Origin of the sequence: Nocardioides halotolerans DSM 19273 (assembly GCF_000422805.1) — a bacterium.
GTDB classification, from domain to species: domain Bacteria; phylum Actinomycetota; class Actinomycetes; order Propionibacteriales; family Nocardioidaceae; genus Nocardioides; species Nocardioides halotolerans.
The window spans coordinates 111242-163739 of the sequence record NZ_AUGT01000021.1 but is presented as its reverse complement, the minus strand read 5'-3'; the positions used below and the strand labels follow the sequence as shown (position 1 = coordinate 163739).

Genomic DNA, 52498 nt, shown 5'->3' with positions numbered 1-52498 from the left:
CCGGTCACCCGGGCGGTCACTGGCGTGCGTGAAGAACTCTCCGCCGTCGCGGACACACCGGTGTGGTCGATGAACGCCGACGACACCGTCGCTACCATCGCCGAAGTCCAGTCCGCCAAGGCACAGCTCGCCGAGCTCGAAGCACGACTCCTGACCCACGCCGGCCGTGTCGACCTCCCCGGCCAGACCGGGGCGACCTCGACCGCCACCTGGCACGCCGCCACCACCCGCACCACGAAGACCCACGCCCACCGGACCATGCGGCTCGCCGACGGGCTCGAGCTGCATGAGGCGACCAGGACCGCGCTCGCCGACGGTCGGGTGCACGTCGAGCAATCCGAGGCCATCCTCCGGGCGCTCGCCGACCTGCCCGACGACCTCGACGCGGCGATCGCGGCTGAGGCCGAGCGGCGGCTCCTGGAGTACGCACGCGAGTTCGACGCCAAGCAGCTGAAGGTCCTCGGCAGGCGGATCCTCGAGGTCACCTCCCCCGAGACCGCCGACGCCCACGAAGCCACACTCCTCGAAGGAGAAGAGCGCCGGGCCGCGGCAGCCACCCGCCTGACCATCTGGGACGACGGGCACGGCACGACCCACGGCCGCTTCACCCTCGACACCCTCACCGGCGCCATGCTCAAGAAGCACCTGTTCGCCCTGGCCGCGCCGAAGCACCAGGCATCCAAAGGACCACTCAGCGAGCGGAGACCCACCCCGCAGCGCCTCGGAGAAGCGTTCGTCGAGCTCATCCAGCGCTACCCCAACAAGAAGCTCCCCAAGGCCGGCGGCCTCAACGCCACCGTCGTCGTGATGATGACGCTCGACGCGCTCGAGGGCCGGCTGAAGGCCGCCCACCTCGACACCGGCGAACGACTCTCCCCCGGTGCCGCACGGCGGCTCGCCTGCGAAGCAGGCGTCCTCCCCGCAGTCCTGGACGGCAAGTCCCACGTCCTCGACCTCGGCCGCAAGCAGCGCTTCGCCTCCGAGGCCCAACGCATCGCCAAGACCATCGAAGCCTGCGGCTGCGAGATCGACGGCTGCGACTGGCCACCCGGCATGACCCACACCCACCACCAGAAACGCTGGACATACGGCGGCAACACCAACCTCCGCGACCTCATCTCACTCTGCCCCCACCACCACGCACGAGCCCACGACCCCCGCTACCACCTCGACCAACTCCCCACCGGGAAGTACACCTTCCACCGACGCACGTGAGCCGATCAGGAGCGCCGCGCGACGGTGCACCCCAGCAGCGCCGTGGCGACCGCGACCGCCGCGGCGACCGTGAACGCTGCAGTGAAGCCTGAGGAGCCCGCCAGGGCGATGCCGATGAAGGTGGCCGTGCCGAGAGCGGCGCCGACCTGGGTCGCCGAGCTGGCGAGCCCCGAGGCCAGCCCGGCGTGGGTGTCGGGGGCCGCTGACGCGATGACCATCGTGGTCGGCGTGAAGCTCAGCGCGACGCCGGTGGCCACCAGCAGCAGCCCGGGCAGCACGCCGACCGCGTAGCCGGCACCGAGGGGTGCGTGGGCGATCCACAGCTGTCCGGCGGCCAGCACGAGCAGCCCACCGATCATGGCGCGGCGGGGGCCGAACCGCTTCAGGACGCGGGGCAGGAGGGTCAGGGAGACGGCGAGGCCGGTCAGGGAGGTGGGGACCATCGCGAGACCGCCCCGCTCGGGCGCCATCGCGAGCTCCTTCTGGAGGTACAGCGCGACCAGCACGAAGCTGGACGCCCGGGTCGCGCCGCCCGTCACGGCGAGGGCGACGCCGACCGAGAGCACGCGGGAGCGGAAGAGCTCGAGCGGGACCAGCGGGTCGGCCGCGCGGCGCTCGGCGGCGACGAAGGCGCCCAGGAGCACGACCGCGCCGCCGAGGCCGAGGACGACCCGCGGTGAGAGCCAGCCGCCCTCCCCGACGCCCAGCGCGCCGTGCACCAGGGCGACGACCGCGCCCGTCACGAAGACGGCACCGCTGACGTCGAAGCGGCGCCTGACGCCTCGCGCGCTGTCGTCGAGCACCCGGCGGCTCAGCACGACGGCCGCCACCGAGACCGGCACGGTCACGAGGAAGACCGAGGACCAGCCGAAGGCGCCGGCCAGCAGTCCTCCGGCGAAGACGCCGGTCGCGCCGCCCATCGCCGATGCGGCGCCCCACAGGCTCATGGCGCGAGCACGCTGCTCGCCGGGGAAGGTCACGAGCAGCAGCGACATCGCCGCGGGGCTGAGCGCCGCGGCCCCGGCCCCCTGCACGACGCGACCCGCGACGAGGAGCCACCCCGTGCCGGCGGCTGCGGCCAGCAGGGTGCCCACGGTGAACAGCGCGGCACCGACGCCGAACATCCGGCGGCGTCCCACGAGGTCCGCCACCCGCCCGAGGAGCAGCAGCAGGCCCCCGAAGGTCAGGACGTAGGCGTTGACGACCCAGGTCAGCGCGCTCGCGCTGAGCCCGAGGTCGGCCTCGATGGACGGCAGCGCCACGTTGACGATCGAGGTGTCGAGCATGACCACGAACTGCGCCGAGACCAGCAGTCCGAGCGCGAGGGCTCGGCGTCGGCTCGTGGCGCGCTCGGCCGGCAGGGGCGAGGCGGCAACGGCGGGTGCGGGGCTGAGAGTCATGGCTACACCGTCGTGGCGGGGACCGCCGGGTCGCACCGGCGAGATCGCCGGGTTCCGGAGCGCTCGCACCCCTCCGGGCGCCGGGTCACCAGGTCTCGCGAACCCGGCGATTTCGCCAGCGCGACCGGTGAGCCACCTCGACGACTCTTCTCGACGCCGGCACCGCACGAGCCGGCTCGACCCAGAGGAGAACCAGATGTCCACCGAGCTCCACCACCGGCCGGCCGGTCACGGCCACCACCAGACCGGCCACCACACCGGCCACCACACCGGCCAGCATCACTCCGGCCCGCATCACACCGGCCCGGACGCCGAGCCGCCGCGTCGCCCCTGGACCGTCCTCGCGCTCATGCTCGCGGCCCAGGTGATGGTCGTCCTCGACGTCAGCGTCGTGAACGTCGCGCTTCCCAGCATCGCCACGGACCTGCGCCTGTCGTCGGGCGACTACCAGTGGGCGGTCAGCGCCTACGTCCTGCTCAGCGGCGGGTTCCTCCTCCTCGGCGGGCGGATGGCGGACCTGTTCGACCGGCGCCGGATGTTCCTCACGGGCCTCGTGGTGTTCACGACCGGGTCGCTCGCCGCAGGGTTCGCCGACTCGGCCCTCAACCTCGTCCTCGCCCGCGGCGCCCAGGGCGCCGGCGCGGCGATGCTGACGCCGGCCGCGATGTCGATCGTGATGGCGAGCTACGCCGGCCGGCAGCGCGCCACCGCGCTGGCCCTCTGGGGCACCGTCGCGAGCATGGGCATCGCCGCCGGCGTGCTCTTCGGCGGCATCCTGACCACGGCGTTCGACTGGCGCGCGGTCTTCTTCATCAACGTGCCGATCGGCGTCGCCGTGCTGGTGGGCGTGCTGGCCAAGGTTCCGTCGATGCCGGCCTCCACCTCGGGTCGCCGCCGCCTGGACGTCTCGGGCGCCCTGCTGCTCGTCTCGGGCCTGCTCGCGCTGGTGTACGCCGTCGAGTCGACCACCAGCCACGGCTGGACGGCCGTCGAGACCCTGGCAGCGGCGGGCGCCGCGGCCGCGCTGCTGACCGGGTTCGTCGTCAACGAGCGCAAGGTCGCCGCCCCGATCGTCCCGCCCGCGACCTGGCGGGTCCGGTCGCTGGTGTCCGCGTCGGTCGTGATGGCCGGCGTCACCGGCGCCGTCGTCGGCGCGATCTTCCTGAGCTCGCTCTACCTCCAGCAGGTGCTGGGGTCGTCCGCGCTCGTCGCGGGGCTGCAGTTCCTGCCCCTCGCGGCGTTCATCACGGCCTCGGCCGCCGTCGCGTCGCACCTCCTCGCCCACGTCGGCGCCAAGCGGCTGATCGTGACCGGCCTCGTGATCGCCGCAGCCGGCGCGCTCGTGCTCGCCGGCGTGGACGCCGACCCGAGCTACGTCACCGACGTGCTGCCCGGGTTCGCGCTGCTCGGCCTCGGTGTCGGGCCGATGTTCGTGGCGATCTCCGTCGCGGCGATGAGCGACGTCGCTCCGGAGCAGTCCGGCCTCGGGTCGGGCCTGCTGATGACCGGCCACGAGATCGGTGCCGCTCTCGGGGTGGCGGCCCTGACCGCCGTCGCCGGCGACCTCACCACCCCCGCCGGGATCGTCGGTGGCAGCCAGGACGCGTTCGTCGCGGTGGCGATCGGACTGGCCGCGCTGCTCGTGCCGACGCTCCTGCTCCCCCGGCACGACCCGGACGCCGCGGTGCCCGCGGGCCACGGCCACGCCCACGGCCACGGCCACTGACGTCCAGGACCCGCCCCCGCACAGCCGGTCCCCGGTGCAGCCCGCACCGGGGACCGGCCGCGTGCCGAGCCAGCAGGAGAGCGCGATGATGCGCGGCACGCCCCGCACCTTCGTCGGCTCGGTCGTCCTCGACCTCGCCGGCCCGGTCGATCCAGCCACCGCCGCTCAGGTGCGCGCCGAGCTGGAGCGGCACCCCCGCATTCGGGCCTGCGAGCTGGACGCCGCGTCGGGCACGCTCGTCGTGACCGCGCGAGCGGCAGCCGACCGCAACGACGTGGTGGCCGTGCTCGAACGGCTCGGGTGCCCGGTCCGCGGGTGACGGACCGGTCGTGACGGCCGCGCACCCCGCAGGCGGCGCTAGGGTGCGGGCCGTGCTGAGGGGACGGGAGCGCGAGCAGGCGGAGCTGCGCGCCCTGACCGACCGGGCCCTCGACGGACAGGGTGCGGCCCTCCTCCTGCGTGGGCAGCCCGGCGTGGGCAAGACCGCCCTCGTGGACAGCGTCGTCGACTCGGCCGGGGAGACGCTCACGGTGCTGCGCACCCGAGGCGTGGAGTCCGAGGCGCCCCTCCCCTTCGCCGCGCTGCACCGGTTGCTCCGACCGGTCCTGAGCCACCTCGACGGTGTGCCGGCACCGCAGGCGGAGGCCCTCAGGACCGCGTTCGGCGAGACCGGCGACGGCGTGCCGGACCGGCACCTCGTCTATCTCGCCACCCTCAACCTGCTCAGCGAGGTCTCCGCCGACCGCCCCGTGCTGGCCGTCGCCGACGACGCGCACTGGCTCGACGACGCCTCCGCCGCCGCCCTCCTCTTCACGGCCCGCCGCCTGGAGGGCGAGCCGGTCGCACTCCTCTTCGCCGTGCGTGACGACGAGACCGGCGCCTTCGACGTCCGCGACCTGCCCGTGCTGGAGCTGACCGGGGTCGACGGCCAGGCCGCGGACGCGCTCATCGCCGACCGGTCGGGCACCCCGGTCGCCGCCCAGGTGCGCGCCGAGCTGCGCGCGGCCACCGGCGGCAACCCCCTCGGGCTGCTCGAGCTCACCGGCGCGCTGAACGCCGAGCAGCTGGCCGGTCGCGAGCGCCTGCCCGAGCGGCTGCCCCTGACGGCCGGGGTCGAGCAGGCGTTCCTCGAGCGCTACCGGCGCCTCCCCGACGAGACCCGGACCCTGCTCCTCGTCGCGGCGGCCGACGACACCGGACGCACCGCGACCGTCCTGCGCGCGGCCGAGGCCCTCGGCGCGGGCATCGGCGACCTCGACCGGGCGGAGCGGTCGGAGCTGGTGCGGGTCGACGACGACGCCGTGACGCTGCGTCACCCGCTGGTCCGCTCGGCGATCTACGGCGCCGCCACCACCTCCGCGCGGCACCGCGTGCACCGTGCCCTGGCGGACGCGCTGGCGGGCACCCCGCAGGAGGACCGGCGCGCCTGGCACCTGGCGGCGGCCGCCGAGGGTCCCGACGAGGAGGTCGTCACCGCGCTCGTGCAGGCCGCCGAGCGCGCCCAGGCCCGCGGCGGGCACGAGGCCGCGGCCGCGGCCTGGCACCGCGCCGCCGAGCTCACCCTCGACCCGGCCGCCCGCGCGGAGCGGCTCCACCACGCGGCGGTCTCGAGCTGGTCGGCCGGCCGCGCGCTCGAGACGGACCGGATCGTCCGGGCCGCGCTCGTCGACGCCGACGACCCGGTGCTGCGCGTCGAGCTCCTCGTCCTCCAGGGGCAGGTCGAGTGGAACACCGGGTCGCTCGACGACGGCTACCGCATCGTGTGCCGGGCGGCTGCCGCCGCGGCGGCGTACGACGTCGAGCGGGCCCGGGTCCTCGCGGTGCTGGCGTCCGCGCTCGCGTCGTTCGGGGCACGCGCCGGCGACGCACCCGACCCGGCCACGATCACCCCGGCGCCGACCGCCGCCGACGGACCCGAGCAGGTCGTGGCGGCCGCCCTGATCGAGGGGTTCACCGCCGTGAGCCGCGACGACTGGTCCACCGCGGCACGCGCCCTGCGCCGGGCGTGGGACACGCCCCTCGGCCCCGGCGCCCCGCCCCTGCTCCGGTCGAACCTCGCCATCGCCACCCTGCACCTCGGGGACGACGAGCGCGCCATCGACCTGCACGACCTGCAGCTCCAGCAGGCCCGCGACGCAGGAGCGATCACGATGATCGAGCACGCGCTCACCCGCGGCGCCGTGTTCCGGATCGCCACGGGCGCGTGGTCCGAGGCGACCACCGCCGCCCAGGAGGCGCTGCTGCTCGACCGCAACCTCGGCCTCGACGAGCTCGTCACGTTCCCTCTCGCCGAGCTCGCGCTGGTCGCCGCGCTGCGCGGCGAGGGCCGCGCCCCCCAGGTCTTCGAGGAGCTCGAGGCCGCCCTCGCCGAGCGCCCGCCACGCGGTGCGATCACCGGGATCGTCTCGGGCCTCACGCACTGGGCGGCCGCCCGGCAGCCGGACGTCCCCCCGGCGACGGCCCTGCACCACCTCGAGCAGATCGACCTGCCGGTCGCGAGGTGGCTCTCTGCCCTCGACCGGGTGGAGACCGCCGTGCGCGCCGACCGGCGAGACCTGGCCGAGGCGTGGCTCGCCGAGCTCCACGCCTTCGCGGAGGGCACCGACATGGCCTGGGCGTGGGCGGTGGTCCACCACGGCCGCGCGGTCCTCGGCGACGACGTCGAGCACAACCTGCTGCGGGCGCTCGAGTGGCACGAGCGCTCTCCCCGGCGTCCCGCGCGCGCCCGGACCCAGCTGGCGCTCGGCGAGCACCTGCGCCGCACCCGCCGCCGCACCGACGCCCGCCCGCCGCTGCGCGCCGCCCTCGACGCCTTCGAGGAGCTCGGGGCGACCTCCTGGGCCGAGCGCGCCCGGCAGGAGCTGCGCGCCTCGGGCGAGACCGCCCGCCGCGGCGACCGGCTCGTGCCCACGGGCCTGACCGCCCAGGAGTCGCAGATCGCCGGGCTGGTGCGCCAGGGCCTCTCCAACAAGGACGTCGCCGCCCGCCTCTACATCAGCCCGCGGACCGTCGACTTCCACCTGCGCAACGTCTTCAGCAAGCTCGAGATCACCTCACGCACCGAGCTCGCGGCACTGCCCGACGAGTCGCTGTCGACCTGACCGGCCCCCGGTTGTCGTATCCGGGCAGCCGCGTTCGTGGTAGCGGTGACGGCTCCCTCCGGGAGCACCCCACGACGCACAGGAGCGATCACCGATGCCCCACCCCCGTTCGACCGTCCGCCGCATGTTCGAGCTGCTCGAGCCGATCGCGATGGCGACGTTCTCTGGCATCTGCAACGACCGGTTCCTCGCGCTCGGCTGTCGCAGCTACTGGGACGGCTACTTCGCGGGCCGGGCCGCGCCCCTCGGCGACGCGCCGGCCGAGGTGGTCGACGCAGTCTTCTACAACTTCGCGCCCGGCGAGGTGGCTCGCCACATCCCCCGCGTCTGGTCGCTGATGACGCCGGCGCAGGCTCTCGAGACCCGCGAGCGGGGCAGCGCCGACGCCCTGCGGCACGGGCTCGGGGACTTCGTCGGCTGCCCCGGCGTCGTCCGGGCCGGCGAGCTGGCGGTCCGGGCCGGCAGCAGGGCACCCACCGAGGGCCGGGCGCTGTACGCCGGCCTCCGCGCGGTCGCCGTGCCGGAGGAGCCGGTGGCCCGGCTGTGGCACGGCGCCACCCTGCTCCGGGAGCACCGGGGCGACGGTCACAACATCGCGCTGGCCGCGCACGGGATCGGGCGCACCGAGGCCCACGTGCTCCTCGCGCTCTCGCTCGACATGCGGGCCGAGGACTTCGGCCGGGTCTCGCACCTGCCCGGGGAGCAGCTGGCCGCTGTCGTCGACGGGCTGCGCGAGCGGGGGCTGGTGACCGCCGAGGGCCGGTTCACCGACGCGGGCCGCGAGCGCAAGGCGAGCATCGAGGCGCTCACCGACGAGCTCGCCGCGCCGGCGTACGACGCCCTGAGCCCGGCCGAGCTCGACGAGCTCGTCGCCGCGCTCGAGCCGCTGTCGGCAGCCGTCGCCGCGGCCGACCTCTGAGCCGCGCCTGAAGTCCCCGAGGTGACCGAGGTCTTCGGGGGTCAGGCGATCGCGACGACCCCGAGCTCGGCGACCGAGGTGAGCAGCTCGTTGCGCGGGATCACGCGCACCGTGTAGCCGAAGGGACCGCCTCGGTCGAGCTCGATGTCGCCGTCGAAGCGGTAGCGACCACCGTCGTAGCTCTCGGCGGGGCCGAGGTCCATCACGGTCACGTCGGTGAGGACGTCGTTGCTGTCGATCTTGCCGTGCAGGACCTGGACGTGGACGTCGTCGGTCGACAGGTCACCGAGGCAGACGAACGCCCGGACGCTCAGGATCGCGCCGACCTCGGCCGCGTCGCCGACGCCCGAGGACTCGACGTGCTCGACCTTCACCGAGGGCCACGCGGCCCGCACCCGCTTCTTCCACGCGGCGAGCCTTGCCGCGCCGGCGTAGTCGGCGTTGAGGAGCCGCGCGTTGCCGGCCGCCGGCGCGTAGAGCTCGCGCACGTAGTCGCGGACCATCCGGGTGGCGAGCACCTTGGGGCCGAGCGACTTGAGCGTGTGGCGCACCATCTCGAGCCACCGGACCGGCACGCCGTCCTGGTCGTGGTCGTAGAAGCGCGGTGCGACCTCGTGCTCGATCAGGTCGTAGAGGGAGGCCGCCTCGAGGTCGTCGCGCTTGTCGACGTCCTCGACGCCGTCGGCCGTCGGGATCGCCCAGCCGTTGTCGCCGTCGTACCACTCGTCCCACCAGCCGTCGAGGACCGACAGGTTGAGGCCGCCGTTGAGCGCGGCCTTCATGCCCGACGTGCCGCAGGCCTCGTAGGGGCGCAGCGGGTTGTTGAGCCAGACGTCGCAGCCGGGGTAGAGCGGCTGCGCCATCGCGATGTCGTAGTTGGGCAGGAACACGATCCGGTGCCGGATCTCCGGGTCGTCGGAGAGCTTGACGATGTCCTGGATCAGCTTCTTGCCGCCGTCGTCGGCCGGATGCGCCTTGCCGGCGATCACGAGCTGAACCGGCCGCTCGGGGTGCAGCAGGAGCCGCTTGAGCCGCTCGGGGTCGCGCATCATCAGCGTCAGCCGCTTGTACGACGCCGCCCGGCGCGCGAAGCCGATGGTCAGCACGTCGGCGTCGAGGGCGGAGTCGATCCACGACAGCTCGGCCTTCGCCACCCCGCGCTGCTGCCACGACTTGGCCAGCCGGCGTCGGGCGTCGAGGACGAGTCGCTCGCGGAGCTGACGCTTGACCGCCCACACGTCGGCGCCGGGGACCTTGTCGACCGCGGCCCAGACCGAGTCGGTGTCGTCGGACACGGTGTCGGCACCCTGCGCGGCCGCGAGGTCGAACATCTCGCGGGCCACCCATGTCGGCGCGTGCACGCCGTTGGTGATCGAGCCGATCGGGACCTCGGCCTCGTCGAAGGCCGGCCACAGCCCGTTGAACATGCCGCGGCTCACCTGGCCGTGGAGCTGCGAGACGCCGTTGGCGCGCTGCGCGAGGCGGAAGCCCATCACGGCCATGTTGAAGACCGTCGGGTCGCCGCCCTCGTAGTCCTCGGTGCCGAGCGCCAGCAGCTTGTCGATCGGCACGCCCGGGGTGGCGCCGCTCTCGCCGAAGTACTGCTCGACGAGGGTGCGCGGGAAGCGGTCGATGCCGGCCGGCACCGGCGTGTGGGTGGTGAAGACGGTCGCCGCGCGGCCCATCTCGAGCGCGGTGTCCCAGTCGACCTTGGGGCCGCTCTCCTCGACCGTGAGCTCGCGGATCCGCTCGATGCCGAGGAACCCCGCGTGCCCCTCGTTGGTGTGGAACACCTCGGGCGAGGGGTGCCCGGTCAGCCGGCTGAAGACGCGCAGCGCCCGGACGCCGCCCACGCCGAGCAGGAGCTCCTGGCGCAGCCGGTGCTCGCTGTTGCCGCCGTAGAGGCGGTCGGTGACGTCGACGTAGTGCTGTGGGTTGCCCTCGACGTCGGTGTCGAGCATGAGCAGCGGGACCCGGCCCACCGAGACCACCCAGATGCGCGCGACCAGCGGCGGGCCGTCGGGCAGGTCGATCGAGATCGTCGCGCGGGTGCCGTCGGGCTCGCGGAGCAGCGAGATCGGCAGCCCGTCGGGGTCGAGCACGGGGTAGCTCTCCTGCTGCCAGCCCTCGCTCGAGAGCGACTGCTTGAAGTAGCCGTGCCGGTAGAGCAGGCCTACGCCGACGATCGGGACGCCGAGGTCGCTCGCGGCCTTGAGGTGGTCGCCGGCGAGGATCCCGAGACCGCCGGAGTACTGGGGCAGCACCGCGGTGATGCCGAACTCGGGCGAGAAGTAGCCGATCGCCCTGGGGCCGTCCTGGACGCGGCGCTGGTACCAGCGGTCCTCGGAGAGGTACGCCGCGAGGTCACGCTCGGCCGCGCCGAGCCGCTCGCAGAACTCGCCGTCGGCCGCGAGCTCGGCGAACCGGGCCTTGTCAACCCCGCCGAGCATCCGCACCGGGTCGCGCCCGGTGGACTCCCACAGGGCCGGGTCGACCGAGGCGAAGACGTCCTGGGTCGGCGGGTGCCACGACCACCTCAGGTTGTTGGCCAGCTCTCCGAGTGCCGAGAGGGCCTCGGGGAGCACGGGGCGGACGGTGAATCGTCGGATGGCACGCACCCGCAGACGTTAGCGCGATGTCTTGGATCGTTCCAACCCCGTTCGCCGCCCGCGGCCGCTCTGGACCAGTCGTCGCACGTCAGAGGCCGCATAACGCATCAGCACACGTCTCGTTGACCGATGAAGCGGGTGGGTGCGACATGGGGACGCGCCCACCCGCCTTCACGTCTCCGCGCGGTCGCCAGCGCCCTCCCGAGCCTACGTCGCCGGCCGGCCGATGCGTCCGGCCCGGGTGGGTACTGGCCGCGTGCCCGGCCGCGACAGACGGCCTTGCACCCCCACGCCGCGACCTCGCTAGGTTGGAGAAATGGTCGGACGCATCCCCGTCATGGACGTCATGCCCGTGGTCGATCTCGGTCGGCAGGCGGCCAAGGCGACCGTCGGCGAGCCCTTCCCCGTGCGCGCGACCGTCTTCCGCGAGGGCCACGACCGCCTCGCCGCCGAGGTGGTGCTCACCGCCCCCGACGGCACCAAGCGGCCGCCCGTGCGGATGACCAAGCACGAGTCCGTCCCCGACCGCTACGACGCGTGGGTGACGCCGGACGTGGTCGGCGCGTGGACCTTCGAGATCCACGCGTGGTCAGACCCGATCGCGACCTGGGAGCACAACGCCGGCCTGAAGATCCCGGCGGGTGTCGACGTCGACCTCATGTTCGAGGAGGGCCGGGTCCTGTGCGAGAAGGTCCTCGCGGAGGTCGACCCGGCCGGCCGCGAGGGCAAGCTCCTCCAGGGCGCCATCGACGCCGCCAAGGACGCCGGACGGCCTCCGGCTGCCCGGCTCGCCGTGCTCCAGGACCCGGCGCTCGTGGCGGCCATGGAGGCACACCCGATCCGCGAGCTCGTCACGGTCGAGGGCCCCTACCCGGCGTACGCCGACCGCCCGCGCGCGCTGTTCGGCAGCTGGTACGAGTTCTTCCCGCGCTCGGAGGGCGCGACCACCGACGCCGACGGCACGGTCGTCAGCGGGACGTTCCAGACCGCGGCCAGGCGCCTCGACGCGGTGGCCGCGATGGGCTTCGACGTGATCTACCTGCCCCCGATCCACCCGATCGGCGAGGTCAACCGCAAGGGCCCCAACAACACCCTCACCCCCGGACCCGACGACCCCGGCTCGCCGTGGGCGATCGGCTCCAAGGACGGCGGTCACGACGCCGTCCACCCCGACCTCGGCACCATCGACGACTTCGACGCGTTCGTGGCCCGCGCCCGCGAGCTCGGCCTCGAGGTGGCGCTCGACCTCGCGCTGCAGGCAGCGCCCGACCACCCCTGGGTGACCAGCCACCCGGAGTTCTTCACCACGCGGCTCGACGGCACGATCGCCTACGCCGAGAACCCGCCGAAGAAGTACCAGGACATCTACCCGATGAACTTCGACAACGACCCGGTCGGCATCTGCCGCGAGGTGCTCCGCGTCGTGAAGCACTGGATGAGCCACGGCGTGCGCATCTTCCGGGTCGACAACCCGCACACCAAGCCGGTGGCGTTCTGGGAGTGGCTGCTCAAGGAGATCCGCCGCACCGACCCCGACGTGCTGTTCCTGTCCGAGGCCTTCACCCGCCCGGCGATGATGCACGGCCTCGGGGCCGTCGGCTTCCACCAGAGCTACACCTACTTCACCTGGCGCAACGCCAAGTGGGAGCTCGAGGAGTACCTCCGCGAGGTGTCCAGCGAGTCCGACCACGTGATGCGGCCGAACTTCTTCGTCAACACCCCCGACATCCTCCACGCCTACCTTCAGTACGGCGGGCCGGCCGCCTTCAAGGTCCGGGCCGCGATCGCGGCCACCGGCTCGCCGAGCTGGGGCGTCTACGCCGGCTACGAGCTGTTCGAGCACGTCGCGGTGCGGCCGGGCAGCGAGGAGTACCTCGACAGCGAGAAGTACCAGATCCGGGTCCGCGACTGGGAGGGCGCGACCGCCGAGGGGCGCACGCTGGCGCCGTACCTCACCCGGCTCAACGAGGTCCGCCGCCAGCACCCCGCGCTGCAGCGGCTACGCAACGTGGTGGTCCACAGCAGCGACGACGAGAACGTCCTCGTGTTCTCGAAGTCCGCCGAGCTCCCCGACGGAGAGAGAGACACGGTGATCACGGTCGTCAACCTCGACCCGCACGCCACCCGGGAGACCACCGTCCACCTCGACCTGCCCGCCCTCGGCTTCAGCTGGGGCGACAGCTTCGCGGTGCACGACGAGATCACCGGCGCCGACTGGAGCTGGGGCCAGCACAACTACGTGCGGCTCGACCCCGGCCACGAGCCGGCGCACGTGCTGACGGTGCGGGCGTCCTGATGGCCGCCAAGAAGACCGCGACCGACCTCGACCCCGAGGTCGAGGAGCACACCGTCGTGGAGACCTCGCCGCCGCCGGACACCGACCCGTTCCCCGACCAGGAGGGCAGCACCCCCGACTGGTTCAAGACCGCGGTCTTCTACGAGGTGCTGGTCCGGTCCTTCCGCGACTCCAACGGCGACGGCACCGGTGACTTCAAGGGCCTCATCGAGAAGCTCGACTACCTGCAGTGGCTGGGCGTCGACTGCCTCTGGATCCCGCCGTTCTTCGCGAGCCCGCTGCGCGACGGCGGTTACGACGTCGCCGACTTCACCGACATCCTCCCCGAGTGCGGCACGGTGGACGACTTCCACCTGTTCCTCGACGAGGCCCACAAGCGCGACATGCGCGTGATCATCGACTTCGTCATGAACCACACGAGCGACCAGCACGCGTGGTTCCAGGCCAGCCGCGAGGACCCCGACGGCCCGTACGGCGACTTCTACGTCTGGTCCGACACCGACGAGAAGTATCAGGACGCGCGCATCATCTTCGTCGACACCGAGCCGTCGAACTGGACGTGGGACCCGGTCCGCCAGCAGTACTACTGGCACCGCTTCTTCTCCCACCAGCCGGACCTCAACTTCGACAACCCCGCGGTGCACGACGCGATCCTCGACGCGGTGTCGTTCTGGTTCGACATGGGCCTCGACGGCTTCCGGCTCGACGCCGTGCCCTACCTCTACGAGCGCGAGGGCACCAACGGCGAGAACCTCCCCGAGACCCACGCGTTCCTGCGCAAGCTGCGGCGCTACGTCGACGAGAAGTACCCCGGCAAGATCCTGCTCGCCGAGGCCAACCAGTGGCCGGCCGACGTCGTCGACTACTTCGGCGACTTCGAGGCGGGTGGCGACGAGTGCCACATGTGCTTCCACTTCCCGGTGATGCCGCGCATCTTCATGGCCGTGCGACGCGAGTCGCGCTTCCCGATCTCGGAGATCCTCGAGCAGACGCCGCCGATCCCGACCGGCTGTCAGTGGGGCATCTTCCTGCGCAACCACGACGAGCTGACCCTCGAGATGGTCACCGACGAGGACCGCGACTACATGTGGGACGAGTACGCCAAGGACCCCCGCATGAAGGCCAACATCGGGATCCGCCGGCGTCTGGCGCCGCTGCTCGACAACGACACCAACCAGATCGAGCTGTTCACGGCGCTGCTGCTCTCGCTGCCCGGCTCGCCCGTCCTCTACTACGGCGACGAGATCGGGATGGGCGACAACATCTGGCTCGGTGACCGCGACGGCGTGCGCACCCCCATGCAGTGGACGCCCGACCGCAACGCCGGCTTCTCCTCGGCGACGCCCGGCAAGCTGCACCTCCCGGCGATCCAGGACCCGGTCTACGGCTACCAGAGCGTCAACGTCGAGGCGCAGCAGGAGAACCCCTCCTCGCTGCTGCACTGGACCCGCCGGATGCTCCAGATCCGGCGCGGCCACGACGCCTTCGGGCTCGGGTCCTTCTCCGACCTCGGCGGCTCCAACCCGTCGGTCCTGAGCTACGCCCGCGAGCACGTCGTCGACGACGGCTCGACCGAGGTCGTCCTGTGCGTCAACAACCTCTCGCGCTTCCCGCAGCCGGTGGAGCTCGACCTGCGCCGGTTCGAGGGGATGCGGCCGGTCGAGCTGATCGGCGGCGTGCAGTTCCCGGCGATCGGCGAGCTCCCGTATCTCCTGACCCTGACTGGGTACGGCTTCTACTGGTTCCGGCTCACACCCCCAGACGACCCGGAGGAGGCTCCGCTCCTGTGATCCCTCCTCATCTCGACCCCGAGGTCTTCCGCTCCTACCTCGACCGGACGCGCTGGTTCGGCGGCAAGGGGCGCCCCTACACCGTCACCGACGTGCACGCCCTCGGCGAGCTGCCGGGCGGCCCGCCGGTCGTCGTGATCCACCTCGTCGAGGTCACCTACGCCGACGACGAGGGCGGGACCGAGCTCTACCAGGTGCCGCTCGCCTTCTACGAGTCCCCCGAGGGGCGGCTCGACCACGCGTTCGTGGGCTGGTGGGAGGACCCCGACCACGGCTGGCAGCACGCCTACGACGCGGTGCACGACCGCGACGCCATGGCGCTGTGGCAGCGGGCGTTCGCCGAGGCGGCCGGCACCGGCCGCGTGGACGTCGGCGCCTTCCGCTTCCACCGCCTGCCCGGCCACGACCTCGACCTCGAGGCGCACTCGTCGCTGTTCAGCGGGGAGCAGTCCAACTCCTCGGTGGCGTTCGGCGAGGACGCGCTGATGAAGGTGTTCCGCAAGGTCACCCCCGGCACCAACCCCGACATCGCCGTGCACGAGGTGCTGACCCGGGCCGGCTCGGGGCACGTGGCCGCGCTCTACGGCTGGCTCGACGTCGACGACGGTGGGGAGCCGCTGCAGCTGGCGATGCTGCAGCAGTTCCTCCGCACCGCCAGCGACGGGTGGGACCTCGCGCTGGCCAGCGTGCGCTCGCTCTTCGCCGACCCCGAGGTGCACGCCCACGACTCGGGTGGCGACTTCGCCGGCGAGTCCACCCGGCTCGGCGAGGCGCTGCGCGAGGTGCACGAGGCGCTGCGCGAGCACTTCCCGTCCGAGACCCGCCCGGCCGCCGCCGCGGCGGAGCTGGCGGCCACCATGACCGGCCGGCTCGAGGCCGCGCTGGGCGTCGTACCCGAGCTGGCGGAGCACGCCGCGACGCTGCGGGCGACGTTCGCCGCGGTCTCCAAGCTCGACGGCCTCGAGGTCCAGCAGGTGCACGGCGACCTCCACCTCGGCCAGACCCTGCGCACCTCGCAGGCCTGGAAGATCGTCGACTTCGAGGGCGAGCCCGCCAAGGCGCTCGCCGAGCGGCAGCTGCCCGACTCGCCGTGGCGCGACGTCGCCGGGATGCTGCGCAGCTTCGACTACGCCGCCCGCGTGGTCGAGCGGTCGCTGAGCACCAGCGACGACGCCGACGCCGCGCGCATCGACCACCGGGCGCAGGAGTGGTCCGAGCGCAACAAGAACCACTTCCTCCACGCCTACGTCGGGGGCCAGCCGACCCACGCTCAGCAGGTCCTCCTCAACGCCTACGTCGCCGACAAGGCGGTCTACGAGACTGTCTACGAGACCCGCAACCGCCCGTCCTGGGTGGCGATCCCGCTCCAGGCCGTGGCCAGGATCGGAGCAGCATGAAGACGCGCACCCCGGCCGTCCGCCCCGTCGACGCCGACGAGCTCGACCTGCTGGTCCGTGGCGAGCACGGCAGCCCGCACTCGGTCCTCGGCCCGCACCCGCACGACGGCGGTGTGACGATCCGGGTCTTCAAGCCGCTCGCGAAGCGCGTCGTGATCCGCCACGGCGACGGCAGCACGCACGAGCTCGCCCACGAGCACGGGGGCATCTGGGTCGGTGTCCTGCCGGGTGACGACGTGCCCGACTACCGCGTCGAGGTGACCTACGACGACGGTCACCCTCACGTCGTCGACGACCCCTACCGCTTCCTCCCGACGCTCGGCGAGATGGACCTGCACCTGATCAACGAGGGGCGCCACGAGCAGCTCTGGCTCGTGCTCGGCGCGCGGGTGCACCACTACGACACCCCGTTCGGCGACACGATCTCCGGCACCTCGTTCGCGGTGTGGGCGCCGAGCGCGCGCGCCGTGCGCCTCAAGGCCGACTTCAACAGCTGGGACGGGCGCGAGCACCCGCTGCGCCAGCTCGGCCAGTCGGGCGTGTGGGAGCTGTTCGTGCCCGGTGTCGGGTCCGGCACGGCCTACAAGTACGCCGTGCTCGGCGCCGACGGGCAGTGGCGCGAGAAGGCCGACCCGATGGCGTTCTGGGCCGAGGTCCCGGCAGACACCGCCTCGAAGGTCTACGAGTCCGGCTACGAGTGGGGCGACGGCGACTGGATGACGTCGCGCCCCGCCAAGCAGCACGTCCACGAGCCGATGTCGGTCTACGAGATGCACCTCGCCTCGTGGCGACGCGGCAAGACCTGGCAGGAGCTGGCCGACGAGCTGCCGGCGTACCTCTCCGACCTCGGCTTCACCCACGTCGAGCTGATGCCGGTCATGCAGCACCCGTTCGGCGGGTCGTGGGGCTATCACGTGACGTCGTACTTCGCCCCGGACTCGAGGTTCGGCGACCCCGACGGCTTCCGGCTGCTCGTCGACCGGCTGCACCAGGCCGGCATCGGCGTGATCCTCGACTGGGTGCCCGGTCACTTCGCGACGGACGAGTGGGCGCTGGCGCGCTTCGACGGCACCCCGCTCTACGAGGACCCCAACCCCCAGCGCGGGTGGCACAAGGAGTGGGGCTCCCACATCTTCAACTTCGGCCGCAACGAGGTGCGCAACTTCCTCTACGCCAACGCGCTCTACTGGCTCGAGGAGTTCCACGCCGACGGGCTGCGCGTCGACGGCGTCGCCTCGATGCTCTACCTCGACTACTCGCGCGAGGAGGGCGAGTGGACGCCGAACAAGTACGGCGGCCGCGAGAACCTCGAGGCGGTGCAGTTCCTCCAGGAGATGAACGCCACCGTCTACAAGCGCACCCCCGGCGTCACCACCATCGCGGAGGAGTCGACGTCGTGGCCGCAGGTCACCGGGCCGACGTCCGAGGGCGGGCTGGGCTTCGGGTTCAAGTGGAACATGGGCTGGATGCACGACTCGCTCGGCTACGTGCAGCACGACCCCGTGCACCGCGCGTTCCACCACGGCGAGATGACGTTCTCGCTCGTCTACGCCTGGTCGGAGAACTACGTGCTCCCGATCAGCCACGACGAGGTCGTGCACGGCAAGGGCTCGCTGCTGCGCAAGATGCCCGGCGACCGCTGGCGGCAGCTGGCCAACCTGCGCGCCTACCTCGGCTTCATGTGGGCCCACCCGGGCAAGCAGCTGCTGTTCATGGGCGCCGAGCTCGGCCAGGAGTCGGAGTGGGCCGAGGCGCGTGAGCTCGACTGGTGGCTGCTCGACCACCCCGAGCACCGCGGCGTCCACTCGCTGGTCAAGGACCTCAACCGGGTCTACGTCGAGACGCCCGCGCTCTGGCAGCGCGACGACGACCCGGGTGGCTTCCAGTGGGTCGACGCCAACGACGCCGGCCGCAACACCTTCAGCTTCATCCGCCGCTCGGCCTCCGGGCCCGACCTCGTGTGCGTCGCCAACTTCGCCGCCGTGCCACATGAGAGCTACCGGCTCGGCCTCCCCTCGGCCGGCACCTGGGACGAGGTCCTCAACACCGACGCCCAGGGCTACACCGGCTCCGGCGTCGGCAACCTCGGCGGCATCACCGCCGTCGACGGCGACCACCTCGGCCAGCCGGCGTACGCCGACATCGTCGTGCCGCCGCTGGCCACGGTGTGGTTCCGAGCCCGTTCGGAGTGAGGGCGCGGGGCAGTTTCACCGGGTACCCGGTGAAACTGGACCTTCCCGTATGGAGTTCCACGACGGAAGCGCCAGTTTCGTGCGGGCAGTGCCATGGTCGGGGCACGTCGCCTGCCAACGAGCCTGCCAACTAGCCTGACTGCGTGCCTGCCCGACCTCACCTGACCGACGGCGTGGTGTCACTGCGGCCCTGGCGCGAGAGCGACATCGCGGCTGCCGTCGCCGGGCACGACGCCGAGATCATGCTGTGGTTCGGCCAGGACGCACCACCGTCCCACGACGGCATGCGCGAGGTCCTCCAGCGTTGGCAGGAGGAGGACACCGCCGGCACGCGGATCGGCTTCGTCATCGAGCACGACGACGAGCCGGTGGGCGCGGTGGAGGTCCGGCCCCGGGGTGCCGCGGCGGCGCTCTCGTGGTGGCTCTTCGCCGGTCACCGAGGGCTCGGGTTCGCCACCCGGGCCGTCCGCCTGCTCGTCGACTACGCGATCGAGGCTCTCGGCGCACGGCGCGTGGAGGCCGAGGTGGATCCTCGCAACCAGGCGTCGTTGCGGGTCGCCACTCGAGCCGGCCTCCGGCGTGAGGGCGTACGCCGGGTCGAGGCGGGCATGGCCGACCGGCCCGACCAGACCGACGTGGTGGTCCTGGCCCGGCTCGCGACGGACCCGCCGGTCACCGACGCCGAGGGGTTCCGGGCGCTGCTCAACTCGTTCCTGCCCCGCAAGCGGGCGATCAGCCAGCTGCTGGTCCGCGACCCGGAGGGGCGGGTGCTGCTGTGCCGGCTGACCTACAAGCAGGACTGGGACCTCCCGGGCGGGGTCGTCGAGGTCGGCGAGTCGCCCCAGCTGGCGGTCAGCCGCGAGGTCGAGGAGGAGCTCGCGCTCCAGCTCCCCGCAGGGCGCCTGCTGCTCACCGACTGGCTGCCGCCGTGGAGCGGCTGGGACGACGCGCTGTGCCTGGTCTTCGACGGCGGCGAGCACGACCCGTCGATCCTCGACGAGATCGTGCGACAGGAGCGCGAGATCCGCGACGCGGCGTTCTGCACCGTCGAGGAGGCGCGCGAGCGCTGCGCCGACTTCACCGCGCGTCGCATCGAGTCGGCGCTCGCGAACGTCGCCGGCGGCGGGCCGGCGTACACGGAGTCGGGCACCGGCTGAGGCAACCGGCTGAGGCAACGGGCTGCCAATGGCCCGTTCGCGTCATGTGGCGCCTCGCGATCCGCGCGCACGCTGGCGGGCATGGACATCGACTCACGACTCTTCGTCATCATCGCCTCACGCGTCCCCGCGATCTGGGACGTCATCGGCCCGGTGGCCCTCAACCCGCAGCCGCTCCCGCCGCTGCCGCCGGAGGTCTTCACCGAGCTCAACCCGCAGCCGCTGCCGCCGGGACCTCCGCCGGAGACGTACGGCGCCGTGGTCGGCCGCGAGCTGGTCCGGCTGCAGTGGGCCGCCGACAAGCTCGGTCAGCAGGTGGCCCCGCTCGCCGACTGGGAGGACGACCCCTGCCCGACCTACCCACACCGGCCGAAGCTGCCCCCGTGGCTGCCCCCGGTGCCGGACCCGAACCCGGCGTGGCTCGACGGCTACTACCTCGGCCTGGCCTGCGCGCTCGCAGCCGGTGGCGCCGGGATGAGGGAATCGGCGTTCATGGGCGAGGCGTTCGAGCGCGCCCTGAAGGCGCTCGGCAGCGCGCGCGAGGCTGCGGCCTAGGAACGCCTAGAACAGCGCGTTGGCGAGGGCCTGCCGGCCCTTGAGCACCCGCGGGTCGTCGTTGCCAACGGCGGCGAACAGGCCGAGCAGGTGCTCTCGCGCGGCGTTGCGGTCGGCGTCGCTCGTGCGGCGCACGAGCTCGACCAGCCGCGCGAACGCGTCGTCGACGTTGCCGTCGAGCAGGTCGACGTCGGCGGCCAGCGTCTGCGCGGCGACGTCGTCGGGGCTGGCGTCGGCTGCTGCCCGGGCCGCGGTCGCGTCGGCACCGGAGGCGCGCTGGAGCACCTTCGCCATGGCCAGGCCCGCGGCCGCCTCGGCGTCGGCGGGGTTGGCCTTGAGGAGGCGCTCGTACTCCGCGACGGCAGTGTCGTAGTCGCCGGCGGCCAGGGCTTCCTGCGCCGGGGCGTAGCGGGGGTCGAGCGGTGGCTCGCCGTCCTCGGTCTCGGCGGCGGGGCCGGCCTGACGGGGCTGGTGGCGGCCGGTGATGCCTTGGGCGGTGAGCTGCTGCATCACCTGGTTGACCGCGGTGCGGAGGCTGTCGAGGGTCAGCACGTCCTGGAGGAGCGGCTGGGGGCGCCCGTCGATGACCGCGAACACGAACGGCACGGACTGCAGCTGCACCGCCTGGGCGATCGCCGGCTGGGTGTCGATGTCGACGAGCCCGGCGAGGAACCGGCCTTCGTACTCCTCGGCCACCGTCGCCAGGTCGCGGGCCATCTGCTGGCTCTCGGGCAGGCGGGTGGGCGAGTAGAACACGAGCAGGACCGGTGCGGTGAGCGAGGCCTCGACCGTGCTCTGGAAGGTCTCCTCGGTGACGTCGAGCCAGTACGACGCCCCGCCGGCCGGCGCGGCACCGCCATCGCCGCCCGGCGTCTGGGGCGCTCCCGCGGCGGGGCGCTTGAGCCCGGACAGGTCGATCGCCCCGGGGCGCGAGAACGGCTGCTGCGTCATGCCTCAATCCTAGAGAGGGCCCACAGTCACCTCGTCCACCGGTAGAGCTGTCCGTTGCGCACCTCGACCTCGGTCGGCGGACGCGGCGTCGGCACCTGCTGGAGGTGGCGGAGCACGGTCGTCCGGCCGCGCAGGGCGGTCTCGCCGTCGCGCCAGTGGAGGTAGGGGTGCAGCAGTGGCCGCAGCTCGCCCCACTCCCCCGCGTCGATCGCCGCCCAGGCCTGCGCCGCCGGCCGCGGCAGCTCCGGGAGGTCGTGCAGCATCTTCGGCGTGCACATCCGCCACGCGTCGGTGACCAGCTCACGCATCTCGGCGAGGTCGAGCCGGTCGAGGTGGGCGCAGACCCACTGGTAGCGCAGGTCGCCGGCCGGCGGCAGGAAGAAGGTCTCGGGGTCCGACTCGATCAGCCCGTCGCGCTCGGCCTTCGGGAACCCGAACCCCATGTCCTTCTCGTCGCGGCTGAACGCCGCGAACACGATCTGGCCGACCCGGAGCTTCCACCGCTGGCGGACGCTCACCTCGTAGGCGCGCGGTAGCGCGAGCGCGACCTCGCGCACGTCGTCGGCGGTGACCACGGCCGCGACGCTAGTGCGTGGCGCCGACGGGCGCCCCTTCGCTCAGCGCTGCTGGGCCGCCCGCGGACCCCGGAGACCGACGACCTGCACGACGCGCTGGATCTTCAGGTCGCGCTCGTCGGGCCGGCCGACGTACCTGATCTCGCGCAGGCCCTGGTCCTGGGCGGCGGACTCGAACGTGAGGTGGCCGTAGCCGAGGATCCGGCCCGCGACCGGCTTGTCGACGGTGATGTCGAGGATGCGGTGCAGCGGCATCGTCGCGCGGTGCGTCGACAGGACGCCGTGCAGCCGGAAGACCCGCATGTTGGTGACCACGAAGCACTCGCGGCGCTCGCGGACCGTCACCCAGGCGGCGTGCAGGCACAGCGCGAGCCCGACCAGCACCAGCCAGCCGCCGGGGTCGGCGGGCTGGATGACGAAGGTGCCGATGAACATCAGCACCAGCGCCACGCACAGCTCCGCGACCGGGAGCACGAAGACGATCCAGTGGCGGCGCACCTCGTCGACGACGACCTCGTCCTCGTCGCGCAGGAGGTAGCGCCCGACGTCCGGCTCGGTGATCCGAGCGAGCATGCTCACCCCCGGCTCAGAGGTCGCCGAGGAACTCGATGAGCGAGGAGAACAGCTGCTGCCCCCACCCGCCGACCGAGTCGCCCGTGGCCTGGGTGAAGTCGGCCAGGCCGTGGGGGTCGGTGAACATCCAGAAGCCGAAGAAGACCACGAGCACGGCGAGCACGCCCTTGTTCATGGTGGAGTCCGTCCTGTCGTGCTGGGGAAGTGGGCACAGGTACGCGTCTACTGTTACCAGAGTTGCTGATGGGTCGGTGGGCGCCGCGCCGTCCGCAGGCCCACCCGTCGCTCGGACCGCGCACCAGCGGAGGGTGTCCTCAGCCGATTCCGGGTGATCGGTCCGCCGGCGGTCACCACCGGAGGTGATCGGCTGGCCCACCTGGACCATGCCGACCCCAGTGCTGTCTAGACGCTGGCGCGTCGTGTGCCGCTTTGCCATCACACCGGCGCCCGGCCGTCGTTGAATCGGGCGACGCCTTCCCCCGATGCGTCACCCTCCGGCGAGAATGTGGGTCTCCCGATGGCAATGCCCAACTCAACGTTCGTCCTGCTCTACGCGAGCCTGGCCCGTGCTCCCGAGTCCGCGATGACCCTGGCGTCGCGGATGGCGGCCACCGCCTTCGAGGCGCGCGACCTCGGTGGCGTCCAGCGCTGGACGCAGTGCTACGCCGAGCTCAGGTCGGTCTTCGGCGACCCCCAGGACGAGCGGGTCCGGCTCAGCCGCTGACCGGCCAGCAGACCTCGGTGGTGTGGGCCAGGAGGTCGTCCTCGTGCCCGACGGGGAGGAAGCGCTCGACGACCGGGCCGTCCGAGGTGAGCGCCTGCTCGAGGACGGTCCGGCCGACGGCCGAGTAGGCGCCGTCGAGGTCGACCATCGGTCCGTCGTGGGTGGCCACGGCGTACGTCGCCGCCGGCCGGGTCAGCGCCTCCACCCGGCCGGCCAGCGCCGGCACCCGGTCCACCGGCACGAACGCGACCAGGTCGGCGGCGCCCTCGGTGAAGAACTCGGCGGGGAACTCGGCGCCGTCGGCGCCGGTGCGGCCGATCCCGGCGCTGCGGAGGAGCCGGTGCAGCTCGGTGAAGGCCTCGACCCACCACGCCAGGACCGTGTCGGCGCCCACGTGACCGCGGATGGCCAGCACCATGGTGGCCGCCTCGTCGCGATGGGTGACCGGGACCTCGGCCTCGTCACCTGCCAGCATCCGGCGCAGTGAGTCGACGGTGTCCTGCACCTGCTCGAGCTGGCGGCTCATCCGGTCGAGGTGCTCGATCATGACGGCGTTGCGGGTGACCTCGTCGGGCGCCGCGAGCACGCTGCGCACGTCGTCGACGGGCAGGTCGAGGTCGCGGAGCCGCCGGATCAGCCGGGCCCGGGCGACCTGCTCGACCCGGTAGTAGCGGTAGCCGCTGCTGGGGTCGGTGCGCGCAGGCTCGAGGAGGCCCACGTCGTGGTAGTGCCGCAGCGCCTTCACGGTCAGGAACGTCATCTTCGAGAAGTCGCCGATGGTGAGCAGCTCGGGTGTCGACGCGGCCATGCGCCCAGCGTGCACTCTCCCCCCACGGGAGAGTCCAGCGGATATGGAACCGGGTTGACCCTCCCGTTGCGGGAGGCCCGAGAACGGTTCCATGACCACCGACACCTTCCGGCGCGGGCCGCTCACGGTGCTGCTCACCGGCGTCTTCCTCATCGTCCTCGACTTCTTCGTCGTCAACGTCGCGCTGCCCTCCGTGCAGCGCGACCTGCACGCGGACGACACCGCCCTGGAGTGGCTGGTCGCTGGCTACGGCCTGACCTACGGCGGCCTGCTCCTCGTGGCCAGCCGGACCGCCGACCTCTGGGGCCGGCGACGGATGTTCGTCCTCGGCACGGCGCTGTTCGTGCTCAGCTCGGCCGCGTGCGGGTTCGCACCCAGCATCGAGACCCTCCTGCTGGCCAGGCTCGTCCAAGGGGCCGCGGCCGCGCTCATCGGCCCGACGGTGCTGAGCCTCATCGGCGACGTCTACCAGGGCCCGCACCGCGTCCGCGCGCTCGGGGCGTACGCCACCGCCATGGGCCTGGCGGCCGCGACGGGCCAGCTGATCGGCGGGCTCCTCATTCACCTCGACCTCGCGGGCTCCGGCTGGCGCGCCATCTTCCTGATCAACGTGCCGATCGGCCTGGCCGCGCTCGTGGCCGCTCCCCGGGTGCTCCCGGAGACCCGGCTGGCGGGGGTCTCCCGTCCGGACGGCGCCGAGGCCGTGCTGGTCGTCGGCGCGCTGACCGCGCTGGTGCTGCCCCTGGTCGAGGGCCAGCGTCAGAGCTGGCCGCTCTGGACGTGGCTCTGCCTCGCCGGGTCCGTCCTGGTGGCGGGTGCCGCCGCGCTGCGTGGCCGCGCGCTCCGACGTGGCGGGCGCAGGCCGCTCGTCGACCTCGAGCCGCTGCGCGCCCGCGCGGTGGCCGCCGGACTCCTCGGCCAGACGCTGCTCTTCACCGGCATGGCGGCGTACTTCCTGGTCTTCGGCCTCTACCTCCAGAACGGCCGCGGCCTCGGCCCGCTCGCGTCGGGCGTCGTCTTCACCGTGACCGCCTCGGCCTACATGATCGGCACCCGGCAGGCGGCCGGCCTGCTCGGCCGCTACGGCGCCCGCACCGTCATCACCGCGGCGGCGCTGCTCTTCGCGGCCGGGCACGTCGTCGAGCTGGTCGCCGTCGAGGAGGTCGGCGTGGGCGGCTCGGTGCTCTGGCTGGTGCCCGGCCTGGCCGTGAGCGGGTTCGGCATGGGCGTGACGCTCTCCGGGCTCGTCGGGGTCGTGATGGGCTCGGTCGCTCCGCAGCACGCCGGTGCCGTCTCGGGCACGTCGTCGACGCTGCAGCAGATCGGCAACGCGGTGGGCGTCGCCCTGGTCGGGATCATCTTCTTCGGCCGCCTCGACGACGGCATGGTCGACGCCTTCGAGGCGAGCCTGGTCTACCTCGTCGCCACCACGGTCGCCGTGGCGCTCGCCGCGGCGTTCCTTCCCGGGCGGCCACGGGCCGAGGTCGACCCTGGTCAGTCGGTGGCGCTGGCGACCAGCTCGTCGGCGGCGGCGTAGGGGTCCTTGACCCCGGCCACGACGGCCTCGGCGAGCGCGTCGAGGCCGTCGTGGACGTCGATCCCGCCCTCCCACCGCTCGCGCAGCGCGGCGACGGCGATGGCCTCGATCTCCTCGCGGGCACGGCACGTACGCCGGCGCACCAGCTCACCGTGCTCCTCCAGCCAGGTGCGGTGCCGGTCGAGCTCGCTCACCAGCTCGTCGACGCCCCGGCCCTCCTGGGCCACGGTGAGCACGATCGGCGGCTTCCAGGCGCCTTCCGGCCGGTCGGCGAGAGCGATGGCCGAGCGGAGCTCGCGGCGTACCTGCTCGGCGCCGTCGCGGTCGGCCTTGTTGACGGCGTAGACGTCGCCGATCTCGAGGATGCCCGCCTTGGCGGCCTGGATGCCGTCGCCGAGGCCCGGCGCCATGAGCACGACCGTGGTGTCGGCCGTGCCGGCGATCTCGACCTCGCTCTGGCCGACCCCGACCGTCTCGACAACCACCACGTCGCAGCCCGCGGCGTCGAGCACGCGGAGCGCCTGCGGCGTCGTCCACGACAGGCCACCGAGGTGCCCGCGCGAGGCCATCGAGCGGATGAAGACGCCCGGGTCGGTCGCGTGGTCCTGCATCCGGATCCGGTCGCCGAGCAGCGCGCCGCCGGAGAACGGCGAGGACGGGTCCACCGCGAGCACGCCGACCCGCTTGCCCGCCTTGCGGAGCTCGGTGACCAGCGCGCTGGTCGTCGTCGACTTCCCGACCCCCGGCGACCCGGTGACGCCGACGACGTGCGCGTGGCCGGCGTGCGGCGTCAGAGCCGCCATCACCTGGCGCAGCTGGGGCGAGCCGTCCTCGACCATGGAGACCAGCCGCGCCACCGCCCGGGACTCGCCGTCCCGGGCGCGCGCGACGAGGTCGTCGACCTGCTCTGCCCTACGGGACACGGACGATCAGGGCGTCGCCCTGGCCGCCACCACCGCACAGCGCAGCGGCACCGACGCCGCCGCCGCGGCGCTTGAGCTCGAGGGCGAGCGTCAGCACGACCCGGGTGCCCGACATGCCGACGGGGTGGCCCAGGGCGATGGCGCCGCCGTTGACGTTGACCTTCTCGTCGGGCAGGCCGAGCTCGCGGGCCGCCGAGATGCCGACGGCTGCGAACGCCTCGTTGAACTCGACCAGGTCGAGGTCGGTGGGGCTGATGCCTTCCTTCTGGCAGGCCAGCGCGGTGGCGTTGGCCGGCTGGAGCTGCAGGCTCGAGTCGGGGCCGGCGACCATGCCGTGGGCGCCGATCTCGGCGAGCCACTCCAGGCCGAGCTCCTCGGCCTTGGCCTTGCTCATCACCACGACGGCGGCGGCGCCGTCGGAGATCTGCGACGACGTGCCGGCCGTGATGGTGCCCTCCTTGCTGAACGCCGGGCGCAGCTTGGACAGCGACTCGACGGTGGTGTCGCCGCGGACGCCCTCGTCGGTGGTCACCATCACCGGGTCGCCCTTGCGCTGCGGCACGGGGACCGGGACGACCTCGTCGTCGAAGAGGCCGTTCTTCCAGGCCTCGGCGGCGCGCTGGTGCGAGCGGGCGGCGAACTCGTCCTGCTCCTCGCGGGTGAGGTTGTGCGCGGCGCCGTTGATCTCCTCGGTCAGCAGGCCCATCGCCTGCTGGGTGACCTGGTCGAACAGTGCGTCGTAGGCCATCGAGTCGACCAGCGCCGTGTCGCCGTACTTGAACCCCTCGCGGGACTTCGGCAGCAGGTGGGGCGCGTTGGTCATCGACTCCATGCCGCCGGCGACGACGATCTCGACCTCGCCGGCCCGGATCAGCTGGTCGGCCATCGCGATCGAGTTGAGGCCGGAGAGGCAGACCTTGTTGACGGTGATCGACGGGACGCTCATCGGGATCCCGCCGGCCACCGCCGCGTTGCGCGCGGGGTTCTGCCCGGCGCCGGCCAGGATCACCTGGCCCATGATCACGTAGTCGACCTGGTCGCCCGAGACACCGGCCTTCTCGAGGGCGCCCTTGATGGCGACCCCGCCCAGGTCGGCGGCGGTGAGGTCCTTGAGACCGCCGAGGAGACGGCCGATCGGCGTGCGGGCCCCGGCGACGATCACGGATGGGTTGTCGGACATGCGCCAAACCTCCACTGCAGCGACTCGACGTGACGAAGCCAACGCCACGGATGGTGGGATCGACCTTACTTCGCGGGTTAGCGCTCTGTAACCATGCCCAGCATGACCTCCGACACGTCTTCCGCGCCGCTCCCGGGCCTGTTCACGGCGATCGACCACGTCGGCGTCGCGGTGGCCGACCTCGACGAGGCGATCGCGTTCTACGAGACCACCTACGGCATGCGCCTGGCGCACCAGGAGGTGAACGAGGAGCAGGGCGTCCGCGAGGCGATGATGGCGGTCGGCGACTCCGGCGCCTGCATCCAGCTCCTCGCGCCGCTGAACGACGAGTCGACGATCGCCAGGTTCCTCGACCGCTCCGGCCCCGGCATCCAGCAGCTCGCCTACCGGGTCGCCGACCTCGACGCGGTCTCGGCCACCCTCCGCGAGCGCGGCCTGCGGCTGCTCTACGACGAGCCCAAGCGGGGTACCTCCGACTCGCGGGTCAACTTCATCCACCCCAAGGACGCCGGCGGCATCCTCGTGGAGCTCGTGGAGCCAAGCGAGCCGTAGCCCGCGAGGAACGAGCGGGCTACGTGGGCGAGCGCGGATCGAGCGAGCGGCGCGGCTGAGGAACGAAGCCGCGCCAGCGAGAGAGATCACCGCAACTCACGCTGGGACCGCGCCCGGGGCAGCGCGAACTAGGTCACAACCAGTCGAACACAGCTACTACTGACAGGTAACTTCCACTCATGCAGCAGATCCTCGACGCCATCCTCGCCGGTGACACGCCTCCCGAGGAGTTCGCCAGCCTCGACCTGCCCGAGTCCTACCGCGCCGCGACGGTGCACAAGGACGAGGTGGAGATGTTCGAGGGAATGGAGTCGCGCGACAAGGACCCGCGCAAGTCGCTCCACGTCGAGGACGTCGCCCTCCCCGAGCTCGGCCCGGGCGAGGCACTGGTGGCGGTGATGGCCTCCGCGATCAACTACAACACCGTCTGGACCTCGATCTTCGAGCCGGTCTCGACGTTCGGGTTCCTCGAGCGCTACGGCCGACTCTCCCCGCTGACCAAGCGGCACGACCTGCCCTACCACGTGGTCGGCTCGGACCTGGCCGGCGTCGTGCTGCGCACAGGCCCCGGCGTGACCCGGTGGAAGCCCGGCACCGAGGTCGTCGCGCACTGCCTGAGCGTCGAGCTCGAGGACCCCGACGGCCACGACGACACGATGCTCGACCCGCAGCAGCGGATCTGGGGGTTCGAGACCAACTTCGGCGGGCTCGCGGACGTCGCGCTGGTCAAGGCCAACCAGCTCATGCCCAAGCCCGCGCACCTGACCTGGGAGGAGGCCGCCTCCCCCGGCCTGGTCAACTGCACGGCGTACCGCCAGCTGGTCTCCAAGAACGGCGGCGACATGAAGCAGGGCGACAACGTCCTGATCTGGGGCGCCTCGGGCGGGCTCGGCGGCTTCGCCACGCAGTACGCCCTCAACGGCGGCGCCACCCCGGTCTGCGTGGTCTCCTCCGAGGACAAGGCGGAGATCTGCCGCTCCATGGGTGCCGAGCTCGTGATCAACCGCAGCGAGGAGGGCTACCGGTTCTGGAAGGACCCGCAGACCCAGGACCCGAGCGAGTGGAAGCGGCTCGGCGCCCGGATCCGCGAGCTGACCGGCGGCGAGGACATCGACATCGTCTTCGAGCACCCGGGCCGCGAGACCTTCGGCGCCAGCGTGTTCGTGACCCGCAAGGGCGGCACCATCACGACCTGCGCGTCCACCAGCGGCTACATGCACGAGTACGACAACCGCTACCTCTGGATGAACCTCAAGCGGATCATCTCCTCCCACTTCGCCAACTACCGCGAGTCGTGGGAGGCCAACCGCCTGATCGCCAAGGGCAAGATCCACCCGACGCTGTCGCGGACCTACCCGCTCGACGAGGTCGGGCAGGCGGCGCTCGACGTCCACCACAACACCCACCAGGGCAAGGTCGGGGTGCTGTGCCTGGCTCCGCAGGAGGGTCTCGGCGTCCGCGACCCGGAGTTCCGCGCCCGGCACGAGGACGCCATCAACCGGTTCCGGGGCGTCTGAACGCAGACGTCCTGACCGGGTGTGCCAAACCCCGGTCGATCGTGGAGGATGGGCGGAGTTCACGCGTCCCCATGCGAAGGAGCTCGTCCCCCCATGAGCAACCAGGACAACCAGGGCCTGTCCATCTTCGACGACGAAGACGACGAGCGGAGCGGCCCGCAGGGCTCCACGGGTGACGAGACCGACGCGACGGCACAGGACGCCGACCTCGAGGACGTCGACGCCGACACGGACACCGACGTCGACGCCGAGAAGACCCAGGTGATCCCCCCGCTCCCCGACGACCTGACCCTCGACGAGACGGACGACGTCGCGGCGGAGGTGGAGGAGCCGAAGGCCGCGGCCGCACCCGTGAAGGCTGCGCCCGCGAAGGCCGCCCCCGAGGCCACCCGGCAGGTGCCGGTCCAGGCCCGGCCCGTGGTCCCGCCCGCACCCGCCGCACCCGCAGCGCCGGCCGCCAAGGCCGCGCCGCTCCCTCCGCTGCCAACGGTCCGTCGCGGCGGCTACGACAAGGACGCCGTCGACGCCCGGCTCCGCCAGCTCGCCGCCGACCAGGCCGACCTCGGCCAGCGCGCGGCCCGAGCCGAGGCCCGCATCGGCGAGCTCGAGAGCGAGCTCGTGGAGGCGCGCAGCCAGATCACCGAGGCGCAGGAGCCGTCCTACGCCGGCCTCGGCGGCCGGGCGAGCGCGATGCTGCGCCTCGCTGAGGAGGAGGCCGCCGAGATGCGCGCGGTCGCCCAGCGCGACGCCGAGGAGATCCGCGAGCAGGCCGCCCGCGACGCCCAGGCGATCAAGGCCGACGCCAGCCGCGAGGCCGAGGAGCTGCGGATCGTCCAGACCAAGGAGCTCGAGGACCACCGCGCCCGCCTGATGACCGAGGCCGAGCAGGAGCGCAGCAACGCCAAGAGCGAGGCCGCCGATGTGCTCGCCAGCGCGCAGCGCCAGGCCGACCAGCTCCGGTTGGCCGTGCAGCAGGAGGTCAGCGAGCTGCGCACCGGAGCCCAGCGCGAGGCCGAGCAGGCCAAGGCGGCGGTCGACCGTGAGGTCCAGGAGGCGCGGCGGATGCTGGCGGTGGACCGCGAGCGGCTCGCCCGGGAGGCGTCCGAGCACCACACCAGCGCCCTCGCCGAGACCAAGCGGCTGGTCGAGGAGGCCGAGGAGCGGGCCACCGCCGCCGAGCAGCGCGCCCGCGAGGCGACCCAGCAGGCCACCGAGGCTCGCGGCGCGGCGCAGACCGAGGCCGAGGGCATCCTGACCCGGGCCCGGCGCGAGGCCGAGCAGATCACCGCGTCGGCCACCACCCAGGCCGAGTCGATCGTCGCCAGCGGCGACGCCGAGAAGGAGCGCCAGGTCGCCGCCCTCCGGTCGGAGGTGGACCGGCTCGCCAAGCGCCGCGACGCCATCACCGCCCAGCTCGCCTCGCTGCGAGACGTCGTCGCCGGCTTCGGTGACGACGAGGACGCCTGAGCGACGAGCGACGGGGCACCGGGCGGAGCGTGAGCAGCAATCAGACGGACCCGCCCGCGCCGCGACGACGCGAGACGACCGAGGACAGCGACCACGACACCGACGCCGACACCGGCGACGAGGTCGTCGTCGGCGGTCCGTCGTACCTCGGCGAGCCCGGCCCTCCGCTCGACCACCGCGCGCCGTTCTACCTGGGGTTCGTGGGCGCGACCGGCGCGCTGGTGGCCTACTGGCTGCTGACCAACATCGCCGCGATCGGCTCGACGCTGGTGCTGATCGTCGTGTCGCTGTTCCTCGCAGCGGGGCTCAACCCGGCGGTGATGTTCTTCGAGCGCCGTGGGCTGCGGCGGAGCTATGCGGTGATCCTCGTGATCATCTGCGTGATCATCGCCGTCCTGCTCTTCCTCATCGCGATCGTCCCGGTGATCACCGACCAGGTGCGGTCGATCACCGACCAGGCGCCGTCGTGGTTCGACCGCCTGCAGAACAACCAGCGGATCCAGGACCTCGACGAGGAATACGACGTCATCGACAAGGTCCGCGACTACGTCACCGGCGGTGACTTCGCGGGCACCCTGTTCGGCGGCGCGCTCGGCTTCGGCCTGGCGGTGCTGGGCGCCCTGTTCAACGCGTTCATCATCCTGGTGCTCACGCTCTACTTCCTCTCCTCGCTCGACACCACCAAGAAGGCTCTCTACCGGCTGGCCCCGGCCTCGCGCCGCGACCGGGTCGGCAGGCTCGGCGACCGCATCATCGAGGGGGTCGGGGGCTACGTCTCCGGCGCGTTCATCGTGGCGACGTGCGCCGGCATCTCCTCGCTGGTCTTCCTGTTCGCCGTCGGCCTCGGGGAGTACGCCGTCGCGCTCGCCTTCGTGGTCGCGCTCCTCGACGTCATCCCGATGATCGGCGCGACCATCGGCGCCGTCGTGGTCACCGCGATCGCCTTCGCCGAGGACCCCAAGATCGGCATCGCCTGCGTGATCTTCTACGTCGTCTACCAGCAGGTCGAGAACTACGTCATCTACCCGCGGGTGATGTCGAAGTCGGTCGACGTCCCCGGCGCGGTCACGGTGATCTCGGCGCTGGTCGGTGCCGCGCTCCTCGGCGTGGTCGGTGCGCTGCTCGCGATCCCGACCGCGGCGGCGATCCTGATGCTGACGCGCGAGGTGTTCATCCGCCGGCAGGACCAGCGCTGACCGGGCGATGGAGCTCGAGTTCAGCGATGCGGTCTTCGAGTGGCGCGGCCCGGCGCCGTACCACTTCGTGCGGGTGCCCCCGGACGACGCCGACGAGATCCGCGACGTCGCCGCGGCGGTGACCTACGGCTGGGGCATGGTCCCGGTCGCGGTGACCGTCGGCGAGACCACGCTGACCACGGCGCTGTGGCCCAAGGACGGCTCCTACGTCGTCCCGCTCAAGGACGCGCTCCGCAAGCCCGAGGGCATAGCCGTCGGCGACGTCGTGACGGTGCGGCTGCGGATCGATGTCTAACCCAGGATCCCGATGAAGGCGGTGAGGGTCACCCGGACGCCGTTGGCGGACCACAGCGCCATCCCCCTCTGGGTCAGCGGCGCCCAGGCCCCTCCACCGAGCGAGACCGCGCGGCACCCCGGGTCGACCACCCAGTCCGCGGTGAGCTCCGCCGTCCCCATCCGGTCCTTGCCGGAGAAGGTGACGGTGACGTACTCGTAGGGGTTGGCCCCGCAGGACGCGGTGCCCCTCCCGGTGCCGCGGGAGTACAGCTCCTGCGCCGTCGGCTCGTCGAGCGTCGTGGCGTAGACCAGCTCGAAGGGCTGGTCGTCGTAGAGCCGCCGGTAGGCGCAGACCCGGGCGGAGTGCACCGGCTCGAGCCCCTCCACCGGCATGCCCAGCGGTGCCGGCGGCCCGTCGAGACTGGTGGCACACCCGGTCGTGGCGCGCGCGGAGTCGATGACGTGCTCACGGAACGCCGGGTCCGGGCTGGCCACGGTGAGCGTGGTGCCGAACGCCTCGACGGTCTCCTGCGCGTACCCGTCCCCCAGGTCGACGCTGCCGGGGTCGACGTCGGCCCCGAGCCAGACGTACGGCGCGGGCGGCGGCTCCGGGTAGAGCTGAGCACCGCAGGCGTCCGAGAGCATGATCGGCCGCCCGACCCAGGGCAGGTCCTTCCCGGAGGCGGCCGGCCGGCCGCCTCCGACCGCGACCTCGGCACCGGGACCGCCGCAGAAGTACGCCTGCCCCCGGTCGCCGTCCTCGGCGAACCTCATCGGGGCGGTCCCCCAGCCCCAGTCGGCCGGCACGTCGACGGTCAGCCCGTGCCAGGACTCCGCGCGCCACTCGGCGACGGGCGCACTCGTGGGCTGGGCTACAGCGTGGTCCGCGGGACGCCGCGCCGGGTCGTCACCGTCCGAGCGCACCGCCACCGCCACTCCCGAGACGGCGACGACCGCGGCCACGGTGCCGACGACGGTCCACCGCCGGCGCCGCCGGCCCCGGGCGGCTCCGTGCGCACGCTCGGCCAGGGGCACGCCGACCTCGGCCCGGTCGGCGACCTGGCGGAGCCCGTCGCGGAACGCCCGCTCGAGCTCGGCGTCGTGAGGGTCGTCGGTCATCGGTCCTCCTCGGACAGACGGGAGCGCAGGGCCGCGAGCGCGCGGTGGACGTGGGAGCGGACCGTCACCTCCGAGCACCCCAGGAGGCTCGCGATCTCGGGGTAGTCGAGGTCCTCGTAGAACCGCAGCACGACAGCGGCCCGCTGGCGCGGCGGGAGGTCGCGGCAGACCGCCAAGACGGCGTCGGCGGTGCTCACCCGGGCCGCGTGGTCGGCGCCCTCACCGGCCCCTGGGAGGACCTCGACAGGCGCCTCGCGGCGGGTCCGCCGCCACCGGGAGATGTGGGCGTTGACCACCATGCGGCGCACGTAGCTGTCCGGGTCGGCGGTGCGGCCGACCCGGTCCCATCGCTCGCACGCGCGCGCCAGCGCGTCCTGGGCGGCGTCCTCCGCGGCGTGCTGCGAGCCGGTGACGACGTAGGCGAACCGCAGCAGGCTGGCGCCTCGCGCGGCCACCCAGTCGTCGAACGACGGGGGCGCGGTCACGGCCACCCGGTCCGGCTCCACGTCCACATCCACTCACGGAACACGCGCGCCGGGGCGCACCCGTTGCACCTCGGACCCGGAAACTTTCCGCGACCGCCGACAGTGCTCCTGACCTGCGGAGGGACTAGTCTGCCGCTGTGATCACGCCGTTCAGCTTCGACCTCGACGAGGACCGTCGCGTCCTCGTGCTGCACGGCGAGCTCGACGAGGTGGCCAGCGGCAACCTCCGCACCACGATCTCCAAGGCCACCGACGAGCTCAGCTCCGACCTGGCGATCGACCTCGGCGACGTGACGTTCATGCCCAGCCCGGCGATCGGGGTGCTCGCCTCGTCGAAGGCCGTCGCCCGCCAGAACGGCGCGACGATCACGTTCGTGGCGGCACCCGGCTCGATCGCGGCCCGGCTGCTCACCATCTGCTCGCTCGACTACGTAGAGTCGCTCGACTGACCCGGCGTCAGGCGGGAGCCGACGTCCGGACGACCACGGACCGCTCGCCGAGCTTGACGCCCACCACGCCGGCCAGGATCAGCAGCCCGCCGAAGAGCTGGACGGTGCCCGGGAGCTCGTGGAGCAGCAGCCACGCCCAGAACACGCTGGCCACCACCTCGAGCAGCGCCACGAAGGAGGCCAGCCGCGAGCCCAGCCGTCGTCCGGCGGCGATCCCGGCGACGTAGGACAGCGCCGCGGTGACCAGCCCGAGCACGACCAGCGGGACCCACCAGGCGACCTCCACGTCGGCGTACGACGTGGTGGCGGTCGAGGTTCGCATGGGCAGCACGCCGACGATCCCGAGCAGGGCGAGGGCGAGCGCACCGACGAGGAGCCCCGCCCACGCGAGGACCAGCGGCGGGAGGCCGTTGTCCTCATCGGCGCTGATGATGAAGTAGGTCGCGCAGCCGACCATCGCACCCAGCGCCCAGAGGACGCCCGGGAGGCTGAGGTCGGCGCCCGAGACCAGGTCGAGGACGAGCACCAGCCCCGCGGCGGCCACGGCCGCGCCCGCCAGCGTCATCCGGCTCGGCCGCTGGCCGTGCCGCAGCCAGAGGTAGACCACGACCACCGCCGGCGCCGTGAACTCCATGAGGATGGCCGGCCCGACCTGCATGTGCTGGACCGCGGAGAAGTAGCAGAACTGCGCGCCCGCGACGGCGATCACGCCGTAGGCGCCCAGCAGCCCGAGGTTGCGGCGCAGGAGCACCCAGCGACCGCGCAGCGACGCGAGGCCGAGCGGCGTGAGCGCCACCGCGGCCAGCGCCACCCGCACCAGCGTCATCGCGCCGGCGCTCCACCCGGTCTCGATCAGGCCGCGCGCGAGCGCCCCTGACATGCCGAAGGAGACCGCCGACACCAGGGCGAAGAGCAGCCCGGCCGTGAGCCGCGACGGCGCTGCGCCGCGACCGCCGACGGCATCGAGCGGTGCGTCATGAGTCATCGCCGTCATGACACATGACACTACGGTCGGGTGAGGTAATGTGTCAACGTGGTTTTCACCCATGACACCGAGCTAGCGCTGCAGGCCGCGGTGACCCTGGCCAACAGCGCCCTGGACCCCGACACCCTCACCACCGACGAGGACCTCGACCGGGTCTGGGACGCCTACCAGTACTCCGGTCGGCGCGACCACACCCGGGCGGAGCTCGACGCCGTCCGCGCGCTGCGGCCCCGGCTCCGCGCGGTGCTCACGGCGGCCGACGACGAGACCGCGGTGTCGCTGGTCAACGAGATGCTCGGCGAGACGCAGGCGGTCCCCCAGCTGGTGCGGCACGACCAGCTCGGCTGGCACATCCACGCGATCGGCACCGACCAGCCGCTGGCCCGCCGCATCCTCGTCGAGACCGCGATGGCGATGATCGACGTCGTCCGCGCCGACGAGCTCTCACGCCTCTCGGTCTGCGCCGACGAGACCTGCGAGGGCGTGGTGCTCGACCTGTCCCGCAACCGCTCGCGGCGGTTCTGCTCGACGACCTGCGGCAACCGCAACGCCGTGGCGGCCTACCGCGCACGCACCCGCGATCCGGCTGCGAGCTGACCTGCGACCCCCCGCTGGCGGCGCGGACGGATCCTCAGTCGACGAACCGGCGGAGCACCTCCGCGAACACCTCGGGCTGCTCGCTATGCACCCAGTGCCCGGCGCCCTTGACGGTGACCCGGCGGTTGCGCGGGAACCAGCGGTCCATCGCCTCGGCGTAGTCCGCCCGGACGTACGCCGAGTCGGCGCCGCCGACCCACAGCACCGGTCCGTCGTACGCCGCGGTGCCGGCGAGCGCCGACTCCGGCCAGCCGGTGATCGAGTCGAGGTCGCGGCCGAGCAGCTCCAGGTTGAGCAGCCACCGCCAGTGGTCGTGCTCGCGCCGGAGGCTCTGGAGCAGGAAGCCGCGCACGGTCGGGCTGCGCACCGCCTCACGCAGCGCGTCCTCGGCCTGCGAGCGCCGCTCGAGCCGGTCGAGGTCGATGGCCCGCATGGCCTTGATGTAGCCCTCGAACTCGGTCGCGTGGTCGTAGGGCACCGGCGCGACGTCGACCACCACCAGGCGCTCGACCAGCGCCGGGTGCCGCAGCGCGGCCAGCATCGCGATCTTGCCGCCCATCGAGTGGCCGACCAGCGCGACGGGGTCGTCCTCGTGGAGCAGGTTCGCGACCTGGTCGGCGGCCGCGAGGTAGTCGAACCGCTCGCTCCATGGCGAGCGCCCGTGGTCGGGCATGTCGACGAGCGTCACCCGGTGGTCGTCGGTCAGCCCCTTCGCGATCGCGGTGAAGTTGCGTCCCTGCCCGAACAGCCCGTGGCAGAAGACCACGCGGCTGCCCGTCTCCCCCAGCTCGGTCGTGTACAGCGCCACGGTCAGCACCACCCGTGGACGCCGTCGGGCGTCAGGTCGCGGTCGCGCAGCTCCACGGCGTGCGTCGCACCGTGGGCCGCGCAGGTCTCGGCGAAGTCGGCGGGGCGGTACTCGATCATCAGCACCTGGTCGCCGTAGTGGGCGACGTAGCGCCCGCACTCGTCGTAGCGGCCGCACTCCTCCGCGACCGCGAAGTCGTAGCCGATCCGCGTGCCGTCGTAGCCCGCGAGGTTCTTCTGCCCGACCGCCAGGCCGTTCCGGTGCGCCCGGTGGACGAGCAGCGCGGCGTACCCCGTCGCCTGGCGCCGGGTCAGCAGCCCGTCGCTGCGGGTGAAGGAGTCGAGGTTGTCGAGCTCGACCGCTCCGTAGCCGTCGCGGGCGCAGCCCGCGATCCACCGTCCGACGATGCGGGCCAGCGCGTGCCGCCGGGCCGGCGTGCGGAGGTCGAGCAGACGCTCGCCCCACGCCTCGTCGACGACCGGCGATCCGGCGGCGTCGCGCAGGACCAGCCCGGGGTGCCTGGCCCAGAACCGCTTCTCGTCGGGCTGGGTCTGGAAGCCGTTGACGTAGCAGACGTTGTAGCGGCCCGCGGCCGGCGGCTCGGAGCGGTCGCGGACCACCACGCCGACGTTGGCCGGCGCGTCGGCGGCGCCGCCGAGCTGGTAGTCGACGTCGGTGCCGGTCGGCAGCGCCACGATCGCGGCCGCGAGCAGACCGAGGAGCGCGGGGATCACCTGTCGAACCTACCGATCAGAGGTCGGAGCCCCCGAGCTCCCGCGTCGTGGGCCGGTCGGCATCAGGACGCCGCGAGCAGGCCCTCGTCGGTGCGGTAGGCCAGGCCGTCCTGGACGACGAACGCGAGCGCGCGGTCGAACCGGTCCTGCTCCCAGTACGCCGCCCCGACCAGGTCGGCGAGCCGGTCGGGCTGCTGCGGGCCGTTGGTCTCGAGCGCGCGGACGATCTGGCCCATCTCGTGGAAGACCTGACGGTCCCGCTTGCCCTCGGTGCTGGCCTTGGGAGGTGGCATCGGCATGGTGAGCTCCTTCGGTGGTTGCTCGGGTCGCGCGGTGGACGGCGCGGTGGACGGCGCCGGTCAGGCGGTCGCGGGCTCCGGCGTCGAGCCCGGCGCGCCGCTGTCGGCGTCCTCGGCGGTGAGCGGCTGCGCGATGCTCTCCAGCGACTGGCCCTCGGCCTTGACGCCGAGGAAGGCCTCGACGATGCCGCCCGCGACCATCAGCGCGGCGCCGATGTAGTAGCCGATGGCGATGCCGCCGATGTCCTTCGAGGCCGTCGCGTGGTCGATGAGGTAGCCGAACAGCAGCGGTCCGGCGATGCCGCCTGCGGCCGTGCCGATCGCGTAGAAGAAGGCGATGCACAGCGCCCGGGTCTCCATCGGGAAGATCTCGCTGGCCGTGAGGTAGGCGGCGCTCGCGCCGGCCGAGGCCATGAAGAACACGATGCAGCCCATCAGCGTGAGCGTGACCGCCGAGAAGTCCGCGAGGAAGAAGCCGGTGACGGCGAGCAGGATGCCCGAGGCGACGTAAGTGAACGTGATCATCTTGACCCGGCCCAGGGAGTCGAAGAGCGGGCTCAGGAGCAGCGCACCGGCGAAGTTGCTGGCCGCGAAGACCGCGATGTACCACCCGGTCTGGCCGACGTCGAGGAACGTGCTGAGGGTGTCGCCGTAGGTGAAGAAGAAGGCGTTGTAGAGGAACGCCTGCCCGACGAAGAGCGAGAAGCAGAGCACCGTCCGCTTCGGGTAGAGCGTGAACACCGTCCTTGCGATCATCGGGATGCTGATCGTCCGGCGCTGCCGGATCGTGATCGTCTCGGAGACGTCGTGCAGCTCCTTGCCGGACTCGTCGCGCACCGTGCGCTCGATCTCGCGCACGATCTCCTCGGCCTCGTCCTCGCGCCCGTGGATGAACAGCCAGCGCGGGCTCTCCGGCACGTTGCGACGCACGAGGAGGATGCCGACGGCCAGGATCGCGCCGAGGCCGAACGCGAGCCGCCAGCCCCAGGCCTGGTCGATGACGGTCGGGTCGAGCAGCGGGATGGTGAGCAGCGCACCACCGGCGGCACCCACCCAGAACGAGCCGTTGATGGCGACGTCGACGCGGCCGCGGTACTTGGCGGGGATCAGCTCGTCGATCGCGGAGTTGATGGCGGCGTACTCGCCGCCGATGCCGGTGCCGGTCAGGAACCGGGCGGCGAAGTACCACATGGGGTTCATCGAGAACGCCGTGAGCACGGTGGCCACCGAGTAGACGCCCAGTGAGACCATGAACAGCTTCTTGCGGCCGAGGCGGTCGGTCAGCTGACCGAAGAACAGCGCGCCCAGGCAGGCGCCGGCGACGTACGCCGCGCCGGCGAAGCCGACCTGGAAGCTGCTCATGCCGAGGCCGTCGCCGTCGGGCTTGAGGGCGTCGGACATCGAGCCGACGATGGTGACCTCGAGGCCGTCGAGGATCCACACGGTGCCGAGACCGATCACGACGAGCCAGTGCCAGCGGGCCCACGGCAGCCGGTCGAGGCGAGCAGGGATGTCGGTGGTGATCCGACCTGTCTCCACGTTCATACCGAGGCTGGTACCCCTGAGACCATGCTCACATGACCACCCGGATCATTTCGTGAGGATCGAGCTGGCCGGCGCCACGCCCCTGCGGTTCCGCGACGGGACGCCGGTCCGGGCCGCCTCCGGCATCGCGAGGTACGCCGCCGGCTGGCTGGTCGTGCAGGACGACGCCACCCACGGCTGCGTGTGGGAGGCGGGGTCGGGCCGGCGGCTCCGCCTGCTCCCTCCGGTCCAGGGTCACGACACGTTCGCGGAGGCGGCCGGCACGAAGGCGCTCAAGCCCGACCTCGAGGCGGTGGTGGCGCTCCCCGACGGACGGACGCTCGCCCTCGGGTCGGGGTCGACGGCGGCCCGGATGCGCTGCGTGCTCCTCTCCGAGAGCGCGATCCAGGTCGCGGGCCTCGCGCCGGTCTACGCGCACGTCGCGGACGTCCTCGAGGTCCCCGCCGACCAGCTCAACCTCGAGGGCGCGACCGTCGTCGGCGAGGCGCTCCGGTGGTTCCAGCGCGGCCTCCCCTCGGCCGGCGCACCGACGGCCAGCGTCGACGTCGCGCTCGATGCGCTGCTCGACCAGGCCACCGGCGCGCCCGCGGCCGTGCGGGTGTCCGCCGTGCGGCGCTACGACCTCGGCACCGTCGCCGGCGTGGGTCTGGCGATCACCGACGCGATCGGCCTCCCGGGCGGGCTGGTGCTGGTCAGCGCGGCGGCGGAGGACTCGCCGTCGACCTACGACGACGGGCCGGTGGTCGGCGCCGCGCTCGCCCTGCTCGACGGCGAGCAGGTGCTCGACCTGGCCGAGCTCCCGCTCGTCGACGGCGCGGTGGCCAAGCTCGAGGGCCTGGCGCTGGCGGGCCGGCGCGACGACGTGCTCGACCTGGTCGCGGTGGTCGACGCCGACGACCCGGCCGTGCCGTCGCTCCTCCTCGAGCTGGCGGTCACCGCTAGGCCGTGTCTCTGAATTGCTGGTGGATGCGTGATCTGGGCGGCGTCCGGCGCCGCCATGAATTGAGAGACACGGCTCAGCTGAGCTGGCCGAACACCCCGCCCATGCCGAGGAAGAACCGGGTGTCCTCGTTGACGACGCCGTTGGCCGGCCGGATGTGGTGCTCGCGCTGGTAGGCCTTGACGACGCGCTGGGTCTGCGGCCCGAAGCTTCCGTCGACGACGATGGTCGCGCCCGCGGCGCGCAGTGCCCGTTGCAGGATCTTCACGACCGGACCGTGGGCGCCGATCGCGAGGTTGCTGTCCGGCAGCTGGCGACCGAACAGCAGCGTCCAGAAGCCGTTGTTGATCCGGTAGGGGTGCGGGGCCCCGGTGCCCTCGAAGCCGTCGGTGATCCTCTTGACCGCCGCCTTGGTCTGCGGGCCGTAGAACCCGTCCACGACCACCGGCCCGGCTCCGACGTCGTTCAGCGAGCACTGCAGGGTGCGCACGGCGGCCTTGCGGTCACCCGGCCTGAGGATCGGGTACGCCGCGAGCGTGCGCGCGCACGCGGGCTTGGCTGCACGCGCGGTGTCGGCCGGAGCGGCCTGCGCCTGCGGCGCGGCGACCAGGCAGCCGGCGAGCACGGCCAGCGGGGAGATCAGGACGGCGCCGCGGCGCAGGAACGTCATGCCCCTGAGACCACCCCACGGCACGACGGGTTGTCCATGGCCCGCCCAGGCCATCTGCCGGGCCCGTGCGGACACGGCCGGAGTCGACCTGCACGTGGCTCGGTCGGGATAGTCCCTGACGTTCGAGCCGTGGAAACGCTGGTTCCAGGCACAGACGTCACGGACCATCCCGCTCCGTGGCTCGCGCGATCAGCGGACCGAGTAGTCCCGGAAGCCGCGCTTGGTCTTGCGGCCGAGGTAGCCGGCCGTCACCAGGTGCTCCAGCAGCGGGGCGGGCGCGAAGCCCGGCTCGCGGAACTCCAGGTAGAGCTCGCGCTGGATGGCCAGCGACACGTCGTTGCCGACAACGTCGAGGAGCTCGAAGGGGCCCATGGGGAGCGCACAGCCCTGCTTCATCGCGGTGTCGATGTCGTCGGCGGTGGCGTAGTGCGCCTCGAGCATCTTGACCGCGTCGTTGAGGTAGGGGAACAGCAGGGCGTTGACGATGAACCCGGCGCGGTCGGCGCACGAGACCGCGACCTTCCCGACCTTGTCGCAGAGCGCGCGGACGGTCTGGGCGACGTCGTCGTCGGTCATCACCGTCGAGACCACCTCGACCAGCTTCATCACAGGCGCGGGGTTGAAGAAGTGCATGCCGATGACGTCCTGGGGCCGGTCGGTGGCCCGCGCGAGCTCGATGACCGGCAGCGAGGACGTCGTGGTGGCCAGGATCGCGCCTCGCCCCCCATTTCCACCGGTGCAGATGTCGTCGAGGTTGTTGAACAGCGTGGTCTTGATCGCGAGGTCCTCGGCGATCGCCTCGACGACGATGTCGACGTCGCGCAGGTCGTCGAGCGAGGTCGTCCCGGTGACCCTGGCGAGCACGGCCGCCTTGTCGTCCTCGGTCGCCCGGCCGCGCTGGATCTGCTTGTCCAAGTTGCGGGTGATCGCGGCGGTCACGCCGTCGACCTTGTCCTGGCTGCGGCCGACGAAGAGGACGTCGTACCCGCCCTTGGCGAACACCTCGACGATGCCGCCGGCCATCGTGCCGGTGCCGACGACGCCGACCTTCGCGATGTGGTGCTGCAGCTGCGGGCGGTCGTCGGCGCTCGGCGTGAGGTCGTCGGCGACGGTGACCGGGCTGTCGGGCCCGTCGTAGGTGTAGAAGCCGCGGCCGGTCTTGCGGCCGAGCATGCCGGCGGTGACCAGCTGCTTGAGGATCGGGGCCGGCGCGTGCAGGCGGTCGCGGCCCTGGCGGTACATCGTCTCGAGGATCTCGTAGGCCGTGTCGAGGCCGATCAGGTCGAGCAGCTGGAGCGGACCCATCGGGTAGCCGCAGCCGAAGCGCATCGCGGCGTCGATGTCCTCGCGCGAGGCGAACTTGCCCTCGAACATCGCGACCGCGTGGTTGAGGTAGCCGAAGAGCAGCGTGTTGGCGATGAAGCCCGCCTTGTCGCCGCAGACGACGGGGTTCTTGCCGAGCTGCTCGACCAGCGCGGTGACGTCCTCCAGCACCTGCGGCTCGGTGACGACGGTGCGGACGATCTCGACGAGGTTCTGCACCGGCGCCGGGTTGAAGAAGTGGACGCCGATGACCCGGCCCGGGTGGGCGTTGGCGGTCGAGATCTCGGTGACGCTCAGCGACGAGGTGTTGGTCGCCAGGATCGCGTCGGGCGCGACGATGCCCTCGAGCTCGGCGAAGATCTGCTTCTTCACCTCGAGCGACTCGACGACGGCCTCGACGACGAAGTCGGCCTCGTGCAGGTCCTTCATCGTGGTCGTCAGGGTGATCCGGGCCAGCAGCTCGGCGGCCTCCGCCTCGGTGAGCTTCTCGCGCTTCACCGCTCGCGACGTCGAGTGCTCGAGGTGCTGCCGGCCACGGGCCAGCGCGTCGTCGTTGACCTCGACGCCGATGACGCTGAACCCGTTGCGCGCGAACACCTCGGCGATGCCGGCACCCATGGTGCCGAGTCCGACGACGCCGATGGTCGAGAACGTGCGGGGCTGGGCGGCCTGCTCAGTCATGCGCCGGAGCCTAGTTGACCGGTTAGCGAGTGTTCACCCGAGTGCGATGCTCATCACGACGCGCACGCCGTTCACGTCGAGACGCAGGTCGCGCTCCACCTCGCGGAGCCGGCGCTCGTACGGCGCGAGGTCGGCCTCGGCGACCTCGGCGAACCCGAGCGACCGGTAGAACGGGCCGTTCCACGGCACGTCGCGGTAGGTGCAGAGACTGAGCCGGTCGAAGCCGCGGGCGCGGGCCTCCGCGATCGCCGCGCGCGTCAGGGCGGCGCCGATCCCCCGGCGCTGGTGGGTGGGGTGGACCGAGAGCTGCTCGAGGTGGGCGTGCCCGTCGAGCTCCAGCACGTGCACGAAGCCGACCGGCTCGTCGTCCTCGCCGACGGCGACCAGGAGGAACCCGGGCTCGGCGGCGCGGTGCCGGCCGTCCGTCGCCGGGCTGAGCAGGACCGGCTCGACGGCCTCGCCGAAGTGCTCCGCGAACTGCGGTCCGCCGGCGTCCTCGATCGGCGCGACGTGCCGGAGGTCGGACGCCCGGGCCGCACGGATCCGCGGACGCACATAGCCCAATGGGGTCATGCCGTCCGGGTCCACGCCGAGGACGATGCCACCATGGTCGGTCTCCCGCGCAACGGTTCTGCCACGCTCCTGGCCGGTGCCCTCGTCGGTGGCGCCCTGCTCCTCGGTCCGCTGTCGCCACCGGCGGCTGCGGGCACCATCACGACGGCCTGCACCCTGCAGGCGAGGAGCAACCCGAGCACCTTGGGTCAGCCCGCGACCTTCCGGTTCTTCGCCGCGGCCAGCCTGCCGGCGGAGACGGGCCCGTCACCGGTCGGGGTGGTGAACTTCTTCGACGGCGCCAGCTTCCTCGGCACGGAGATCGTGCCGCTGGTGCCGCTGAAGGACAACACGGAGGCGTTCTTCACCACCTCCAGCCTCGACGTGGGCGACCACACCATCGTGGCTGTCGCGATCCTCAACACCGGCCCGTGCCCGGGCATCGTGGCGGCGAGCCACCACGTGAACCCGCCGCCGGCCCAGCCGAGCAGCGTCGGGATCGGGTCCTCGGCCAACCCCTCGAGCTTCGGGCAGGACGTCACGTTCACCGCCGCCGTCACCAGGACGGGCGGTGGAGCGGTCGCCGGCACCGTCCAGTTCCAGGTCGACGGGGCCGACCTCGGCGCCCCGCAAGCCGTCGACGGCGCCGGGCACGCCTCGGTCAGCACCTCGACGCTGACGGTCGGCAACCACCCGGTCACGGCGGCGTTCACGAGCACCAACCCGAACACCCTCGACAGCTCCGGTGCCCTGGCCGGCGGCCAGATCGTGCAGAAGTCGGACACCCAGACCACGGTGTCGTCCTCGCACAACCCGTCGGAGCTGGGGCAGTCGGTGACGTTCACGGCGACCGTCGGCCCGGTCGCGCCGGGCGCGGGCACCCCGGGTGGCACGGTGCAGTTCAGCGACAACGGGACGGCCCTCGGGACCGGCACCCTCGACGGGTCCGGGAAGGCCTCGGTCAGCACGTCCGTCCTCACCGTCGGCAGCCACACGATCACAGCGACGTACGCCGGCAGCGGCACCCACAACGGGAGCTCGGGCTCGGTGACCCAGACCGTCGAGCGGGCCCGGACGACGCTGACCTACGACGGCGCGACGAACGGCGACTTCCACGACCCGGCCACGCTCGGGGCCACGCTCACCCGCACCTACGACGCCTCGCCGGTCGTCGGCAGGACCGTGCACTTCTCCATGGCCTCGGAGAGCTGCGACGCCGTCACCGACGCGGCGGGCCGGGCCTCCTGCTCGATCACGCCGCAGGAGCCGGCGGGCGCGTACACCGTCTCGGCGTCGTTCGCCGGCGACGCGGGCAGCCAGCCCAGCTCGACGAGCACGACGTTCATGGTCACCCGCGAGCAGACCTCGCTCGTCTACACCGGCGACACCGTCATCCTCGACGGCGGCACGGCGCACGCGTCGGCCCTCCTCACCGAGGACGACGGCGCCCCGGCCATCGCCGGCCGGAGCGTGACCTTCACCCTCGGCACCGGCTCGTCGGCGCAGAGCTGCACCGCGCTCACCGACGCGGCCGGACGCGCGGCCTGCGACATCGCCGCGGTCGCCCAGCCGCTCGGCCCGGTGAGCGTGGTCTCGGAGTTCGCCCAGGACGACTACTACCTCGCCAGCTCCGACTCCGACTCGGTGATCGTCTACGCGTTCCCGAGCCGTGGCGCCTTCGCCATCGGCGACCGCAACGCCGCGACCGGCTCGGCGGTGACGTTCTTCGGCGCGCAGTGGGAGAAGGACAACTCGCTCAGCGGCGGGGCCGCGCCGAACGCCTTCAAGGGCTTCGCGACCTCGCCCGGCACGCCGCCGGCCTGCGGCGGGACCTTCGCCGCCGACCCGGGCAACAGCGGTGCTCCGCCGGCGACGGTGCCGAGCTACATGGGCACGCTCGTGACGAGCAAGGTCACCAAGGCGGGCTCGAGCATCACCGGCACGGTCACCCACCTCGTGGTCGTCAAGACGTCGTCGTACGGCGCGTCGCCGGGGGCCGGCGGCAAGGGGACCGTGGTCGCGGTCATCTGCTGAGGGGCGGGAGCCGCGGCCACGGTAGATTCGGCCCTCGTGAGATTGGTCGTGGCCCGCTGCCAGGTCGACTACGCGGGGCGGCTCACCGCTCACCTGCCGATGGCGCCGCGCGTGCTGATGGTCAAGGCCGACGGCTCCGTGCTGGTGCACTCCGACGGCGGCTCCTACAAGCCCCTCAACTGGATGTCGCCGCCCTGCTCGGTCAAGGAGGGCGTCTCGGAGGACGGCACCGTCGAGTGGACCGTCACGGGCAAGGACGGCGACACGCTGCGGATCCTGCTCGAGGAGATCCAGCACGACTCCTCCCACGAGCTCGGCGTCGACCCGGGCCTCCAGAAGGACGGCGTGGAGAAGCACCTCCAGGAGCTGCTGGCCGAGCACCCGGCCACCCTCGCCGAGGGGCTGACGCTCGTGCGTCGCGAGTACCCCACCGCCATCGGCCCGGTCGACCTGATGTGCCGCGACGCCTCCGGCCTCTCGGTCGCGGTCGAGATCAAGCGCCGCGGCGAGATCGACGGCGTCGAGCAGCTCACCCGCTACCTCGACCTGCTCAACCGAGAGCCCCTCCTGACCACCAAGGGCCCGGTCCGCGGCATCTTCGCCGCCCAGCTCATCAAGCCGCAGGCCCGCGTCCTGGCCGAGGACCGCGGCATCACCTGCGCGGTCGTCGACTACGACGCCCTCCGCGGCCTCGACGACCCCAGCCACCGCCTCTTCTGACCGCGAGTCGGCGTTCCTGCTGACGAGTAGCCCGCCGAGTCGGCGTTACTGATGAGCAGTAACGACGGCTCGGCATCGCGATCTGGCCACGAACCGTCCACAGGGGGCTCGTGACGCTTCCATGCCGGCGGAAGCGTCCCGGTCCTAGCGTCGAGGCATGGACGAGAACCCCGGCACGAAGGTGGAGCAGGCCGTCGAGGAGTGCCTCGCGATCGCCCAGACGTGGCTGGCGTGGGACGGGCGGCCCTGCGTCAGCGAGGACGGCGACCGGGTCTACACACCGCACAAGGCCGTACGCCGCATCGCCGACCACGTGATCGACCACCTCGCCGAGGTCGAGGCGATGCTGGCCGGGGTGCCGACCCAGCCGGACGAGTGGCACGCGAGCCTGGCGACGTTCGAGAGCGACTGGGCGCGGTTCGCCGAGCAGGACCTCGACGAGGCCCGCCAGCGGCTCCGGCGGCTGGGGCGCAGCTTCGCTCTGCGCGTCGCGGCCGCGGGGCCGGACGAGTGGGACCGGCCGCGCACGCCGAGCTGGACGGTGCGGGAGATCTGCGAGCACCTCACCGGCGTCGTCTGGTACGCCGAGCAGGTGGGTCGGCTGGGGTCGGTGCAGGCACGATGAGGTCATGCGGATCTACCACGTCGCCACGGCGGCGGACTGGGAGCAGGCGCAGCGCGACGGCGCCTACACCATCAGCACCCTCGGCGTGACGCTCGAGCAGGAGGGGTTCATCCACTGCAGCCGGGCCGACCAGTGGGAGGGCGTCCGCGAGCGGTACTACGCCGACGTGGCCGAGCCGCTGGTGCTGCTCGAGATCGACACGGACCTGCTCGACGCGCCGCTCGTCGAGGAGCCACCCGCGCCGGGCGTGGACGAGACCTTCCCGCACCTCTACGGCGCCCTGAGGCCCTCGGCCGTCGTCGCGGTCAGGGCCCTGCCCTGACGAAACTGGCGGTTCCCGCACGGAGTTCCACACGGGCAGGACCAGTTTCACCGGGTACCCGGTGAAACTGCCCGGCTACCGGCAGGTCTCCCCCGCACAGCTGGTCAGCCGGTCGAGCGCGGCCCGCAGCGTGTCGACCGCCTCGCGACCGTGCGGCGACATCGCGGCGTACGACGCCTCGCCGCCGGCGAGCAGGTTGACCAGCTCGAACGGGTCCTTGTTGAGGTCGTAGAGCTCCTCGTGCGGCAGGTGCGTGTAGCGGATCAGCTTGTAGCGCCCGTTGATGACGCCGGTGAAGTCGTTGAGCCGGCTCGAGCGGCTGTTCTCCACGACGGTCTCGGGAGCCTCCTCGAGGCCGTTCGAGGTCGTGTTCGACGGCGTCAGCGCCCGCCCGAGGAGGAAGAACTTCCGCGCCAGCGGCGGCCCGCCGTGCAGGCGCGGGAGCAGCGAGATGCCGTCGACGTCGGGCGTCGGGGCGCCGGCGATCTCGGCGATCGTGGGCGCGATGTCGATGTTGCCGGCCAGGTCGTCGATGGTCGAGCCGGGCGCGATGCCGGGGCCGCGGATGTAGAACGGCACCCGCACGTCGGTCTGGAACTGGGTGTACTTGCCGATCTCACGCCGGTGGTTGCCCATGTGGTAGCCGTTGTCGCTGGTGAAGATCAGGTAGGTGTCGTCGAGCGCACCCTGGTCGGCCAGCGCCTGAACGAGCTCGGCGACGTTCTGGTCGAGCACCTGCACCGACCGGATCCGCTTGCGGTGCGTCTCGTCGATGGTCGCGACGTCGGCGGGCGTCAGCGCCCGGCGGTCGCGGGTGAGCCCGAACTTGTCGGAGACGTCCGCCTCGTCGAAGTCCGGCGTGCGGGGGTACTCCGCGTCCGCGAAGGTGCCCTCCAGGTCCTTCGGATAGGCGTACGGCGTGTGCGGGCTGTACGACGCGTAGTAGAGGAACTGCCCGCCCGCGCCGAAGTCGAAGCCGTCGGCGCCGTCCACCAGGTCGAGCGCCCGGTCGCCGAGCCACGAGTCGAGGTAGTCCTCGCGGAAGTCCGTGTCGACCGTGCCGTCGACGTTGAGCCGGTAGTGGTCCTGCGCGTAGGCGTTGCCCTGCACGGGCGAGGCCCAGGAGTCCCAGCCCGGCGGCACGAACGCGCGGAGCTCCGCCTTCCGCTCGTCGGTCAGGTGGTTGCCGGGGTGGTAGGGGTACTCGTTGAAGTACTTCCCGAGCATCGCGCTGCGGTAGCCCGCGCGGTCCAGCCAGACGGGCAGGTCGTCGTCCTGCTTGGTCTGCCGCCAGCGGTCGTAGCCGCCCTGCGGCCACACGTTGCCGATCACACCGTGGTTGTGCGCGTAGAGCCCGGACAGGATCGAGGCGCGCGAGGGGCAGCAGCTCGACTGCTCGACGTAGAAGTTCGTGAAGTCGGCGCCCTGGTCGCGGATCAGCCGGTTGACGTGGGGCATGTACTGCATGAGCGAGGTGTCGAGGTCGTCGGTGAGGACCAGGATGACGTTGGGGCGCTTCGCCGGCGGCTGGCCGTCGCCCGCGAGCCGGGCGGCGCTGCGCGGTGCCGGATCGGCCACCTGGTCGGTGGAGCCGACACCCTCCAGGCCCAGCACGGCGCACGCGACCGCGACGCACGCCGCGAGCGCGAGGGCGACCTTGCCGGACCGAGACACCCGGCCGAGGCTACCGGCGGGCGCGGGCCGATCCCCAATCAGCCGAGCAGCCCGACCACCTCGTCGGCGCAGCCCCAGCTGAGCGTCACACCGGCGCCGCCGTGGCCGTAGCAGTGCACCACGTCGCCGACCCGCTCGACCCGCACCTCGGGGCGTGCCGGACGCAGCCCGACCTTGTGGCCGAGCACCTCCGCGCCGGCCAGCGCGGGCACCAGGCGCAGCGCGCGACGCAGGATCGCCGCGGCCACGTCGGGCGAGGGCGTCCGGCTCCACTCCCCCTCGACGTCGGTGCCGCCGACGACGACGTCGCGCGAGCGCGGCACGACGTACGTCGGCCCGCCCTCCGAGCCGCTCTCCAGCCACCAGCGCTCCAGCCCGACCTGCTCGACCAGCACCACCTGCCCCTGCACCGGGTGGAGCGTCGGGTCGGCCGCGAGGAACTTGGCGCCCAGGCCCGCGCAGTCGACCACGGCGGTCGGGCCGTCGCCACCTGCGCTCGGCAGGCCGTGCAGGGTGAGCCGGGTGATCGAGCCCCCGGCGTCCAGCACCCGCGAGGCCAGCCACTCGAGGTAGACCGGCATCTCGACGACCGGCGCGGTGAACGCCCAGCCGCCGTCGTGGCCGGCGGGCACGTCGAGGGTCTCGTGCAGGTCGGGCACCGCGTCGGCCCACCACGGCTTCTCCGCGCGGGTCAGGCCCACCTCGGTGCCCTCTCGCAGCACCACTCCGCAGTCGGGGTCCTCGGCCGCGAGCGCCGCGAACGCGGCGTACGACGACCGCGACCAGGCCAGCACCCGCTCCTGCGGCCACGCGCGGTAGGGGTACCAGATCGCGGCGGCGACGGCCGACGTCGTCTCCCGCGGCAGCTCACGCGCCAGGACGTCGACCCGGTGACCGGCCTCGAGCAGCCGCAGCGCGCAGGACAGGCCGATGACGCCGGCCCCGACGACGGTCACTCTGCCCATGGCAGGAGCTCAGACGCCGGCGATCCGCGGCGCGGTCGGGTCGCTGCCCTCGGCGCCGGACTCGCGGGCGGCGTACTCCTCGATGTCCTCGAGGTCGTCGCGGTTGCGGGTCACGACCACGAGGAGGTCGTGCATCGTCGCGACCTCCTCGACCTGCTCCTTGATGAACCACTGGAGGAACTGCTCGGACGCGAAGTCGGACTCCTCGCGGGCGATGCGGAGCAGGCCGTTGATCTGCTCGGTGACCCGCTTCTCCTGCTCCAGCGCGAGCGCGACCGGTGCGACGACGTCGGCGAACTTCGTCTGCGGCGCCTCGACGGCCGGGATCACGACCTCGGCGTCGATGTCGAGGAGGTACTGGACCATCATCAGCGCGTGGTCGCGCTCCTCGCTCGCCTGGGCGTAGAAGAACGCCGCCATCCGGGGCATCGTCTCGGCGTCGTAGTGCACCGCGCACGCGAGGTACTGGTTGTGCGCGGAGAGCTCGTTGCCGATCTGGGCGTTGAGCGCCTCGACGAAGCGGGCTGCGGGCACCGGGTGGCCTCCTCGGCCGTCAGGCGGCCTTCTTGAGCCGCTTCTTCGTTACTTTCTTGCCGTCCAGGCGGACCAGCTTGCGCTTCTTGACCGTATACCCGGCCGGCAGCGAGCCCTCCTTGAGCATCCGCAGCGGGCAGCGGTCGCACTTCTTGGCCGAGACGCAGCACTCCGTCTTCGGCAGCTTGCGCACCTTCGCCTTGCCCACGGACCACAGGTTAACGTAGGGCAGCCTTACCTTGCCCCGTGACCCGCGTCACGGCCGTGTTTTGTGTGGATCAGGTGCCCGGTCAGCCCAGGCCGTGCGCGGCGCGGATCACGTCGACGATCCCGCCCATGATCTCGGTGAGGCCGAAGTCCTTGGGCGTGTAGACCGCGGCGACGCCCGCCTCGAGCAGCCGCCGGGCGTCGGAGTCGGGGATGATCCCGCCCACGATCACCGGCACGTCCATCCCGGCCTCCCGCAGGCCCTCGAGCACGGCCGGCACCAGCTCCATGTGCGACCCGGAAAGGATCGAGAGGCCCACGCAGTGGACGTCCTCGGCCACGGCGGCGGCGACGATCTGCTCCGGGGTGAGGCGGATGCCCTGGTAGACGACCTCGAAGCCGGCGTCGCGCGCGCGGACGGCGACCTGCTCGGCGCCGTTCGAGTGACCGTCGAGACCCGGCTTGCCGACCAGCAGGCGCAGGCGGCCACCCGGCCGGCCGCTCAGCTCCTCGCCGGTCTCCTTGACGCGCTGGCGCACAGCGGTGAGCTCGGCGCCCGCGTGCGCGACGACCGCCCCGGACACGCCGGTGGGCGCGCGGAACTCGCCGAACACCTCGCGCAGCGTGCCGGCCCACTCCCCCGTGGTGGCGCCCGCGCGGGCCGCGGCCAAGGTCGCGGCCATCAGGTTGGTCTCGGTCTTGGCGTCCTCGGCCAGCCGGGAGAGCGCCTGCTCGACCTCGGCCTCGTCGCGCTGGGCCTTCCACGCCTCCACGCTGGCGAGCGCGCTCTTCTCCGCCTCCGGGTCCGCGGTCATGATCGCGGCGTCGAGGTCGGCGGTCAGCGGCGAGGGCTCGGTGGTCTCGTACACGTTGACCCCGACGATCTTCTCCTCGCCCGACTCGATCCGGGCGCGCCGGGCGGCGTGCGAGCTGACCAGCGCCTCCTTCATGTAGCCCGACTCGACCGCGGCGATGGCCCCGCCCATCGCCTGGACGCGGTCGATCTCCTCGCGCGCCGACTCGACCAGCTCGCGCACCTTGGCCTCGACCACGTGCGAGCCCTCGAAGATGTCGTCGTACTCCAGCAGGTCGGACTCGAAGGCCAGCACCTGCTGCAACCGCAGCGACCACTGCTGGTCCCACGGGCGTGGGAGGCCGAGCGCCTCGTTCCAGGCCGGGAGCTGCACGGCGCGGGCCCGCGCGTTCTTGGACAGCGTGACGCCCAGCATCTCGAGCACGATGCGCTGGACGTTGTTCTCCGGCTGGGCCTCGGTGAGGCCGAGGGAGTTCACCTGCACGCCGTAGCGGAACCGGCGCATCTTGGGGTCCTGCACGCCGTAGCGCTCCCGGGTGATCTCGTCCCACAGCTCGACGAAGGCGCGCATCTTGCACATCTCCTCGACGAACCGCACGCCGGCGTTGACGAAGAACGAGATCCGGCCGACGACCTTCTCGAAGTCCGCCTCGTCGACCTGCCCCGACGCCTTCACCTGGTCGAGCACGGCGATCGCGGTGCAGAGCGCGTAGGCGAGCTCCTGGGTCGGCGTCGCGCCGGCCTCCTGGAGGTGGTAGCTGCAGATGTTGATCGGGTTCC

49 protein-coding genes (1 of these 49 only partly in view) are annotated in these 52498 nt (G+C 72.4%); 25 read left to right on the top strand and 24 right to left on the bottom strand.

Features of this window, described 5'->3' with window-relative positions; translation table 11 throughout:
• A partial coding sequence (locus tag G514_RS0106145; RefSeq protein WP_084151827.1) for an HNH endonuclease signature motif containing protein occupies window positions 1–1215 on the top strand: 1215 nt, incomplete at its 5' end.
• Window positions 1216–1220: 5 nt separating this feature from the next.
• Here the strand turns inward: G514_RS0106145 and G514_RS0106140 are convergent.
• The gene (locus tag G514_RS0106140; protein WP_036563772.1) at window positions 1221–2615 is read right to left on the bottom strand and encodes an MFS transporter; all 1395 of its coding nucleotides are present in this window, start codon (window positions 2613–2615) and stop codon (window positions 1221–1223) included.
• Between the two features lie 196 nt (window positions 2616–2811).
• On the opposite strand from G514_RS0106140, the gene G514_RS0106135 reads away from it, so the two are divergent.
• From G514_RS0106135 to G514_RS0106120, 4 genes are all read left to right on the top strand, one after another.
• On the top strand, window positions 2812–4341 hold the full coding sequence (locus tag G514_RS0106135) for an MFS transporter (protein ID WP_084151821.1): 1530 nt from the start codon (window positions 2812–2814) through the stop codon (window positions 4339–4341).
• Window positions 4342–4402: 61 nt separating this feature from the next.
• On the top strand, window positions 4403–4660 hold the full coding sequence (locus tag G514_RS0106130; protein WP_157544625.1) for a hypothetical protein: 258 nt from the start codon (window positions 4403–4405) through the stop codon (window positions 4658–4660).
• Between the two features lie 52 nt (window positions 4661–4712).
• Entirely contained in the window at window positions 4713–7442 is a 2730-nt protein-coding gene (locus G514_RS0106125) for an ATP-binding protein (protein ID WP_028651029.1), read from the top strand.
• Between the two features lie 124 nt (window positions 7443–7566).
• A complete protein-coding gene (locus tag G514_RS0106120; protein ID WP_245582116.1) occupies window positions 7567–8361 on the top strand; it encodes an SCO6745 family protein in 795 nt (264 codons plus the stop codon).
• A gap of 41 nt (window positions 8362–8402) precedes the next feature.
• Here the strand turns inward: G514_RS0106120 and glgP are convergent, their stop codons facing one another.
• Window positions 8403–10979 carry an alpha-glucan family phosphorylase gene (gene glgP, locus G514_RS0106115; protein WP_028651027.1) on the bottom strand — a complete coding sequence of 859 codons (2577 nt, stop codon included), beginning with the start codon at window positions 10977–10979 and terminating at the stop codon, window positions 8403–8405.
• 307 nt (window positions 10980–11286) lie between these two features.
• Between glgP and G514_RS0106110 the strand changes: the two genes are divergently transcribed.
• From G514_RS0106110 to G514_RS25200, 6 genes are all read left to right on the top strand, one after another.
• On the top strand, window positions 11287–13266 hold the full coding sequence (locus G514_RS0106110; RefSeq protein ID WP_028651026.1) for an alpha-1,4-glucan--maltose-1-phosphate maltosyltransferase: 1980 nt from the start codon (window positions 11287–11289) through the stop codon (window positions 13264–13266).
• A complete protein-coding gene (gene treS, locus G514_RS25210; RefSeq protein ID WP_084151819.1) occupies window positions 13266–15056 on the top strand; it encodes a maltose alpha-D-glucosyltransferase in 1791 nt (596 codons plus the stop codon). Before G514_RS0106110 ends, treS begins: the two co-directional genes overlap by 1 nt.
• Window positions 15053–16453 carry a maltokinase N-terminal cap-like domain-containing protein gene (locus G514_RS0106100; protein WP_028651025.1) on the top strand — a complete coding sequence of 467 codons (1401 nt, stop codon included), beginning with the start codon at window positions 15053–15055 and terminating at the stop codon, window positions 16451–16453. The genes treS and G514_RS0106100 overlap by 4 nt, the downstream gene beginning before the upstream one ends.
• The gene (gene glgB / locus G514_RS25205) at window positions 16450–18645 is read left to right on the top strand and encodes a 1,4-alpha-glucan branching protein GlgB (RefSeq protein WP_036563770.1); all 2196 of its coding nucleotides are present in this window, start codon (window positions 16450–16452) and stop codon (window positions 18643–18645) included. The genes G514_RS0106100 and glgB overlap by 4 nt, the downstream gene beginning before the upstream one ends.
• A 143-nt stretch (window positions 18646–18788) precedes the next feature.
• Window positions 18789–19802: an NUDIX hydrolase gene (locus G514_RS0106090; RefSeq protein WP_028651024.1), complete on the top strand. Its 1014-nt coding sequence runs from the start codon at window positions 18789–18791 to the stop codon at window positions 19800–19802.
• Between the two features lie 81 nt (window positions 19803–19883).
• Window positions 19884–20357, top strand: coding sequence for a hypothetical protein (locus tag G514_RS25200; protein ID WP_051246935.1), 474 nt, complete (start codon window positions 19884–19886; stop codon window positions 20355–20357).
• A gap of 6 nt (window positions 20358–20363) precedes the next feature.
• Here G514_RS25200 and G514_RS0106080 read toward each other — a convergent pair whose 3' ends face one another.
• The 4 genes from G514_RS0106080 to G514_RS30150 are packed head-to-tail and all read right to left on the bottom strand — an operon-like array spanning window position 20364 to window position 22631.
• A complete protein-coding gene (locus G514_RS0106080; protein ID WP_028651023.1) occupies window positions 20364–21308 on the bottom strand; it encodes a co-chaperone YbbN in 945 nt (314 codons plus the stop codon).
• A 26-nt stretch (window positions 21309–21334) separates the two neighbouring features.
• Entirely contained in the window at window positions 21335–21883 is a 549-nt protein-coding gene (locus G514_RS30845; RefSeq protein WP_211222057.1) for an MmcQ/YjbR family DNA-binding protein, read from the bottom strand.
• A gap of 42 nt (window positions 21884–21925) precedes the next feature.
• Entirely contained in the window at window positions 21926–22456 is a 531-nt protein-coding gene (locus G514_RS0106070; RefSeq protein ID WP_036563825.1) for a PH domain-containing protein, read from the bottom strand.
• A 13-nt stretch (window positions 22457–22469) separates the two neighbouring features.
• Entirely contained in the window at window positions 22470–22631 is a 162-nt protein-coding gene (locus G514_RS30150; protein ID WP_157544624.1) for a hypothetical protein, read from the bottom strand.
• A gap of 342 nt (window positions 22632–22973) precedes the next feature.
• Between G514_RS30150 and G514_RS0106060 the strand changes: the two genes are divergently transcribed.
• On the top strand, window positions 22974–23180 hold the full coding sequence (locus G514_RS0106060) for a hypothetical protein (protein ID WP_157544623.1): 207 nt from the start codon (window positions 22974–22976) through the stop codon (window positions 23178–23180).
• Here the strand turns inward: G514_RS0106060 and G514_RS0106055 are convergent.
• A complete protein-coding gene (locus tag G514_RS0106055) occupies window positions 23170–23988 on the bottom strand; it encodes a MerR family transcriptional regulator (protein WP_028651020.1) in 819 nt (272 codons plus the stop codon). The two genes, G514_RS0106060 and G514_RS0106055, sit on opposite strands and share 11 nt — an antisense overlap.
• Before the next feature lie 91 nt (window positions 23989–24079).
• Between G514_RS0106055 and G514_RS25190 the strand changes: the two genes are divergently transcribed.
• A complete protein-coding gene (locus G514_RS25190; RefSeq protein ID WP_051246932.1) occupies window positions 24080–25525 on the top strand; it encodes an MFS transporter in 1446 nt (481 codons plus the stop codon).
• On the opposite strand, the gene meaB is transcribed toward G514_RS25190, so the two are convergent.
• A complete protein-coding gene (meaB, locus tag G514_RS0106045) occupies window positions 25483–26448 on the bottom strand; it encodes a methylmalonyl Co-A mutase-associated GTPase MeaB (protein WP_028651019.1) in 966 nt (321 codons plus the stop codon). The genes G514_RS25190 and meaB overlap by 43 nt on opposite strands.
• A complete protein-coding gene (locus tag G514_RS0106040) occupies window positions 26438–27628 on the bottom strand; it encodes an acetyl-CoA C-acetyltransferase (RefSeq protein WP_028651018.1) in 1191 nt (396 codons plus the stop codon). Before G514_RS0106040 ends, meaB begins: the two co-directional genes overlap by 11 nt.
• A gap of 102 nt (window positions 27629–27730) precedes the next feature.
• Here G514_RS0106040 and mce point away from each other — a divergent pair, with 102 nt between their 5' ends.
• From mce to G514_RS0106015, 5 genes are all read left to right on the top strand, one after another.
• Window positions 27731–28180, top strand: a complete 450-nt coding sequence (gene mce / locus G514_RS0106035; RefSeq protein ID WP_028651017.1) for a methylmalonyl-CoA epimerase — start codon at window positions 27731–27733, stop codon at window positions 28178–28180.
• A 179-nt stretch (window positions 28181–28359) separates the two neighbouring features.
• Window positions 28360–29697 (top strand): crotonyl-CoA carboxylase/reductase, encoded by a 1338-nt coding sequence (gene ccrA / locus G514_RS0106030; protein ID WP_028651016.1) that lies wholly within the window; start codon window positions 28360–28362, stop codon window positions 29695–29697.
• Window positions 29698–29790: 93 nt separating this feature from the next.
• Window positions 29791–31164, top strand: a complete 1374-nt coding sequence (locus G514_RS25185; RefSeq protein ID WP_051246929.1) for a coiled-coil domain-containing protein — start codon at window positions 29791–29793, stop codon at window positions 31162–31164.
• A 29-nt stretch (window positions 31165–31193) separates the two neighbouring features.
• Window positions 31194–32360, top strand: a complete 1167-nt coding sequence (locus G514_RS25180; RefSeq protein WP_084151817.1) for an AI-2E family transporter — start codon at window positions 31194–31196, stop codon at window positions 32358–32360.
• Between the two features lie 7 nt (window positions 32361–32367).
• Window positions 32368–32655, top strand: a complete 288-nt coding sequence (locus tag G514_RS0106015; RefSeq protein ID WP_028651015.1) for a DUF1905 domain-containing protein — start codon at window positions 32368–32370, stop codon at window positions 32653–32655.
• On the opposite strand, the gene G514_RS0106010 is transcribed toward G514_RS0106015, so the two are convergent.
• Both G514_RS0106010 and G514_RS0106005 read right to left on the bottom strand, forming a co-directional pair.
• Complete coding sequence (locus G514_RS0106010; RefSeq protein WP_028651014.1) at window positions 32652–33755, bottom strand: hypothetical protein; 1104 nt, start codon at window positions 33753–33755, stop codon at window positions 32652–32654. The two genes, G514_RS0106015 and G514_RS0106010, sit on opposite strands and share 4 nt — an antisense overlap.
• Entirely contained in the window at window positions 33752–34261 is a 510-nt protein-coding gene (locus G514_RS0106005; RefSeq protein ID WP_211222056.1) for a SigE family RNA polymerase sigma factor, read from the bottom strand. Before G514_RS0106005 ends, G514_RS0106010 begins: the two co-directional genes overlap by 4 nt.
• Before the next feature lie 116 nt (window positions 34262–34377).
• Here G514_RS0106005 and G514_RS0106000 point away from each other — a divergent pair, with 116 nt between their 5' ends.
• Entirely contained in the window at window positions 34378–34689 is a 312-nt protein-coding gene (locus tag G514_RS0106000; protein ID WP_028651012.1) for an STAS domain-containing protein, read from the top strand.
• Between the two features lie 7 nt (window positions 34690–34696).
• On the opposite strand, the gene G514_RS0105995 is transcribed toward G514_RS0106000, so the two are convergent.
• A complete protein-coding gene (locus G514_RS0105995; RefSeq protein WP_028651011.1) occupies window positions 34697–35683 on the bottom strand; it encodes an EamA family transporter in 987 nt (328 codons plus the stop codon).
• Window positions 35684–35722: 39 nt separating this feature from the next.
• Here G514_RS0105995 and G514_RS0105990 point away from each other — a divergent pair, with 39 nt between their 5' ends.
• Window positions 35723–36271 (top strand): CGNR zinc finger domain-containing protein, encoded by a 549-nt coding sequence (locus G514_RS0105990; protein WP_028651010.1) that lies wholly within the window; start codon window positions 35723–35725, stop codon window positions 36269–36271.
• A gap of 34 nt (window positions 36272–36305) precedes the next feature.
• Here the strand turns inward: G514_RS0105990 and G514_RS0105985 are convergent, their stop codons facing one another.
• The 4 genes from G514_RS0105985 to G514_RS0105970 form a co-directional block, all read right to left on the bottom strand.
• Complete coding sequence (locus G514_RS0105985; protein WP_028651009.1) at window positions 36306–37079, bottom strand: alpha/beta fold hydrolase; 774 nt, start codon at window positions 37077–37079, stop codon at window positions 36306–36308.
• Between the two features lie 2 nt (window positions 37080–37081).
• Window positions 37082–37813, bottom strand: a complete 732-nt coding sequence (locus G514_RS25175) for an endo alpha-1,4 polygalactosaminidase (protein ID WP_051246923.1) — start codon at window positions 37811–37813, stop codon at window positions 37082–37084.
• Window positions 37814–37875: 62 nt separating this feature from the next.
• Window positions 37876–38112, bottom strand: coding sequence for a hypothetical protein (locus tag G514_RS0105975; protein ID WP_028651008.1), 237 nt, complete (start codon window positions 38110–38112; stop codon window positions 37876–37878).
• Between the two features lie 60 nt (window positions 38113–38172).
• Window positions 38173–39657: an MFS transporter gene (locus G514_RS0105970; RefSeq protein WP_028651007.1), complete on the bottom strand. Its 1485-nt coding sequence runs from the start codon at window positions 39655–39657 to the stop codon at window positions 38173–38175.
• 52 nt (window positions 39658–39709) lie between these two features.
• Between G514_RS0105970 and G514_RS0105965 the strand changes: the two genes are divergently transcribed.
• Complete coding sequence (locus tag G514_RS0105965) at window positions 39710–40612, top strand: DUF6910 family protein (RefSeq protein WP_028651006.1); 903 nt, start codon at window positions 39710–39712, stop codon at window positions 40610–40612.
• A 61-nt stretch (window positions 40613–40673) separates the two neighbouring features.
• On the opposite strand, the gene G514_RS0105960 is transcribed toward G514_RS0105965, so the two are convergent.
• The 3 genes from G514_RS0105960 to G514_RS0105950 form a co-directional block, all read right to left on the bottom strand.
• Window positions 40674–41267 (bottom strand): peptidoglycan-binding domain-containing protein, encoded by a 594-nt coding sequence (locus G514_RS0105960; protein ID WP_028651005.1) that lies wholly within the window; start codon window positions 41265–41267, stop codon window positions 40674–40676.
• 189 nt (window positions 41268–41456) lie between these two features.
• Window positions 41457–43271 carry a 3-hydroxyacyl-CoA dehydrogenase family protein gene (locus G514_RS0105955; RefSeq protein WP_028651004.1) on the bottom strand — a complete coding sequence of 605 codons (1815 nt, stop codon included), beginning with the start codon at window positions 43269–43271 and terminating at the stop codon, window positions 41457–41459.
• A gap of 33 nt (window positions 43272–43304) precedes the next feature.
• Complete coding sequence (locus G514_RS0105950; protein ID WP_245582115.1) at window positions 43305–43859, bottom strand: GNAT family N-acetyltransferase; 555 nt, start codon at window positions 43857–43859, stop codon at window positions 43305–43307.
• A gap of 18 nt (window positions 43860–43877) precedes the next feature.
• Here G514_RS0105950 and G514_RS25170 point away from each other — a divergent pair, with 18 nt between their 5' ends.
• The 4 genes from G514_RS25170 to G514_RS0105930 all read left to right on the top strand — a co-directional run bounded on the left by G514_RS25170 (window position 43878) and on the right by G514_RS0105930 (window position 47524).
• Complete coding sequence (locus tag G514_RS25170; RefSeq protein WP_036563768.1) at window positions 43878–45857, top strand: Ig-like domain-containing protein; 1980 nt, start codon at window positions 43878–43880, stop codon at window positions 45855–45857.
• Between the two features lie 36 nt (window positions 45858–45893).
• Window positions 45894–46577 carry an endonuclease NucS gene (nucS, locus tag G514_RS0105940; protein ID WP_028651002.1) on the top strand — a complete coding sequence of 228 codons (684 nt, stop codon included), beginning with the start codon at window positions 45894–45896 and terminating at the stop codon, window positions 46575–46577.
• Window positions 46578–46734: 157 nt separating this feature from the next.
• Entirely contained in the window at window positions 46735–47202 is a 468-nt protein-coding gene (locus G514_RS25165) for a hypothetical protein (RefSeq protein WP_051246917.1), read from the top strand.
• Window positions 47203–47206: 4 nt separating this feature from the next.
• Window positions 47207–47524: a DUF952 domain-containing protein gene (locus G514_RS0105930; protein WP_028651001.1), complete on the top strand. Its 318-nt coding sequence runs from the start codon at window positions 47207–47209 to the stop codon at window positions 47522–47524.
• 75 nt (window positions 47525–47599) lie between these two features.
• Here the strand turns inward: G514_RS0105930 and G514_RS25160 are convergent, their stop codons facing one another.
• The 5 genes from G514_RS25160 to G514_RS0105905 form a co-directional block, all read right to left on the bottom strand.
• Window positions 47600–49198, bottom strand: coding sequence for a sulfatase family protein (locus G514_RS25160; protein ID WP_051246913.1), 1599 nt, complete (start codon window positions 49196–49198; stop codon window positions 47600–47602).
• A gap of 38 nt (window positions 49199–49236) precedes the next feature.
• The gene (locus G514_RS0105920; protein ID WP_028651000.1) at window positions 49237–50163 is read right to left on the bottom strand and encodes an FAD-dependent oxidoreductase; all 927 of its coding nucleotides are present in this window, start codon (window positions 50161–50163) and stop codon (window positions 49237–49239) included.
• 9 nt (window positions 50164–50172) lie between these two features.
• Window positions 50173–50697, bottom strand: a complete 525-nt coding sequence (locus G514_RS0105915) for a ferritin (RefSeq protein ID WP_028650999.1) — start codon at window positions 50695–50697, stop codon at window positions 50173–50175.
• 19 nt (window positions 50698–50716) lie between these two features.
• Window positions 50717–50905 (bottom strand): hypothetical protein, encoded by a 189-nt coding sequence (locus G514_RS0105910; RefSeq protein WP_036563766.1) that lies wholly within the window; start codon window positions 50903–50905, stop codon window positions 50717–50719.
• Window positions 50906–50987: 82 nt separating this feature from the next.
• On the bottom strand, window positions 50988–52498 hold the 3' portion of the coding sequence (locus G514_RS0105905) for a protein meaA (RefSeq protein WP_028650997.1). 523 nt of this gene lie beyond the right edge of the window; the window shows 1511 of its 2034 coding nt (coding positions 524–2034); its start codon lies off the right edge, out of view — the gene reads right to left on this strand; the stop codon is at window positions 50988–50990.

Excerpts from the sequence above, each read along its gene's own strand:
- G514_RS0106110 (WP_028651026.1), top strand. The coding sequence starts at position 11,287 with ATGGTCGGACGCATCCCCGTCATGGACGTCATGCCCGTGGTCGATCTC.
- G514_RS0105955 (WP_028651004.1), bottom strand. The coding sequence starts at position 43,271 with ATGACTGAGCAGGCCGCCCAGCCCCGCACGTTCTCGACCATCGGCGTC.
- G514_RS0105975 (WP_028651008.1), bottom strand. The coding sequence starts at position 38,112 with ATGCCGATGCCACCTCCCAAGGCCAGCACCGAGGGCAAGCGGGACCGT.
- G514_RS0106140 (WP_036563772.1), bottom strand. The coding sequence starts at position 2,615 with ATGACTCTCAGCCCCGCACCCGCCGTTGCCGCCTCGCCCCTGCCGGCC.
- G514_RS25190 (WP_051246932.1), top strand. The coding sequence starts at position 24,080 with ATGACCACCGACACCTTCCGGCGCGGGCCGCTCACGGTGCTGCTCACC.
- G514_RS0106010 (WP_028651014.1), bottom strand. The coding sequence starts at position 33,755 with ATGACCGACGACCCTCACGACGCCGAGCTCGAGCGGGCGTTCCGCGAC.
- mce (WP_028651017.1), top strand. The coding sequence starts at position 27,731 with ATGACCTCCGACACGTCTTCCGCGCCGCTCCCGGGCCTGTTCACGGCG.
- G514_RS25185 (WP_051246929.1), top strand. The coding sequence starts at position 29,791 with ATGAGCAACCAGGACAACCAGGGCCTGTCCATCTTCGACGACGAAGAC.
- G514_RS25200 (WP_051246935.1), top strand. The coding sequence starts at position 19,884 with ATGGACATCGACTCACGACTCTTCGTCATCATCGCCTCACGCGTCCCC.
- G514_RS0106040 (WP_028651018.1), bottom strand. The coding sequence starts at position 27,628 with ATGTCCGACAACCCATCCGTGATCGTCGCCGGGGCCCGCACGCCGATC.
- glgB (WP_036563770.1), top strand. The coding sequence starts at position 16,450 with ATGAAGACGCGCACCCCGGCCGTCCGCCCCGTCGACGCCGACGAGCTC.
- G514_RS30150 (WP_157544624.1), bottom strand. The coding sequence starts at position 22,631 with ATGAACAAGGGCGTGCTCGCCGTGCTCGTGGTCTTCTTCGGCTTCTGG.
- G514_RS0106060 (WP_157544623.1), top strand. The coding sequence starts at position 22,974 with ATGGCAATGCCCAACTCAACGTTCGTCCTGCTCTACGCGAGCCTGGCC.
- G514_RS0105960 (WP_028651005.1), bottom strand. The coding sequence starts at position 41,267 with ATGACGTTCCTGCGCCGCGGCGCCGTCCTGATCTCCCCGCTGGCCGTG.
- G514_RS0105920 (WP_028651000.1), bottom strand. The coding sequence starts at position 50,163 with ATGGGCAGAGTGACCGTCGTCGGGGCCGGCGTCATCGGCCTGTCCTGC.
- G514_RS0106120 (WP_245582116.1), top strand. The coding sequence starts at position 7,567 with ATGTTCGAGCTGCTCGAGCCGATCGCGATGGCGACGTTCTCTGGCATC.
- G514_RS0105930 (WP_028651001.1), top strand. The coding sequence starts at position 47,207 with ATGCGGATCTACCACGTCGCCACGGCGGCGGACTGGGAGCAGGCGCAG.
- G514_RS0106055 (WP_028651020.1), bottom strand. The coding sequence starts at position 23,988 with ATGGCCGCGTCGACACCCGAGCTGCTCACCATCGGCGACTTCTCGAAG.
- G514_RS0105995 (WP_028651011.1), bottom strand. The coding sequence starts at position 35,683 with ATGACGGCGATGACTCATGACGCACCGCTCGATGCCGTCGGCGGTCGC.
- ccrA (WP_028651016.1), top strand. The coding sequence starts at position 28,360 with ATGCAGCAGATCCTCGACGCCATCCTCGCCGGTGACACGCCTCCCGAG.
- G514_RS0106080 (WP_028651023.1), bottom strand. The coding sequence starts at position 21,308 with ATGACGCAGCAGCCGTTCTCGCGCCCCGGGGCGATCGACCTGTCCGGG.
- G514_RS0106015 (WP_028651015.1), top strand. The coding sequence starts at position 32,368 with ATGGAGCTCGAGTTCAGCGATGCGGTCTTCGAGTGGCGCGGCCCGGCG.
- G514_RS0105970 (WP_028651007.1), bottom strand. The coding sequence starts at position 39,657 with ATGAACGTGGAGACAGGTCGGATCACCACCGACATCCCTGCTCGCCTC.
- G514_RS0106070 (WP_036563825.1), bottom strand. The coding sequence starts at position 22,456 with ATGCTCGCTCGGATCACCGAGCCGGACGTCGGGCGCTACCTCCTGCGC.
- treS (WP_084151819.1), top strand. The coding sequence starts at position 13,266 with ATGGCCGCCAAGAAGACCGCGACCGACCTCGACCCCGAGGTCGAGGAG.
- G514_RS25170 (WP_036563768.1), top strand. The coding sequence starts at position 43,878 with ATGGTCGGTCTCCCGCGCAACGGTTCTGCCACGCTCCTGGCCGGTGCC.
- G514_RS25165 (WP_051246917.1), top strand. The coding sequence starts at position 46,735 with ATGGACGAGAACCCCGGCACGAAGGTGGAGCAGGCCGTCGAGGAGTGC.
- G514_RS0106135 (WP_084151821.1), top strand. The coding sequence starts at position 2,812 with ATGTCCACCGAGCTCCACCACCGGCCGGCCGGTCACGGCCACCACCAG.